A 55,466-nucleotide genomic window follows, 5' to 3' on the forward strand; every position below is an offset into this window, starting at 1 on the left:
GCGAAACATAATGGTCCAGTCACCGGTGACTTGCCCTATGCACTGGCGGAGTATGACGCAGAACACGACCTAGAACTTGGCACACATGCGAGTGCGGAAGCGCAGGTTGCGGCACTGTCCGATGATATCGCCTACAACAACCATGATCTGCATGACGGTCTCCGCGCCGGGTTGTTTGCAGAGGCTGACATTTGCGATCTGCCGATGATCGGTCCGGCCTTTGCCGAGGTGGATGTGCTGTATCCTGACCTTGACCCAATGCGGCGCAGGCACGAGGGGCTGCGCCGCGTCTTTGCTGCCATGGTCACGGATGTTGTCGAAACTTCGCGCAGTTTATTGGCCGAAAGCGGTGCCCAATCGGTCGAGGATATCCGCCATTTGGGTCGGCCCGTCATCCGGTTTTCAGATGCGCTTTGGGCCGATCTCAAACAAATCCGGTCATTCCTGTTCACCAACATGTATCGCGCCCCATCTGTGATGGTGGAGCGTGAACGCGTGACCTGCATCGTAAACGACCTGTTCCCGCTGTTCCTGTCCAAGCCTGATCTTCTGCCCGCGGAATGGCGCCGCAACGTGGATGCGCGGGACGAGGTTGCGCTGGCCCGCAGCGTGTCGGACTATATCTCCGGCATGACAGACCGATTTGCACTGCAGGAACATGCCCGGCTGATCGGGTAGTCATGCTTGACGCTTGGGGTGCGCGTGATACACCCCGCGCATCTAATGAATAGGCCCCCCATGAACCTCTTTGCCGATATCCGCGCCCTTGTGCTGACCAACCTTGCTGCCATGGCCGAGGCGGGCGAACTGCCTGCCGATTTGGCGACAAACAATGTTGCGGTCGAACCACCACGCGATGCCGCGCATGGTGACATGGCCACCAATGCCGCGATGGTTCTGGCCAAGCCCGCGAAGATGAAGCCGCGCGACATTGCTGAAGCGCTGGCAAAGCGTCTGGCAGAAGATGATCGCATCACCAGCGCAGAAGTGGCTGGGCCGGGGTTTCTGAACCTGCGGCTTGCACCGTCGGTCTGGCAGAGGGTCGTTGCCGCTGTATTGCGAGCTGGCACGGACTATGGCCGGTCTGATTTGGGAGCGGGGCAAAAGGTCAATGTCGAATACGTGTCCGCCAACCCGACAGGGCCGCTGCATGTGGGTCACACGCGGGGGGCTGTGTTTGGGGACGCGCTGGCCTCGCTGCTGGACTTCGCAGGCCACGATGTCACGCGCGAATACTACATCAATGATGGCGGCGCGCAGGTCGATGTGCTCGCCCGGTCTGTCTACCTCCGCTATCTCGAAGCGCACGGGCAAGAGGTTGCGTTCGAGGATGGCACATATCCCGGCGACTACCTGATCGGGGTTGGTGAAGCGCTCAAGGAGAAGGTCGGCGATGCCTTTGTCGGCAAGGGCGAACAGTTCTGGCTGGCTGAGGTGCGGGAGTTCGCGACCGAGGCCATGATGGACCTGATCCGTGACGATCTGACCGCACTTGGCGTGGAAATGGATGTCTTTTATTCCGAAAAGTCGCTCTACGGCACAGGCCGGATCGAGGCGGCGTTGGATGATCTGCGGGGCAAAGGACTGATCTACGAAGGCGTCCTTGAACCGCCCAAAGGCAAAAAGCCCGAAGATTGGGAGCCACGCGAGCAAACCCTGTTCAAGTCCACAGATCATGGCGATGACGTGGATCGTCCCGTGATGAAGTCCGACGGGTCCTGGACCTATTTTGCGCCAGACATCGCTTATCATTATGATAAGGTACAGCGTGGCTTTGACGCGCTGATCGACGTCTTTGGTGCGGATCACGGCGGCTACGTCAAGCGGATGAAAGCGGCGGTCAGCGCGCTGTCGGATGGCAAGGTGCCGCTCGACATCAAGCTGACGCAGCTGGTGAAGTTGTTCAAGAACGGGCAGGAATTCAAGATGTCCAAGCGGGCAGGGACCTTTGTGACCCTGCGCGACGTGGTGGACGAGGTTGGCCCCGACGTGACCCGCTTCATGATGCTGACGCGCAAGAACGATGCGATGTTCGACTTCGATCTGGATGCGGCGCTTGAGCAGTCCAAGGAAAACCCGGTGTTTTATGTGCAGTACGCACATGCGCGGGTGAAGTCAGTTCTGCGCAAGGCGACCGAGGCCGGTATCGTGGTGGATGATGCAACACTTGCAGCGTCTGACCTGTCCAAGCTGGATCACGAGGCGGAACTGGCCCTTGCGGCCAAGTTGGCGGAATGGCCACGGCTTGTTGAAACCGCTGCACGGACGAATGAGCCGCACCGGATTGCCTTCTACCTCTATGACCTTGCGGGTGTGTTCCACGGGCTGTGGAACCGGGGGAATGACCTGCCCGAATTGCGCTTTCTGCAGGATGATCCCGCAACCTCCCAGTCAAAAATCGCGCTCGCGCGCGCCTCCGCCGTTGTAATTGCAGCGGGCCTTGGTATTCTTGGGGTGAAACCAGCCGAAGAGCTGCGTTAACGTCCCGCCGATAGGGGCAAACAGGCACATATCCCAAGGCGCGCCACCGGGCGGGCACAACCAACAAGATGACTTGCGCGGGCATGTATCCGTGCGGGCAACGAGGCTACAGATGGCAGATATGCACTATTCCCACGACATGGGTCACGGGGGCTATGACACGCACCAGGATGCGTCAATGCCGCCTTCAAACATGTTGAAAAACCTCACGAATTTCGCAGGCGCTGCTGTTTCTCTGGCGCTGATCGCGGGTGTGTCGGTCTGGGGCTACAAGCTGGTGATGCGGGATGTGTCGGGCATTCCGGTTGTTCGTGCAGCCGAAGGTGAGATGCGTGTGCGTCCCGAGAACCCGGGTGGCCAACTGGCTCGGAACACGGGCCTTGCCGTGAACGAAGTGGCCGCTGCAGGCGAAGCGTCTGGTCCAGTGGATCAGGTCACATTGGCGCCGCGTCCTGTCGACCTGACTGAAGAAGATCAGCCGATCCCCGCTCAAACGGTGGCGCCTGTGCAACAGCCCGAACCGTTGAACGTGGCAGCCAGCCTCGAGGCCGCTCCGGTCGATGTGGCGACCGCGCTGGACGGGGGCGATATTGACGATTTGGTCAGACAACTCACGACCGGCGCCGAAACCATTGAGGCAGACGCAGCCGAAGTGGAGCCGGTGCTGGCCAGTGTAACAACCGCTGATCTGCCGGAGACCCCAACGCCAGTCCCCGCCGTTGTGAAGGGGCCTGGGCCGAAGGAATCCAAGCGGCCCCAATTGCGCCCAGCCTCGGCGCCGCGCACCGTAGTGGCTGCGACCGCACCACGTACAGAGCCGCAGACCAGCGACCTTGATCCCACCGCGGTCCCCGCCGGCACCCGGTTGGTGCAGCTTGGTGCGTACGACAGCCCAGAGGTGGCGCGCTCGGAGTGGGACAAGATGCAGGGGCGCTTTGGTGATCTCTTGCGGGGCAAGGACAGGATTGTGCAACAGGCGCAATCGGGCGGTCGCACGTTCTACCGTCTGCGTGCTCACGGCTTTGCTGACCTGAGCGATGCCCGTCGCTTCTGTTCGGCCCTCGTCGCCGAAGGCGCGGACTGCATTCCGGTGGTCACACGATGAGCAATTTTGGCGCAACCATCCTCGATGCGGATGGGTTGCGTCTGACCAAGGATGAAAAGGCATTCTTTCGCGATGCCGACCCGTTCGGATTCATCCTCTTTGCCCGGAATATCGACACACCCGATCAGGTCTATGGCCTGTGCTCCGAGTTCCGCGATGCGGTTGGGCGCGAAGCAATTATCACCATTGATCAAGAGGGCGGGCGCGTTCAGCGCATGCGCGGCCCAACTTGGACCGAATGGTCGCCGCCACTGGATTTTGTGCAAGCTGCTGGTGATGATGCTGAGCGCGCTATGTATCTGCGTTACAGGCACATAGCGCATGAACTTAAAGAGCTGACAATCGACAGCAATTGCGCCCCAATGGTTGATCTTGTGGTCAAGGAAACCCACGATTTCCTGCGCAATCGCTGCTACGGAACTTCTCCGGGCGACATTGCTGCCTTGGGCCGCGCTGCAGCGCAGGGCCACTTGGACGGCGGAGTTCTTCCTGTGGTGAAGCACATGCCCGGGCATGGTCGCACCGATCTCGACAGCCACTATGATCTGCCGCGCGTGGACGTGAGCCTCGACGCCCTGCGCGAGACGGATTTCGCTCCGTTCCGGGCGCTCAATGACCTGCCCATGGGGATGACGGCGCATGTTGTCTACGAGGCCGTGGACGACACAGCTGCAACGCTTTCGGCCGATACGATGGCCCTGATCCGCAATGATATTGGCTTTGACGGGCTGATCATGACGGATGACATCGGGATGAAGGCGCTGAACGGCACGCCCGATCAGAGTGCGCGTTGTGCGTTGGATGCGGGCTGCGATGTGGTTTTGCACTGCAATGCGCCCCTGGCCGACCGTATAGCTTCCGCCAATGCAGCCGGTCACATGACGGACGCTGCCCAAACACGGGCCGACGCTGCCCTGGCAGCGCGTCAAACCCCCGCCGACATTGACATTGCCGAGCTCAACGCCGAACTTGAGGCGCTTTTGAGCGGGGCAGGTTAAAGCGTGGGGCATGGCTGAAGATACATTCGAGGAAGACCGCATTTCGGTCGCCGACCGCCTCGCGGCGGAGGCGCTGATTGTCGATGTCGACGGCTTTGAAGGGCCGCTTGACCTGCTTCTGACGCTCAGCCGTACCCAGAAGGTTGATCTGCGCAAAATCTCTGTGCTTCAGCTCGCGCGCCAGTATCTTGCCTTTGTCGAGAAGGCAAAGCAGCTGCGGCTGGAACTGGCCGCAGATTACCTGGTGATGGCCGCTTGGCTTGCGTTCCTGAAGTCTCGTCTGCTCTTGCCGCCTGATCCGACGGAAGAGGGGCCATCGGGCGAGGAACTGGCCGCTCATCTGGCCTTCCAGCTTGAACGCCTGCAGGCCATGCGCGACTCTGCCGCCCGACTGATGGCGCGCGATCAGTTGGGGCGCGATTTCTTTGCCCGGGGTCAGTCCGAAATGGTGACACGGGTGCGCAAGGTAACGTACACCGCCACGTTGCTGGACTTGATGCAGGGCTATGCCCGTATCCGCACGCGCGACGAATTCCGGCCATTTGTCATGGACCGCGACGCCGTATTCACCATGGAACAGGCGCTGGACCGGATGCGCGGCCTTATCGGCTTTGCCGGTGATTGGACCGACATCCTGTCCTATCTGCCCGAGGGCTGGGAAATGGATCCGGCCAAACGCCGATCCGCGACCGCCGCCACCTTTGCCGCCAGCCTTGAGCTGGTGAAGGAAGGGCACCTGGAAATCCGCCAGTCCGAGACATTCGCGCCGATTCAGCTGCGCAAGAGAGATGAGCAACGTGACAGAAGCAACTGAAGAACAAGAAGAAAGCCTGTTCGAAGCACCCCCCATGGCTGAACAGGAACGGATGGTCGAAGCAATCCTCTTTGCGACAGCTGAGCCCATCAGCACACGCGAATTGGAAGCGCGTATGCCGCACGGGTGTGACGCTGCCGAAGCACTGGTGTATTTGCGCAAGCGCTACGAGGGGCGTGGTGTGCAGGTGATGAAGGTTGGAGATGCCTGGGCCATCCGAACGGCGGCAGACCTTGGTTTCTTGATGCAGAAGGAAACGGTCGAGACGCGCAAACTGTCGCGCGCGGCTATCGAAACGCTGGCTATCATCGCCTACCACCAGCCCGTGACAAGGGCCGAGATCGAAGAAATTCGCGGCGTCAGTGTGAGCCGAGGCACGGTTGACCAGTTGCTGGAACTGGAATGGATCCGCTTCGGGCGCCGCAAGATGACACCTGGGCGACCGGTGACATTTGTGGTCACGCAATCCTTCCTTGATCATTTTGGATTGGAAAACGCCCGCGATCTGCCGGGGCTCAAGGAACTGCGTGCTGCAGGGTTGCTGGAAAACCGGCCTCCACCCGGCACGCTTCCGGGGCCGGAAACCGACCCGGAGGATGAAAGCGAAGAGGGTCAGTCAGAGCTGTTTGAAGACTGAGCAAGAATTGGTCTGAAATTCGGCGTATTTGTCGCTATATTTGACCAGAGTGAACAGGGCGGAGCAGTCCCATGAATGCAAATCAGATCATCAACATGATCATGCGCATCATCATGCGCAAAGCGATCAACAAGGGGATCGATGCGGGTATCAACCGCGCGACGCGTGGCCGACAGCAGCCTCCTCCTCCCCCTCAGCAGCCGCAACTTGAGGATCATGATGGGCCGACGCAGGCTCAAATTCGGGAACAACGCCGGGCAAGGCGTGCAGCCCGTCAAGCACGGCAAGCGGCTAAAGCTGATCGAAAATAGCCTGACAGCGGTCTCAAAACGCATGAAAGGTGGGGAAAACCACCGTTGATTGCATGAATTCGGTGCCGTAGCGTAACCTTCATTGTTCTGGGGGGAACGTATTATGGCACATAGTAAGCCCAGTCTTTTTGTATCTTCTGTTTCATTGGGCGTCACAGTCATCGGGCTGTACGTGATATTCGTTCTGTTCGTCACGATTGGCTTTGGCAGCTACATCTATCGCACCGCCTGGCAGGCGGAGCCGGTCACACAAGTTGCGACGCAGGAAAGCCGGGCGTTGGTCTCGGATATCGACAATCTGCTGTTCATCATCAAACGCGAGCAGGATTTGGAACGCGCAAAGACGAGTGTGACGCAGAATATTCAAATCCACGCGGCCAAGATGTCCGATATAGAAGCGCGACACAGCAGATCATTTGGAGCGATCGCGGTTGCCAAATCCGCCTTGCGGGCCGAGGTGGACGCAACGCTTGGCAAGCTGTCCGAGTATCAATTTGTATTGGCTGGGCCACAGCGGCTTGTCTACGACGCGACCCTAGAAACCTTGCACATGACTGTTTCCACGGCGCAGCCAACCCTGCGGGCCAAGACGGCGGAATTGCAATTGCGGGCCTTGATGCGAACACTGGGTGATGGGCTTGAGAAAAGCGATGTCGATCTGGATACGACGGACAGATACACAATCCTTCATGATGAGACCTTTGTAACGCTGGATCTTTTGTCTGACGCGGTTGAAACGGCAAACAGCGCATCCCTTGTTATCAAAGCCGAGAAGGAGGCGATGCAGGCCCAGATCGACGAATTGCGAGCGCGTTGGACCGGCCACAACAATCAAATCCTCGCATTGCAGGAAACGCTAGGGCCGGGGGATCCTGCACGGGCACGTCTGTCGGCGTTGTCCCTGAATTTCCCGATCTTTCCCGATATCCTGATGCGCTTTGTCAGCTTTCCAACCATCTTCCTGACGCTGATCGTAACCATCGCATCGGGGGGCTTGGGCACGGTCGTGGCCTTTTCCCGCCGCTACTATTCGTCAAAACATGCCGACACGCTGACCTTGTCGCGGCTGTTTGTGAACGTGGGCGAGGGGATTGCCGCAGCCATTGCCATCTTCCTCTTTTCCGGCGCTGGTATGTTGGCGTTGACGCAGGGCAGTGGGCCGGCAAACGATGTCGAACTCACCCCTTACACGGTGGCCTTCATCGCATTTCTGTCGGGTTTCATGGCAGAAGATGCCTTTGCTTCAATCCAATCGGCGGGCAAACGTATCTTCAAACCGGACCCACCCGCATCGCAGAACAGTGAAGGCGCCACGCCGGCTGCGGAAGGCGGCTAACCGTTTGGCGCTGCAAAGTGCTTGGACAGTTTCAGTCCCTGACCCTGGTAGTTCGATGCAATGCCCGCGCCATAAAGCTGCGTGGGCTGCGCTGCCATCCGTTCGTAAATCAGGCGACCGACAATCTGGCCATGCTCAAGTACAAATGGGGCCTCGTGACAGCGCACTTCCAGTACGCCCCGTGATCCGGTGCCACCTGCTGCATCGTGCCCGAATCCGGGATCGAAGAAACCAGCATAGTGCACGCGGAACTCGCCAACCATGGCCAGGTAAGGGGCCATCTCAGCTGCGTAGTCAGGTGGGATATGAACAGCCTCACGACTGACAAGGATATAGAACGCTCCGGGATCAAGGATGATATGCCCATCGCGCGCGTGCACTTCTTCCCAGAACTCGGCCGGATCGTAGTGGCCGATATTGTCCAGATCGATGACGCCTGTATGAGGTTTGGCCCGGTATCCGACAAGCGTCGTCTCTGGCAGGCGCAGATCAACCGAAAAGCCCAGACCTTCGTCGACAACGGCGGTGCCGTTCACCAGGGGTGTGTCACTGTGCAGTTTGGTGAGTTCGTTGTCGCTCAGCACCGCTTGTCCCACGCGAAAACGGATCTGGTTCAAGCGCATGCCAGGGCGGACAAGAACGGAAAATGAGCGGGGACAAATCTCGGCGTATAGCGGGCCAGAGTACCCTGTCGGAATGCGGTCAAATTCCGTGCCGCCATCCGTAATCGTGCGGGTCAACAAATCCAGCCGCCCGGTTGAGCTTTTTGCATTTGCCACCGCCTGCACACCGTCTGGCAGGTCCAGTGCTTCCATCAAAGGCACGACATAGACGCACCCTTTTTCCAGCACGGCGCCGCCGGATAGATCAACTTCGTGCATCTGGAATTCGGCCAAGCGATCGCTGACGCGCGCACCGTGACCCGCAAGGAACGATGCACGCACACGGTAAGCGACCGTGCCCAAACGCAAGTCAAGACTTGCAGGTTGGACCTGTTCCGGGATCACGGCTGGACTTGCGGCAATCTCACCGCGGTCCATCATCGCTTTCAGTTCTGTATCAGGAAGTACGCCGATCATGTTGCCCCCTCGTCTCGTGTTGTGGGGCCTGCGGCCAGTGCCCCTGTAGCGCCAGGGCGGTGTGTATTGGTCGGGCTAGCAGGACTCGAACCTGCGACCTTCCGTCCCCCAGACGGACGCGCTACCAGGCTGCGCCATAGCCCGACGTGAGGGGTGTCATACCCGATTTCTGGCCGGGGGCAAGAGGGGATTTGCACTGGGATCGCGTTCTTCTCAGTGCGGCTCGCGCCGGTTGCTCGCCATCTGGTCGCGCAACGCGGTCAGCTGCGACAGTAACGGCCGGATCATGTTGCGCTGCGCGTCATTCAAATGCGTCAAACGTTCTGCCTTTGTCAGCGCGGAGGGCGCAACTGGAATGGTGTCTGGATCGGGATCGTCAGGCACATTGACAATGCTTGGTTTCGGTGCCGCCACAGCAGGCTCTGTTTGCTCTGCTACAGCAGTAACCGGTTCGTTGCTGTCAGTGTCGGGCTCTGCATAGTCCGACAGGAATGACGGCAGTGTTGCAGCAGGCTCCGCCGCGGGTTCTTCAGGTGTCTCTTCAGCCTCTTGTGTTTCCAGGGCTTCCGGTTTCAGTTCCTCAGCCTCAGCCTCAGCCTCAGCCTCAGCCTCAGCCTCAGCCTCAGCCTCAGCCTCAGCCTCAGCCTCAGCCTCAGCCTCAGCCTCAGCCTCAGCCTCAGCCTCAGCCTCAGCCTTCGGTTCGGCTGGCGCAGGGGACAAATCCTGCTGCTCGAGCGTTGCCTCTACGATGTCGTCAGTCAGAGCAGGGGCGTCTGCATCTGCTTGCTCGGTATCTTGCGCAGGCGCGTCTTCGACAAGCGGCGGGTAGGGAAGTCCAGGTCGGTCTTCGCTCTCGGAAGCCTCTGCGGCGGGTGCAGGAGTGAGAAGGAAAGAAGGCAAGGGGGCGTCGGCGGGCGCCCTTTCCGGCTCTTCGGTATCGGTCTCATCGTCTGTGACGTCTGGCGCTGCCACGTCTTCAGATTCTTGGCCGGCATCGAAAGCTACGACCTCCGCCTCGACATGTGATGGCGCAACATCTTCGTCGATACTTGCAGCCAAATCTGCATCCAGCTGTGCATCCGTTTCCGCATCAAGAGGAGGGGACAGGTCGGCGACATGCGCCATGCCTTCTTCGCGCAGAATCTTCTGGACACCCTTGATGGTCAGGCCGTCATCATGCAGCAATTTTCGGATGCCACCCAGCAGCAACATATCGCTGGGACGATAGTACCGCCGACCGCCAGCCCGTTTGACTGGTTTGACTTGGGTGAACTTGCTTTCCCAAAAGCGCAGCACATGGGTCTGAACGCCCAACCACTCGGCAACTTCCGAAATCGTGCGAAAGGCGTCCGCGGACTTGGCCATCTGTTCAGGACTTGTTGCCTACGGCCACGCGATCTTTCATCAGATGCGAGGGGCGGAAGGTCAGAACGCGGCGCGGATTGATGGGGACTTCTTCGCCTGTCTTGGGGTTGCGACCGACACGTGCAGACTTGTCGCGAACAGAGAAAGTGCCGAAAGACGAAATCTTGACCTGCTCTCCACGCACAAGCGCATCTGACATGTGGTCCAGTACACTTTCCACCAGTTGTGCACTTTCATTTCGCGACAGTCCCACTTCGCGGAACACAGCTTCACTCAAATCCATGCGTGTCAAAGTCTTATCAGTCATAAGTTCTCCCCTTTGGCAAAGCATAGGGCGCAGAGAAATTCCGAGTCAATATCAAGACCTTGGCCATGACACCGGATGTACGTTTTCTGGCCGGTCAGGCGGGCTTTTTCTGCCATTGCCGAGGCAGCACAACCCTGACCTCACCAAACGAGACCGTATTTGGGGCATCGGCGGAAATCCGCAGAAAACATGCAGCAACTGACAAGGGTCATCAAATCGCCAAGGACTGGATACACAATTTGATGTAGATTCAACCTGTGATTACATGCCGGGAGGAGAAACCGTGCCGCATCATGCTGCCGTACTCAACGATGTTCCGACCAACCTCACCATCCCTCGCGCCGCTGATCCCTGCAACAAAGGTTCGGACGGCAAGCGAATTGACCGCTCAACGCACGCACTGAGTGAAAAGTCGTATGACCTGATCGTCGCGTGGATGCGCGCTCGCATCGGCGAACGCATCACCGAAGATATGTTGCACGCGCTGAACCCGATGGGCCATCACGCGTTCCGTCGTGCGTTCGAAGCACGCGCTGGTATGCCGCCCATGCACTATCTCACATGGATGCGTGTGGACCTTGCCGTGCGTTTGCTGATTGATACGCGGTTTAACCTGAACGAAATCGCATTTGTCACCGGTCTGGAGAACAAGCAAACATTGGCAGACACATTTCGAGGAACGCTTGGCATTGGCCCGCAAGCGTTGCGGATTTCATCGCTGTGACGCAGGTACGTCCAAAGCTCTCGACCAAGTACAAGGCGTTTTTTGTTGGGGACACAGGCGTCTCAAGCCGATTTCACCACCGCAGCACCACCGCACCCCAAGCCAGCCCACCGCCGATCGCTTCGGTCACGATCAGGTCGCCATCCTTGATCTGGCCGCTTGCACGGCCCACGGACAAGGCGAGCGGAATGGATGCCGCGGACGTGTTGCCGTGGTCCTGAACGGTCACAACGACGCGGTCCATAGCGATCCCCATCTTCTTGGCCGTGCCCTGAATGATGCGGATATTGGCCTGATGCGGTACGATCCAGTCGACATCATCCGCCGTTACACCTGCACGTTCCATCGCTGTTTCCGCCGTTGCTGCCAGCTTTTCAACAGCATGACGGAACACCTGGTTTCCCTGCATTCGCAGATAGCCGCTTGTGCCGGTGCTCACACCGCCATCGACATAAAGCAGGTCACGATGTCGACCGTCCGAGTTCAGATCGGTTGCCAGAATGCCGCGATCCGCCGCGGTTCCGTCGCCTTCTCTGGCTTCAAGAACCAAAGCGCCAGCACCATCACCAAAAAGCACGCAGGTGCTGCGATCGGTCCAGTCCATAATCTTCGAAAACGTTTCCGCACCGATGACCATGACTCGTTTGGCCTGGCCCGAAACGATCAGCGCATTCGCATTCGACAGGGCATAGACAAAGCCGGCGCACACAGCCTGAACGTCGAAGGCAAAGCCACCCGTCATCCCAAGCTTGTCTTGAACCATTGTTGCGGCGGACGGAAAGGTCAGGTCGGCCGTTGAGGTGGCTAAGACAATGGCGTCAATGTCATCCGGTTGCAGGCCCGCATCCGCCAGTGCCGCTTGCGCCGCTACTGTCGCCATGGAGGATGTCGTGTCATCCTCGGTTGCAAAGTGCCGCCGCTCGATCCCTGAACGGGACCGAATCCATTCGTCGGATGTATCGAGCGTTGCCTCGAATTCGGCATTCTCGACCACGCGTGCGGGCAGGTGGTGCCCCACGCCACGGACCACCGCACGAAGCGTCATCTGTTGCTCTCCTCTGCCCGCTGTGTGGCCCGGGCAACCCGGGCGGCGAGCTTGTCGTTAAAGCCTTGTTCGGACAATTGGGCCGCCAGTTTGATAGCAGCCGACACACCCGTAGCATCTGCTCCGCCATGCGATTTGACAACCGTTCCGTTCAAACCAAGGAAAACACCGCCATTCACGCGGCGCGGATCGATGCGTTTGCGCAAGCGGCGCATCGATGTAAAGGCGAGTAGATATGCGAGGCGTGAAAGGGGGGTGAACTTGAAGGCTTCACGCAGTAGATCACCGATCAGACTGGCAGTTCCTTCGCCTGTTTTGATGGCTACGTTGCCGGTGAAACCGTCCGTGACGATCACATCCGCCACCTCGCCCTGAATGTCGCCGCCTTCGACGAAACCAACGAAATCGAACTCGGCAGCGTCGGCCTGTGCACCAATCAGCTCATAAGCTTCTTTCAGCTCCGAGCGGCCCTTATGTTCTTCGGTGCCCACGTTCAGAAGGCCGATTCGAGGGCGGGGCAGGTCCATGCCATTCCGGGCATAGGATGCGCCCATCAGAGCATAGCGCAGCAAATCATCTGCGTCCGCGCGTACGTCCGCACCCACATCCAGCATCACGTTGAAGCCCTGTGGATTGCGACTAGGCCACAGGACGGCAATTGCTGGACGGTTCACACCAGGCAGCTTGCGCAGACGGATCATCGACAATGCCATCAACGCCCCGGTGTTTCCGCAACTCACAGCCACGTCCGCCTCGCCCGCGCGCACGGATTCGATGGCGGACCACATCGAGGTGCCCTTGCCATTACGCACCACATGGCTGGGTTTGTCGTCCATCGTAACGACGCCCGCGGCGTCACGGATCACGCATCTGCCCACAAGATTCTTGCGGCGGCCAATAAGCGTCTCAAGCTCATCCCGCGGACCATGCAGGATAAAGCCCAACTTTGGATTCTTCTTCGCAGATGTCGAACAGCCAGACACGACTGCGGCGGGGCCCATGTCCCCGCCCATCGTGTCGACAGAAAGAATTATGGGAAAGGCAAGCTTTGCTGCCGCATCGGCCGGGTCTGTGGAAGGGGCCGTCATTGCGCGCTGTCTTGCCTTGTCGCCTGTGACGCCACTCAGGCCGCGTCGTCTTCCAGATCAACCTCTTCGGTCATGGCGACGATCTCGTTGTCGTCGTAGTGACCGCATGCCGCGCAAACGTGGTGCGGGCGCTTCAGCTCACCGCAATTGGGGCATTCATTGGGGTTGGCGGGGGTCAAGCTGTCGTGGGCGCGGCGGTTGTTGCGGCGCGATTTCGACACTTTATTCTGTTGTACAGCCATTGAAGTGGGCCTTTGGTTCGGGCAGCGCCGCGGATCGTGCGCGGATGCGATGTGTTTCGTGGTCCCGGATCGGGTGTTTCGGTCATCCAAGTACGGGTTGAGCAGCGTTTAGGCAAAGCGCCACGCCATGTCCAACCCAAAATCTCGTGAGGGCGGCAAAATACGCATCCTTCGCAGGGACGCAAGGGCAAATCAGTCGTCTTTTTTTTCAGTCAACTGCGATTTGAGATCGGCGAGGCCAGCAAATGGTCTGGCAGCTTCGTCTGTCAGGGGGGCTACACCCGGTTCGGTCAGTACCATCTCGCCCAATTCGGCCCCTTCGGCCCTCGGGAAATCCGGGATCGCAAGGCTCAGGGATTCGATCATGACGGACTCAGGGTCGATCCACGCACCAAGGCGCTCAACTTCGTCATCTTCAGGCATTTCCGTTTCGGGCACGTCGATCTCTTCATAGTCACGCGCATAAAGGCGTCGAACAGGTACATCGATGCGGGTGGTTACGGGCACCAGCGTCACGGCACAGGGCTGTGTGACCGTTGCACCCAGAGTGCCAGTAAGTAACCAGTCTGCAGTACCATAGGCAGTGATTTGCCCTTCAAACCGCATTTTGCGCAGGCCGCTCAGCTCTAATGTGTCTGCCAAGGCCTTCATCGCTTTGGCGTCCGGTAAAACCTCGAACGGGGTTGCATCGTTTTGCGCCAAACCACTGACGCGCAGTGCAGTGGTGGAAGGGGGCGTCTGTGACATGGATTGCTTTCGTTTCTTGAACCAAGGCCAAAGCTTGAGTAAGTCGAGATAAAAGCACCTCGCGCCCTGAGCAAGGGGTGGCGTATGACAAGGGGGGTCAGATGGCGACCTTTACACCACTTTCTGCTGCAGGGCTTGCCCTGATCGTCTCGCTTGGCGTCGCTGGATGCTCACCGACATTCCGCAATCACGGATATGTTCCACCCGAGGAAGACTTGGCGGAACTCGTCGTCGGTATCGACACACGCGCGTCGGTCGAGGATCTTGTGGGTCCTCCAACGGCGGGTGGTGTGCTGGAGGGTGGTGACTATTTCTATATCCGCAGCAAAGTCCGCACATTCGGGCCGCGCCGCCCGCAAGTGGTAGAGCGCCAGGTGTTGGCAATTACCTTCGACGCTGATGGCGTATTGCAGAATATTGAGCGTTTCGGCCTTCAAGACGGGCGCGTGGTTGCGCTGTCTCGCCGTGTAACCGAAAGCGGTGTCACTGACACCAGCTTCCTACGTCAGCTGCTCGGCAATATTGGGCGCATTGGACCGCAGGGTATACTCTGATCGTTTGGCTTCATCCGCACGTCATATGCCCCATGTTATCGGGGCCACATGTGGCTTGGGCAGGAGGCTGAACGATGATCGGATTGAAGAAGGGACGCTATGCGGCTCGACAGGCTGAAAGGCCTGCTGACATCGAAGCCGCACAGGCGTTGCGTGCGCGCTGTTTCGGACTTGCGTCTGACACAGATGCCTTTGATGATCGCTGTACACATATCCTGATCCACCGAGTCGCGGACGATGCTCTTGTTTGCTGTTTCCGAATGTTGCCTCTGACCGGGACCACGATCTTTAACAGCTATTCGGCCCAGTATTACGAACTCAGCGCGCTCGAAACCTTTGATGGTAAGATGGTCGAGATGGGCCGCTTCTGTGTAGATCCTACTGCGGCGGACCCTGATATACTGCGCGTCGCTTGGGGTGCGATGACCGCATATGTAGATGATGAAGAGGTCGAACTGCTGTTTGGCTGTTCTTCGTTCGCTGGCACCGAAACGGCAGACTATCTGGATGCTTTCGCGATGCTCAAGGCGCGTCATCTGGCTCCCAAACGCTGGTTGCCACAGGTCAAGGCGCCCAAGGTCTTCAAATACGCCGCACGGCTGCGTCGCAAGCCGGATGCAAGAAAGGCCATGCTGCGTATGCCGCCGCTGCTGCGCACGTATCTGATGATGGGCGGTTGGGTCAGTGACCACGCTGTTGTCGATGACAAAATGAACACACTGCATGTCTTCACAGGGGTCGAGATCGGGGCGATTCCGCCTGCGCGGAAAAAACTTCTGCGCGCTGTTGTATGCTAGGCTCAAGGCGCGTTTTCTCTGACGAAAAGCTCTTCTTTATCTTCCGTGACGCTGGTTTTTGACGAAGACTGCTTCGGTACAGCAGTCTGTCGTCATTACAGTCCTTGCGACGGGTTTTCCGGCGTTCATCCGGGGGCGGGTTTTCACCGACACATTGCACTCAAGCCATGCACAACGCCATGATATCCATGGTCCTGCCTACACACGTCCCACGAGCACTTTGCCGAGTGGACGGAACACTTAGGTTACCGCTTGGATTTTGCGCAGTGATTCATTTATCGCGACCCAGCTGAGCCGATCTATGCGTCGGGACTTGCTCTAACCATTTGATTTAGCTGCAAGGTTAGGCAGAAAATTACTCTTGTTGGATTCAACTATGTCGGGTATCTTGTATCTATAGACATTGGTTTTTAGAAAATTCATTCAGGAAAACCGGTCGTGACTGACTGTCATCGACGAAGCTCAACTTCCAAAGTACCAACACTTCAACATAAGGAACGCACTATGTCCGCACTTTTGCACCGGATTCAAAATGACAACGACTTTGCGCATGGCCTTCAGGCAAAAGCCCTGGATGTGTACGGTCAAGGTATCGCTGAAGCTCAATGCGGAACAAAACCGCAAGCCCTGTCACCGGCTCAACTTGAAACACTGGCTGTAAGCCAAAACGACATCAATGCGAACGCAGATACAACTGCGTTCGACACGACTGCATTTGACACAACCGCGTTTGATACAACGGCGTTCGACACTACCGCCTTTGATACGACGGCGTTCGATACAACTGCATTTGCAGGCGCTGCGGTCGCCTAGTTTGCTTACTCTCCAGAGGCCCGATCAGTTTCCGCAGCTCCGCAAAAGTTTCGAAACTGATTGGGCCCTTCTTATTTCTAGCTTGTCGCTCGACGTGAATGGGCGTTGGGCATCAAGGCCTGCACAATACCCTATCCCCGCACAGGGGTGGAAATTTCATATATCAACTATTCCGTCGCGTGCCGAGAATACCCTCAAAGCTGCTTTGGAGGTTTTGGATGAATGCGCCGCTGCATTTAAAGTGTATGCGAGTTTGTCGCAGTATATGTCCGACTCCTATGCGTTACGAGGCAGCTATTCCCAAAAGGGCAAGTTCATTACGGTCTATCCCAAAGATTACCGCATGTTTCTGACCCTTGTTACGCGGCTTGGACTGAAGCTGGAAGGCGCGCCGCACTACAAGGTGCCATTTGAAAGGCAAATTCCGGGAACACCTATTTTCTACAGATATGGCGCGATGTCTTCGCAAACTCGAACCATCTTGGCCCCGGATGGTACGGAACGTCCCGATAATCGTCAGAAATACCGCCCAGATTTTATTGTGGACCCCTTGGAACCCTATTTGGAGGAAGATCTTGATGCGAACGATGTTTTGCAGCAGCCGTCTTTCTTTAACCACTATTTGGTAGAGGATGTACTGAGCCAAAGAGGGCGTGGCGGAAATTATCTTGCCAAGTCACTAAACGATGACCGCAGTGTTTTCGTAAAGGAAGGCCGCAAATTTGGAGAGCATGACTTTTTTGGCCGCAGCGGACTGTCGAGAGTGGAGAATGAGTGGACCTTCCTCAGCTGTTTGAATGCGCATGGGGTGCCCACACCAGAACCGATTGAGTTCATCAAAAGCAACAATCACTGCTACTTGGTGACTGAGTTGATTAATATCAGGCGTGATGTGAACTACTCGGAAAGTGAACGAGAGCATATCGCAAACAAAATCGCGACCATTGTGAAAAAATGTCACGCAACAGGTATCATATTGGGTGACGTGAAGCTTGAAAATTTTCTGATTGCCGAAGATGACGTTTTTATTTGTGATCTGGAAACGGCCTCACATGTCACCTGGGATGTATTGCCCTCTGGAGGTACCGAATCCCACCTGCCCAAAAAGAAACGGCTTCATGGCATTTCAAGGGACAACTATGCCTTGGCGGTTCTCTTGTGTTTCTTTTTTTCCGACCGGTCAACGTCTCATCGCTTCCGTGCGGGCGTCAACATTGCCAAAATGGCAAGACAAATACCCGGAGAACTCGGTATCGAGGCGCGCAGGTGGCTTAGGGCCTGAAGGCGACCAGCCGTTCGGCACAGGAGTGCCGTTGGTTTTGGGTTGATGGCGCGCCAGAAGTGTCGCCTCGTATAAAGACGCATGGGGGTACAGAAACAGCGCTTGGGATGACACCCAGGTTGACGCCCACGGATTGACCCACTAGCTGCCCGACCATGGCTCGTGTTCCCTTACTGCAACTTTCCGACATTTCCCTCACCTTTGGCGGTGATCCCGTCTTTGATCAGTTGTCTCTTGTTGTGCAGCCAGGCGACCGTGTCGCACTCGTGGGCCGCAACGGGTCGGGCAAATCGACCCTAATGAAGGTGATGGGAGGCCTCGTAGATGTGGACCGGGGTGAGGTTGTTCCGGGGCCCGGTGTGAATGTCGGGTACATGGAGCAAGACCCTGACATGACAGGGTTTGCGACGCTTGGTGATTTTGCCATTCACGGGCTCGAACCCTCAGATCTCTACAAGGTCGAGCGTGCCGGTGAAGGGCTAAAATTCGATCCGGCACGCCCCGTGGAAACCGCATCCGGCGGGGAGCGTCGCCGCGCAGCACTGGCGCGTTTGATGGCGGAAGCGCCTGATCTCATGTTGCTGGATGAACCCACGAACCACCTCGACATCGAAGCCATTGCCTGGCTCGAGGCCGAGCTGAAATCCACTCGCGCTGGGTTCGTCCTCATCTCTCACGACCGGGCATTCTTGCGTGCACTTACCCGCGCAACCCTTTGGATTGACAGAGGAATGGTCCGTCGCCAGGAGAAGGGGTTTGACGCATTCGAGGCGTGGCGAGACACCGTTTGGGAGGAAGAAGACACCGCCCGTCACAAGCTGAACCGCAAGATCAAGGCCGAGGCACGTTGGGCCGTCGAAGGCATCAGTGCGCGACGCAAGCGCAACATGGGACGGGTGCGCGCACTACAGGATCTGCGTGCCGAACGGGCCTCTCAAATCAAGCGGCAAGGGGCGGCCGCTATGGCCTTGGACGCTGGACCGAAATCAGGCCGTAAGGTTCTTGAGGCACAAGGTATTTCAAAGACTTACGATGATAAGGTGATCGTCGAGCCGTTCTCACTCAAGGTCCAGCGCGGTGATCGCATTGCTTTTGTTGGCCCGAATGGAGTTGGTAAAACCACCTTGCTCAAGATGCTGATCGGAGAAGTGACGCCCGATACCGGCAGCGTCGCGATGGGCACCAATCTGGAACTTGCGATCTTCGATCAGGCCCGCTCGAAACTCGACCCGGATGCCAGCCTTTGGGATAGCCTGACAAGCGATCCCGACATGCGGGTCAGTGGTAAGGCCGATCAGGTCATGGTGCGGGGCAATCCGAAGCATGTCGTTGGTTACCTGAAGGAATTCCTGTTTGATGAAGCGCAGGCGAGGGCGCCCGTAAGATCGCTTTCCGGGGGCGAGAAAGCACGTCTGCTGTTGGCAAGTATCATGGCGCGTCAATCCAACGTGTTGGTGCTGGATGAACCCACCAATGATCTGGATGTTGAAACGCTGGACCTGCTGCAAGATTTGCTGGACCAATATGACGGAACTGTCCTGTTGGTCAGTCACGACCGCGATTTCCTGGATCGTGTGGCGGTCACCACCATTGCCATGGAGGGGGATGGGAAGGCCACTGTGTATGCCGGTGGGTGGAGTGACTACCAGTCTCAACGTGGCCCCAAAGATGTTGCGCAACCTGTTGAAACAGCGAAGAAACCAGACACTAACGCATCCAAACCCAAGCAGACGCTCAAGGTTGGTCTGTCCTTCACGGAAAAGCACCGGCTTGAAGCGCTGCCGGCCGAGATTGAACGTCTGGAAGCCGAAATGGCCAAGCTGCAAGAGTTGCTGTCTGACCCCGATCTCTACACACGCGAGCCAGTCAAATTCCGCAAGGCAACAGAGGCACTTGCTGAACGTCAGGCCAAACTGGACGCTGCTGAAGAAGAGTGGCTGACGCTCGAGGAAAAAGCCGAAGCCTAGGTGGGACGGGCAGGGACGCCCACGACCGTATCGCCCTCGGCAATATCCTTCGTCACGACGGCGCCGGCGCCTACGATGGCTCGATCCTTGATCGTGGTGCCGGGCATGATGATGGCACCAGCCCCGATCCACACGTCTGCACCAATGGTCACAGGCAATGCCCGTTCGATACCTGCGCGCCGTTTGACCGGATCACGATGGTGATCTGCACACAGAATCTGAACTCCTGGGCCAATCATTGTGCCGTCTTCGATCCATACGGGGGCGCTGTCGAGGATCACGCAGCCGCTATTGATGAACACTTCGGTCCCAAGGTGGATGTTCCGACCATAGGAACAATGAAAGGGGGATTCGATCAGACAATTTGCACCGGCTTCGGCAAAAAGCGCGCGCAATGGCGCACTGAGTGTGCGCCGCTCTGACGGGGGCAGATGATTGTGCGCGTGCACCGCATTCAATGCCACCATACGCAGGTCTTCGAGCGCATCATCAAGGCAGGAATACCAATCACCGGCCTCCATTTTTTCCCGCTCGGTCCGCATCATCGCATCCGCAGCGCGCCGTCCAAACGGATGACCTCGCCGTTCAAGTACCCCATCTCAACAATGAATGCCGCAAGGCGGGCATACTCGTTCGGATCACCCAAACGCGGCGGGTTCGGCACATCGGCTGCCAGGGCCGCTTGCACATCCTCTGGCAACCCAGCCAGCATCGGGGTTTTGAAGATGCCCGGCGCAATCGTCATGACTCGCACGCCGGACGATGCGAGATCGCGTGCCATCGGCAGCGTCATGCCTACAACACCGCCCTTGGACGCGGCATAGGCGGCTTGTCCCTTCTGCCCGTCAAATGCGGCAATCGAGGCGGTGTTGATGATCACACCTCGCGCACCATCGGATTCGGGTTCGTTGTCGGCCATCGCCGCTGCTGCCAGACGCGCGACGTTGAAACTGCCTACCAGATTGATATCGATCGTTTTCTGAAAGGCGGGAAGGGGGTGCGGCCCATCACGTCCGACGGTTTTGATACCAACGGCAATTCCGGCGCAATTCACTGCGGCGTTTAGCCCGCCCATCCTGCTGCGGGCCAGATCAATGGCTGCCGCGACCGATGCTTCATCCGTCACGTCCGTTTCGGCAAAATGTCCGCCGATCTCGCTTGCAACGTCCGTTCCGCGGTCCGCATCGCGATCCAAAAGCGTGACCTTGGCACCCTGTGCAGCAAAGTGGCGTGCAGTTGCTTCGCCAAGCCCGGACGCGCCGCCCGTTACGACCGCCATGGTTGTGTCGAGTTTCATGCGAGACACTCCCTGAAAAATATGAACGTGCGTTCAGTTAACCGGAAGCAGCATCGTCTGACAAGGCGAAGGAGTTACCCTTTGTGGATCCACCCACCACCATAGATACGGCTGCTGTCCCGGTCGTAGAAAACGCAGGCTTGCCCGGGGGACACTCCCGCCTCGGCGGCCGCCAGTTCAACGGTGGCCTCTGTTGCGCTGATAGGTCGGATGATGGCGTCAGTCGGAGGGCGGGTCGATCGCACTTTAACGGCCACATGCCATTCGTTCTTGCTATCGAATCGGGCGTCGCCCAGCCAGTTCACTTCGCGCACCGGAATCGTACGGGTGGCCAGCATTTCCTTGGGCCCGACGACAACCTGCCGATTTTCTGCATCCAGCTTCACCACGTAAAGCGGATCAGCCAAACCGCCGATTCCCAAGCCTCGCCGTTGTCCAATCGTGTAGTTGATCACCCCGTCATGGCTGCCCAACACCCGACCGGTGTGATCGACAATGTCACCTGGTGCCGCGGCCTCGGGGCGCAGTTTGCGGATGACGGAGGCGTAATCGCCGTTCGGGACAAAGCAGATATCCTGGCTGTCGGGCTTGTCTGCCACGCCCAGCCCGTATTTCGCTGCCAGCGCACGCGTGTCGTCCTTGGAGGGCAGGTGGCCTAATGGAAAACGCAGGTAGTCCAATTGCTCAGGCGTGGTGGAAAACAGGAAATAGCTTTGATCGCGACCGGCATCGGCTGCGGCATGCAACTCTGCGCCATGCGTGCCCATTTTGCGTTGGATATAGTGACCGGTCGCCATGCAATCAGCTTCAAGATCCTTAGCCGTTTCAAGGAGATCCTTGAATTTCACCCGCTCATTGCAGCGGATACAAGGCACCGGCGTTGCGCCGCCCAGATAGCTGTCAGCAAACTCATCAATCACCGCGTCGCGGAACACGTTTTCATAGTCGAGAACGTAGTGCGGAAAGCCCATTTCCTCGGCCACGCGGCGTGCATCGTGAATGTCGCGCCCGGCACAACACGCGCCTTTTTTGGCAAGTGCTGCGCCATGATCATAGAGTTGAAGGGTTACACCCACAACATCGTAGCCCTGACTCTTCAGCTCAGCCGCCACAACGGAACTGTCCACGCCGCCGGACATGGCGACGACGACACGTGTGTCAGCCGGGGCTTTGGCAAAGCCCAACGAATTGAGCGGACCGTTGTGGTCAAGCATGGCAGGTCTCCGAGGGGATTGAGCGCATATATATGAAAATCCGAAATAGTCTCAAGGCCCGGTTTAACGGCGCATTAAACGCATTCACCCAAGCTCTGTTCAAAGATGAATAATGAGCGGTGTGTGATGTATTTGAAGAAAGTGGATGGCCCACGGGCCGTAACCTTGCCCGACGGTTCCGTGTTGACGCAGGCGGACTTGCCTCCGGCGACGACGCGGCGCTGGGTTGCGTCACGCAAGGCGGCCGTGGTGCGTGGAGTGTTGTACGGTCTTCTCACGCAAGACGCAGCGCTTGAGCGATATGGTCTAAGCGAAGAAGAATTTCATGAGTGGGTTCGTGCGGTTTCGACGCACGGAGAGGAGGCTTTGAAGGCAACAGCGCTACAAAAATATAGACAACTTTAGGTTGTTAAGATACGACTTCATCAAGGGTAACGTGTGATTAACCTTTTCGGTTCACGTTTGTTTCAACACCTGAACGCCCCTTGTGTGGAGATCCGAAGAATGCGCGTATTGCTTGTAGAAGACGACCCAACCACCTCGAAAAGCATCGAACTGATGCTGACCCATGCGAACCTGAACGTCTATGCGACGGATTTGGGTGAGGAGGGGATCGATCTGGCCAAGCTCTATGACTATGACCTGATCCTTCTTGACCTGGACCTCCCCGATATGAACGGGCACGAGGTGCTGCGCCAACTGCGCCTGGCTCGGGTCGAAACGCCGATCCTGATCCTGTCTGGTGCGGATGACACAGAAAACAAGATTAAGGGCTTCGGTTTTGGTGCCGACGATTACCTGACAAAACCGTTCCACCGCGAAGAGTTGGTGGCACGTATCCACGCCATCATTCGCCGGTCGAAAGGTCATTCTCAGTCCGTCATCAATACCGGTGACATTTCAGTCAATCTGGATGCTAAGACAGTGAGCGTCGACAACAAGACTGTGCACCTGACTGGCAAAGAATACCAGATGCTTGAGCTTCTGAGCCTGCGCAAGGGCACGACACTGACAAAAGAGATGTTCCTGAACCACCTTTATGGCGGCATGGACGAACCCGAGCTGAAAATTATCGACGTCTTTATCTGCAAGCTGCGTAAAAAGCTCAGCAATGCCACGGGCGGTCAGAACTATATCGAAACCGTTTGGGGCCGTGGATATGTGCTGCGCGATCCTGAGCCGGCAGAGATGACAGAAGATACACCGATGGCCGTAGGCGCCTAGAGGCAGCTACATCCCTCCGAAAAAGGGTCGCCGCACGGATATGTGTGGTGGCCCTTTTTTTGTTTCACGGGTGCAATACCCATCAATGACTGGACCACCTGCGTTTCGGCTTTTATCTCTTGGCGCGACAAGCGCAGGGGATGATTTGTGACCGACACCATCAAGATCGACGCGATGACTCGGGATCAGGCCGTGGCAGAGCTTGCGCGCCTGGCCGACATTCTGGCGCGCGCCAATGTTGCCTATCACACCGACGATGCCCCCGACATCAGCGATGCGGAATATGACCAACTCAAGCGTCGAAATGCAGAGATTGAGGCGCAGTTTCCCGATCTGAAAAGGGATGACAGTCCGAGCGAACAGGTGGGCGCACCGGTGGCCGACGGGTTCTCCAAGGTCACCCATGCTGTTGCGATGCTGTCGCTCTCAAATGCATTTGACGATGCGGATGTATCCGAATTTGACACCCGCATTCGAAAGTACCTTGGCCTTGGGGCAGATACGGCACTGTCCTATACGGCGGAACCGAAGATTGATGGCCTGTCCTTGTCTTTGCGTTACGAAGACGGCGTTCTCACGCAGGCTGCCACACGCGGCGATGGGGCCGTGGGCGAAAACGTGACAGCCAACGCGCGCACAATCGACGACATTCCTGCAACGCTTGAAAGGGCACCGGCGATTCTGGAGGTGCGTGGCGAAGTCTACATGTCGCACCCAGATTTCGAAGCGCTCAATGACCGGCAGGCAGCCGCAGGACAAAAAACATTTGCGAACCCGCGCAATGCCGCAGCCGGGTCGTTGCGCCAACTGGATGCCAACATCACACGCGCCCGACCGCTTCGGTTCTTTGCTTATGCGTGGGGTGCGTTGTCTGATCCGCTTGCGGACAGCCAAATGGGGGCAATCGAGCGGCTGTGCGCACTTGGTTTTCAGACCAATCCGCTCACCCGTCTGTGCGATGGGCCGGAGGAGATGATCGCGCATTACAAATTGATCGAACAAGAGCGCGCGACACTCGGCTATGACATCGATGGCGTTGTCTACAAGGTCAATGAGCTCGGGTTGCAGTCCCGTTTGGGCTTCCGATCCACAACGCCGCGATGGGCTGTGGCGCACAAATTCCCGGCCGAGCTGGCCTGGACCCGACTTGATGCCATCGACATTCAGGTGGGTCGCACGGGCGCACTCAGCCCGGTCGCACGCCTCACACCTGTCACTGTCGGTGGAGTCGTCGTGTCAAACGCCACGCTGCATAACGAAGACTACATCGCGGGGCGTGACAACAAGGGAGAACAGATTCGCGATGGTAAGGACATCCGTGTTGGCGACTGGGTGCAAGTCTACCGGGCCGGTGATGTGATTCCCAAGGTCGCAGATGTGGACCTTTCCAAGCGCCTCAAGGATGCACAGCCCTATATCATGCCGGACCGGTGCCCCGAGTGTAACAGCGAGGCTGTGCGCGAACCCGGTGATGCCGTGCGACGCTGTACCGGCGGGCTGATTTGCCCGGCGCAGGCGGTGGAAAAGCTCAAGCATTTTGTCAGCCGTGCCGCCTTTGACATCGACGGTCTGGGTGCGAAGCAGGTGGAACAGTTCCACAGCGACAAATGGATCGCGGAACCGGCTGACATTTTCACCCTACGCGACCGCTATGACACCGGCTTGCAGCAACTCAAAAACAGGGAAGGCTGGGGTGAGAAATCGGCGGCCAATCTGTTTGATGCGATAGATGATAGGCGCAACATTGGCCTTGGACGCATGATCTTCGCGCTCGGCATCCGTCATGTTGGCGAGGCCGCGGCGAACCTGCTGGCCACGCACTACGGAACGTGGGACGCATTCAGCACAGCGATGCGGACGGCCGAAGAAGGCAACGACGCGTGGGACGATCTGCTCAGCATTGATGGTGTCGGTGCGGTCATGGCCGGATCGCTCGCGACAACCTTCAATCAAGAAGCCGAGATCGCCAGCATCGACCGTCTTGTGGCACATCTGAACATTGAAGAGGCGGTGCGACCGGATACGTCAGGCAGCCCAGTTGCAGGAAAAACCGTCGTCTTCACCGGCACTTTGGAAAAAATGACGCGGGCCGAAGCCAAGGCGCGGGCCGAAGCATTGGGGGCCAAGGTCTCCGGCTCTGTCAGTGCCAAGACGGACTTGTTGGTGGCCGGGCCCGGTGCAGGATCGAAGGCGAAAAAGGCGGCTGATTTGGGCATTGAAACCATCGATGAGGATGGCTGGCTGGATCTGATCGGCGCGCTATGAGCCGCCCGGAAGTCCTGTTCCCGCTCTTTGCGGAGCTTGAAACGCTCGACGGCGTTGGGCCCAAAACGGCGCAGAATCTGGGTCACATGGGTATCGCTGCACCGCGTGATCTTTTGTTTACCTTGCCGCATACAGGCGTTGATCGCGCCTTGCGGGAAACCGTTGAAGGGGCCGCACTGCCAACAACTCTGACCGTTAAGGTTACGGTCGGTGCCCATCATCCCGCCCGTAATCGGGGCGGTGCATACCGTATTCATGTTGAGGATGCGCAGACCAGTTTCCAACTCGTCTTTTTCCACGGGCGCAGCGATTATCTGAACAAGGTGCTGCCCACCGGCAGCACCCGCGTTGTGTCTGGCAAGGTCGAATTGTTTGACGGCATCGCGAACATGGTGCATCCGGACCATATTCTGCCCGTGGAAGAGGCCGGTGATATCCCGCCGTTTGAACCGGTCTACCCTCTGACGGCAGGGGTCACACAAAAGACCATGTTCAAGGCCACCCGTTCTGCCTTAGCCCGTGCGCGGGAATTCGCAGAATGGATTGATCCGGGGCAATTGGCACATCAAAAATGGCCCGATTTCGCCGCTGCACTGAGGACGGTGCATATGCCTGAGGGACAGGGTGACCTGTCTCCAGAGTCTGTCGCGCGTACGCGGCTGGCATATGACGAGTTGATGGCGCATCAGCTGACGCTCGCCCTGGCCCGTGCCTCTGAACGTCAGGCGGTCGGGATTGAAACTCGCGGCACCGAACGGTTGCAAGCCCGTGTGCGCGCTGCACTGCCTTATGCACCGACCGGTGCTCAGGAACGCGCCATTGCCGAGATAGCCGGGAACATGGCGGCACCCACGCGCATGAACCGCCTTTTGCAGGGCGATGTCGGGGCGGGCAAAACGCTCGTCGCTTTCATGGCCCTGCTGATTGCGGTCGAAGCAGGCGGGCAGGGGGTGATGATGGCGCCCACAGAAATCCTGGCGCGTCAGCATCTGGAAGGCTTGCAACCCCTGGCCGAAGATGCCGGAGTTGTTCTGGAGCTGCTGACGGGGCGGGACAAAGGGGCGGAACGTCGCGCGAAACTGTCAGCGCTGGCCCGCGGTGACATTCAGATTCTCGTGGGCACACATGCTGCGTTTCAGGACGATGTTGTGTTCTCTGATCTGCGATTGGCGATTGTGGATGAACAGCACCGCTTTGGCGTGCGGCAACGGCTGGCCCTTGGCAAAAAGGGGGGCGCGGCGGATGTGCTGGTGATGACCGCCACACCGATCCCGCGCTCGCTGGCCTTGGCGCAATATGGTGACATGGATGTATCGGTGTTGGACGAAAAGCCGCCAGGTCGCAAACCGATCAAGACGGCGATGGTCAGCACCGGTCGCATGGACGAGGTGGTTGCGCGTTTGCAGGCGGCGATGGACGAGGGGCGGCAATGCTACTGGGTCTGCCCGCTGGTCGAAGAAAGCGAGGCGGTTGATCTCACGGCCGCCGAGGAGCGGTTCAAACGTCTGCGCGCGGTGCTGGGGGAAGGCCGCGTTGGCTTAGTCCACGGCCAGATGCCACCTGCCGAGAAAGACGCTGCCATGGCTCGGTTCCAGGCGGGCGAGACCGGTGTGTTGGTCGCGACAACTGTGATTGAGGTTGGCGTAAACGTTCCCAACGCCACCATCATGGTGATCGAGCGGGCAGAAACCTTTGGACTTGCGCAGCTGCACCAGTTGCGTGGACGTGTGGGGCGGGGGGATGCCGCCTCAACCTGCCTGCTTCTGTACCAAGCGCCGTTGTCTGATGCCGGGCAAAAGCGGCTGGAAGTGCTGCGCGAGACCGAAGATGGGTTTCGTATTGCTGAGACGGATTTACAAATGCGGGGCTATGGCGACCTGATCGGCACAGTGCAATCCGGTGTGCCGCGATTCCAGGTGGCGGACCTTGAGCGGCAGGCTGGCTTGATGGCGGTTGCACAATCGGATGCCCGCAAATTGCTGACCGAAGACCCCGAGCTTTTGTCCCCGCGGGGACAGGCGGCGCGCGTTCTCTTGTGGCTAATGCGGCAGGACGAAGCGATCCGTTTGATTTCAGTGGGTTAGGCGATTTGTTCTAAAAAGTTCGCAAATGTTCTTAAAAAGTTCTTTACGCATCGTTAAGAATGTGAGAACAAAGAGGCAACTCGAAGATGGAGATGCCGACATGACCACGTTGCGCCAAATCAAGGATATCGCCTCCCGCGCCGAAGCCACGTTGCTTCAGGATGCTGCGGGCGCTGCGGCCCTGACGGTGATGCTGGTTGTTGCGCTGCACCTGCCGTCTTTGGTCTGAGTTTCTGCCTGCGATCTTGCTTGATCCCATACCGCGCCCGTCCCAGGTGCTGTCCCGCGTTTCACCGGCTCTGCCTGCCGTCTGAACGCACCCGTTTGCCACGGGGCTTGGATCTGTCCCACGCAAGAGACGCTTTCCCTGCGCCGCCATCCGCCCGGATGTGCGGCGCTTTTTTTTATCTGGATTGTAGTCTTGCAGTGTGTCGGAGGCCGACTGGTCAATGATTGCTCAGGCGCAATCGGACTGTAAAGCTTGTTCCATCGCTTCCGCCGTCGCTTCGATACTCAGCAGTATTGATGCATGTCGGTTCTTGTAGTCTCGGGCGGGTTCCAGAACTTCGAACCCATCAAAGGGGGCGTCCGGAACAGGACCGCCAGATTTCAGCATAGCGCGCAGCGCGTCGCGCGCCGTTTGAACTTCGTCGAGCGTGCGTCCAATGACGGCACCACCGGTAACAGCTGCCGCAGCCTGACCAAGCGCGCAGGCTTTCACATCTTGGCCAAAGCCGCTGATGCGTCCGTCTTCCACCTGGACATCAATTGTGACCGTCGACCCGCAAAGGGGCGAGCGTTTTTTGACCGTGGCGTGAGGGTCAGCCAGCCGGGCATGATGCGGAATATCAGCGGCGAGGCCCAGGATGCGGCTGGAATAAAGCTTGATCAGGTCGGTATCGGCGGGCATGGCCCCTCCGCTCTGGTGTCGTGTGGCGTTTCCACCTACATAGTCGGCTCGGACGCAGATGCAAAAGGTTTTGCCATGCCGGATTTCGATCCCAACAGCCTGAAATTCAACGACCAGGGCTTGATCCCGGCCATTGCGCAGGACGCGGACAGTCATGAGGTGTTGATGATGGCCTGGATGAATGCTGAGGCGGTTTCCCGTACCTTGGAGACCGGGCGTGTCACATATTGGTCCCGTTCGCGGCAAGCGTTCTGGATCAAGGGGGAAACCTCAGGCAATGTTCAGGAGCTTGTATCGCTGCGCGTGGATTGCGACCGCGATTGCCTGATCGCGCTTGTGAAGCAAACAGGACCGGCTTGCCACACCGGGCGGCGGACCTGTTTCTACACAGATATGACGGACGGTTCCGAGGTCGAACTGATGGCCCCGATGGAGTAGCCCCGACCTACGGGGCGGGCGGCAGGCCGACCATCCGCCTGATGTCGTCTGGGGTGGCGCCCTCAGCCCTGTACTTAGAGATCGCGCGTGCATCGTCACGCTTGGCCAGACGTTTGCCGGAATCATCCCGGATCAGGCGGTGATGGTGATAGATCGGGGTGGGCAGATCCAGCAAGTGTTGCAGGACGATATGAATGCCAGTTGCCTCCGCCAGATCCGCGCCGCGTAACACATGAGTCACCCCTTGCGCTGCGTCATCGACAACAACGGACAGATGATATGACGTGCCGATATCCCGGCGTGCCAAAACGATATCACCAATGGTCTGCGTTGGATTCTTGATCTCAATCTGCCCAGCGTGCTCACCGGTTTCAGAAAAAACGAGTTCGGCATCGATTTGAGCAATGGCCGCCACTAGATCAAGCCGCAGGGCCACGGTTTGGGGGCGCGAGCCCGTACGCGAATGCATGTGACGGCAGGTGCCAGGGTAGATTAACCCATCGGGACCGTGGGTGGGCACGCCTTCTTGCGGCGCCTGCGCGGCGTCAAGAATATCCCGTCGGTTACAATCGCATTGATACAGCAAACCCTGACGCCACAGGGTATCCAAAGCATTTGCGTAAGTATCCATGTTTTGAGATTGGCGCAGCACAGGCCTATCCCAAGCCAGACCAAGCCAACGCAAGTCGTCATAGATTTGGTCCTCCCACGTTTCCCGCGCGCGGGATTGATCGATATCTTCAATCCGCAACAGGAAAGTGCCACTCTCTGCCCGTGCCAGGTCGTGTGCCAGCATGGCGGAATAGGCGTGACCCAGATGTAGTGGACCCGTCGGTGACGGCGCAAATCGGGTAGTGAAAGTCACGCTTTTTCAAGCACGTAAACGTTGGACTTCAAGTCTATGCCGGGCAGGTGATCCCCATGCTTCTTGAACAGCAGGCGGCCAGCGCCGCAATCGGTCCACGAGGCCACACCAGCTTCGTTTGCCGGGTCTTCCAGCGCGTGGTCGTTGAAAGAGAACACCAGCTTGCCGGATTTGGGCAGCGCCCGCATCAGGGTGTGAAGCACATCAATGGGTGCCGCGCCCGCACCGATGACACCAATGGCCGCCATGGCGGAATAGCCGTCTCGGGGCAACGCGCCACCGGCCTCAATCTGATCGAGGTGCCGATACACGCCCTTGGCGCGTGCGCCTTCGAGCATCTCGGTAGATAGGTCAATACCGTCGATGGCCTCGAACCCAGCTAGCTTGAGCGCCAAACCTGACAGACCTGTCCCACAACCGAAGTCGAGGATTGGGGTCGATAGATCAGTCACATACTTCTGCAATGCCTCGGCACACCGGCCCGGGGTGGCATATCCGTTTTCGGCCACTTCCGCTTCGTAGCTGGCGGCCCAATCATCATAAAGCGCGCGGGTCGAAGCCGCGTCACGTGCCTGATAGGCCTTGTCCAAAAATCCAGTCATGCCAACAAAGTAACGGTCGGATGTGGTATCCGTCCAGTCTCTAGGCCGCGGCAGCCTGCGGGGCCAGCCAGGCCTGCCAATCTGCCTTGGCCCGATCAGTGTAGGCCTTGTAGCGGTCTTTGCGCCCACGCCGACCGCCGCGCAGCCCTTCGACGGGCGGGAACAGGCCGAAGTTTACGTTCATTGGCTGAAAGGTCTTGGCCTCGGCCCCACCGGTGATGTGGGTGATCAGGGCACCCATCGCTGTCGTGGCAGGGGGCATGTCCAATGAACCGCCAAGGATCTCCGTGGCGGCGGCGCGACCGGCCAGTAGGCCCATCGCTGCGGACTCCACGTATCCTTCGACCCCAGTGATTTGCCCGGCAAAGCGAACGTTGGGCCGTGACTTCAGACGCATGTCAGCGGTCAACAATGTGGGTGAGTTCAGGAACGTGTTGCGGTGAATGCCGCCCAGGCGTGCAAAACGCGCATTCTCGAGGCCCGGAATACGTTTGAAAACATCAGCCTGCGCGCCATACTTCATCTTGGTCTGGAAGCCGACAATATTGTAGAGCGTGCCCAGTTTGTTGTCGCGCCGCAGCTGTACCACGGCGTGCGCCTTGACGTCAGGATGGTGCGGGTTCGTGAGCCCCACGGGCTTCATCGGCCCATGGCGCAGCGTTTCGCGACCGCGTTCCGCCATCACTTCGATGGGCAGGCAGCCATCGAAGTAACCGGCTGTCTCGCCCTCGTGGAACTCCGTTTTGTCGGCGGCCAGCAGTGCGTCGATGAAGTCTTCGTACTGCTGCTTTGTCATGGGGCAATTGAGGTATGCGGTGCGCTCTTCCTCGGTCTCGCCCTTGTCATAGCGTGATTGCATCCACGCTTGGTCCATGTCGATCGAGTCGAAATAGACAATCGGTGCAATTGCGTCGAAAAACGCGAGTGCTTCGGCGCCGGTTTCCTTCGAAATCGCCTGACCCAGTGCCGTCGATGTCAAGGGACCTGTGGCGATGATCCAGTGACCATCATCTGGCAGGGCCGTGATCTCCCCATATTCGACCGAGATGTTGGGGTGCGCCCTGAGCGCGTCGGTCACCGATTGCGCAAAGGGATCACGGTCAACAGCCAGTGCGCCACCCGCGGGCAGGCGGTGCTTGTCAGCGGTTTGCATGATCAGCCCGTTTGCGGCCCGCATTTCCCAGTGCAGCAATCCAACGGCATTCTGCTCGCTATCGTCCGAGCGGAACGAGTTAGAGCAGACCATTTCGCCCAATAGGCCGGTTTGATGCGCGAACGTACCGACTTTGGGGCGCATTTCGTGGATCACGACCTGAACGCCCATGTTCGCCCCCTGCCAAGCGGCTTCGGACCCGGCCATGCCACCGCCCACGATATGAAGGATTTTTGTCATGGGCGGGATGTAGGGCATGCGCGTCGGTGGCGCAATCCATGCCCAGTCTGCTTCGGCAATTGATAAGGATCAATGTGGTCTTGCTAGGCGACCTCTATGCAAGGAGCACAATTGTACAGGACAAGACTATGACACTACTCAGACTCGCTTTCGTGGTTTCAGCACTCTTCGCCTTGCAGGCGTGCGAGGAACCGGACCGTTACCCAATCAGCGGAGAACCATGCGGCCCCGAGGATCCGGTAATTGTTGCGCCTCCTGGTGATTGCGGACCGGCCGTATAACACAATGCACCTGTCGGCGGGTCCGGAAGCTTTTCTATTGTAGGGAGGTCTTTTGGGGTCGCCGCTGCGGGGATGGTCGGTCAGAGAGAGGCTGACCTGGAGGGACCTTCCGCACTCGGCGACCCAAAAATGTCATCGGTTTGTTAACCGTGTCCAATTTGTGCCTCATTTGTGCCCAAATTGCTAGCCGTATCTTGGAAATAGTCGGTCCACGATTTGGAAACAACCAAAAGTCGTGCGGGATTTTATCTTCATTTTTGAAGCTATTGAGACCAGTTCGGCGGGCGCTTCTCAATAAACGCGTCAATGCCCTCGACGGTGTCCGGATTCATCATGTTCGTAACCATGACCTCACCGGTGTAGGTGTAGGCTTGAGCAATGGGCATCTGAAGCTGTTCGTAGAATGCTTGCTTGCCGATCTTGACTGCGCTGCCCAATTTGTCAGCGATCCGGTTGGCAAGATCCCGGGCGGTCATATCCAGCTCCTCCATCGGTACAGCGTGGTTAACAAGGCCCAGCTCAACCGCGCGCGCCGCCTCGATGAACTCGCCAGTGGTCAGCATTTCAAAGGCTTGTTTGCGTGGGATATTGCGGCTTAGCGCCACCATCGGTGTCGAACAGAACAGGCCGATATTCACACCGTTGACCCCAAACCGTGTCCCATGGGCCGCGACTGCAAGGTCGCAGGTTGCCACCAGCTGGCATCCCGCCGCGGTCGCAATGCCGTGCACCTGCGCAATGACGGGTTGGGGCAGGGACTGGATGCGCGCCATCATTGCGGCGCATCGGTCGAACAAATCTTTGAAATACGCTGTGCCACCATCTGCCGCTTGCCGCCCCGCCGTCATCTGCTTTAGATCGTGGCCCGCGCAAAACGCCTTGCCCGCACCTGACAGCACCACGGCACGCACAGAACTGTCATTCGCGACATCATCTAATGCGCCATGCAGTTCGGCAATCATTTCATCAGAGAGCGCATTCAGGCGATCAGGCGCGTTCATGCGCAGATGGGCGACGGCCCCTGTGACCTCACGTTCCAGAATTGTCATCTTGCCCTCCAACATGTTTGCGGCTCACCCTAGGGCAGGGACAAGGGAAGGAAAAGCATGGCTGTTGTAATGACTGCGCCCGAGATGAATGCGTTTCTACAAAAGGTGTTTCTGGAAGTTGCGGGTGAATTCCATGTCGAAGAGGTGACAGAAGACGGGGTTGTGCTGCGTTTGCTCGTGCAGGACCGGCATTTGCGGCCGGGCGGTACAGTTTCGGGGCCTGCTATGTTCGGATTGGCGGATGTAACCGCCTACATGGTGACTTTGGCCCATATTGGGCCGCGTGCCCTCGCCGTGACGACCAACTGTTCCATAGACTTCATGCGAAAACCGAAGGCCGGGGTTGATTTGATTGCACATGGCCGCTTGTTGAAACTGGGCAAGCAATTGTCTGTGACGGACGCCTTGTTGTTTTCGGAGGGGGACGACAAACCTGTGGCACGCGCCAGTCTCACTTATGCCATTCCGCCTCAAGGCGTTGATCTACAATAATAAAAAACGGCCGGGTCAAGCCCGGCCGTAAGGAAGAGGTCTGGCAGGTGCCACGGGGATGTCACGCCCGCCAGAACACGCGCCAAGACTCGTAATCAGCCTCGGCGGGTGTCAGTCCCACGTCGCGCAGCAGGTGCGGATCCAGCTGGCGCAAAGCCAGGCGGCTGCGACGACGTTCGGCCCATTTCGACAACACCACTGCAATGCGCAGCGCGACAACCGAGGTTGCCGGAATGCGATTCTGCGCAGTCAGGTAAGCCAGGTGCGAGGCGGGCGTTTGCATGTGATGTGCCATGGGAAACTCCTAAAATTGTATTGACACAATGTGGCGATATTGCCATGATTGTGTGATACAATATGAAATCGTGTAACGCTACGGAAACATTGTAATGGGTACAATTTGGTCGCCGGATCTGCTGGATGGGCAAGCTCCGAAATACAAGGCGGTGATGCAGGTCATCCGCCAACGCATTACGGACCATGATCTGACCCCGGGGGATAAGCTGCCCCCAGTGCGAGATCTGGCGTGGAGCCTTGGTATTACACCGGGCACCGTGGCGCGTGCTTATACGCTTTTGACGGATGATGGGACGCTGAAGGCAGAAGTGGGGCGTGGCACTTTTGTCGCGCAACCTGATGAAAAGGGACCGCTTTATTCTGATGTGCCCATTGAGGTCGACAGCGTCACGCACAATTCCGGGGCGCAGACCTGGAACGTCAATCTGTTTTCACCGCACTTGCCGAGCGTTGGGCAAGCGACATTGATCCGCAAGCTGCTGGCCAAGGTTGCGCAGGACCCACCCTCGGGGGTGATGCATTACCCAACACGAGCGGGGAGTGCGCAAGCGCGCACGGCATCGGCGGCGTGGTTGGCTGGGGCGCCGATCGGATCATTTGGGCCGGATGATATTGTCCTTGCGAATGGCGGGCAGAATGCGATTCTGTTGGTACTTCAGGCGCTTCTTCGCGGGCGACGCCCTGCCATTTTGGTTGAGGACCTTGCTTACCCGGGCTTTCGACGGGCGGCGGAGTTGTTGCGCGCAGACACAATCCCGGTCGAAATGGATGCGCATGGAGTCATCCCGGAATCATTGGATGCGGCGGCCAAGGCGCATGACGCACAGGTTTTTTGTACATCCCCCGAAGTACACAATCCTACATGCGGTTTCACACCTTCCGCCCGGCGCGAGGAACTAGCCGAAGTTGCCCGCAAGCACGATCTGCACATCCTTGAGGACGATTGTTACAGGTTGGGGCTGGCACAGGCGCCCAGCTACCGCATGATTGTACCAGAGCGAACTTGGTACATTTCATCGATCTCGAAGTCCATCACGCCAGCCTTGCGACTTGGTATTGCTGTTGCACCGAAAGGGCGGGCCAATGTCCTGCGGCGGACAGCGGAATACTCGTTCTTTGGCCTGCCGACACCGATGACGGACTTGTTTGCATCCTTGTTGGTTCACCCCGACCTACCTGATCTCATGGCAAATGCGCGCAAGGGCATTGGCACTTATGTGCAACGGGCGGTGAATGTCTTGGGGGGATATGACATCGTTTGGCGTAAGGACGTGCCATTCCTGTGGCTGCGCTTGCCCGAAGGGTGGCGTGCGGGGGCCTTTGTTCAGGCGGCGTCACAACAGGGCGTCGGTATCCGTGCTGCCGAAGACTATGCTTGCCGGGATGCGCGTACGCCGCATGCTGTGCGCATTGCCATCAATGCAGGTGTCAGCCTGCAGTCTTTCGAAGCGGCTATCGAACGATTGCGTGATCTGCTCGACAACCCACCCGATCAGATCGGGGTCTAAAGCGGACCGCCAGCGCCCCAAGTGAGGCCAAAGGCAATTGTCAGAGCGGACAATGCTGCGGCGTATCCCGTAAGCTTCGCCCATGAAAACGGACGCTCGCCATAGGTACGTCCTTGCATACCGCACACAACAACCTTCATCGCGTCGCCATTGTACTGATAGTGCAGGATCCAGACGGGCAGCAGAATGCGCCTGTATCGAACACCGCTCGTGTCAGTGATATAGCGCACGTCATGCACACCTGACTTGCCGACGTGTCCCTTGATCCGGTTGCGGATCAAAAGGTCCTTGTCCTCTGCATTTGCGGTCAGCCCTTCGGTGACAGATTGGTGGTGTCGCTCGGCGCCAAACCCGGCCAGATAACCGGGGCGGTAGGGGCGCAGTCGGCGCGGTTCAAAGTCATGCAGGATGCCGTCCCGGATCAAGGGGGTGATGTGAGGCGACGCGGGGACCAGCAGATCGTCAAAGGTGATGCGCAGCGCGCCCGAGGTCTTTCGCACAACTGTTCGCTTGTTCCTGCGTATTTTGTGCTTGGCCCAATAGTTCACGGCCTCTTCGCTATCGAAGGTCCAGAACGGGACATAAAGACCAGCCACACGGGCCTTGGAAACAATGGCTCTCAGATGAGACGGCGCGGCCCAACGCTTGGCAACCCAATCCAGGGCCGCCACCTGGGCATCGCGTTCGGGCACGCGAAACGGGATCAGCGCTTTGGTTTGAAAGCCTGTGTCGCTGGTCGCCAGCACCACCGGCCCGTCACAATAGGCGCAGCGCTCGGATAGGGTTTGGCCAACAAACACCACGTCCCCGCCGCAGGTTTCGCAATGGTGAACGCGGGTTTCGGCCAATACGGGCGGGTCATCCTCTGGCGCATCCGGATCAAAATCGAACTCTTGTGCTGCGCGGTCATCGTGTTCGGATTCCAAGCCGTGGCGTGTGGCGCAACTTGTGCAAACCAGCGCCTGTTGCGCCGGGTCATAGGCGCATTGCCCGGCGCAATTGCTGCATTGCAGTTCGGACTGTGCGGCGCCGATGTCATCCATCAGTCGGACTCCATGATGGCCATGGCGATCTCAAGCAGGATACGCAGGCGCAGCCAGCCGCGATCAATTGCAGCTCCAAGATCTCCGTTCACAGCCCAGTCGCCAATGATTGTCGCAATGAACCATGTGGTCATTGCCCAGAATGCAACCATTGACCATCCTCGGATCGATCGCAGCCAGCCGGCAGACCCGTGCTTTAACTCATGCTTGGCTTCGTAAACGGTAATCAGCTTGCGCATGGCTGGCGCACCGACAGCAGTCGCACAGGCCAATAAAGCCAATGCCGCAAGGGCAGGGGCGGCCAATTCTATCAGCATGGGGCAGGGTATCCGGGTGATTGTGTGGGGTAAAATAATACCTTATTTGCAAGCTTATGATTTTGCACGATTAAAACTGCCTTCATGCCGTTGACGCAGGTTTGCCCTGCTGTATAACCACGCAATCTGAAATTCCACCCCTCAAGGGATTCACTCATATGAAAACCTATACCGCAACACCTGCGGACATCGACAAGAAATGGATCCTGATCGACGCCGAGGGCGTTGTTCTGGGCCGTCTTGCCTCGATCGTCGCCATGCGTCTGCGTGGCAAGCACAAGCCGTCGTTCACACCCCACATGGACTGTGGCGACAACGTGATCATCATCAACGCGGACAAGATCCAGTTGACCGGCAACAAGCGCCAGGAGCATCACTACTGGCACACCGGCCATCCGGGCGGGATCAAGTCGCGCACCAAGGAGCAGATCCTTGAAGGCGCACATCCCGAGCGCGTTGTGACCCTGGCCGTCAAGAGGATGCTGCCCGGCAACCGTCTGAGCCGCCAGATCATGACCAACCTGCGTGTTTATGCCGGGGCAGAGCACCCGCATGAAGCACAAAGCCCCGAAGTTCTGGATGTGAAGTCCATGAACAAGAAAAACACCCGGAGCGCATAAGCATGGCTGACGAAATCAACACACTCGAAGACCTGCAAGCCGTCGCTGGCGACGCTGCCCCGGTCGAAGTCGAAATGACCCCGCGCGAGCCCGTCCGTGACGAGTTCGGTCGTTCCTATGCTACCGGCAAACGGAAGGACGCGGTTGCCCGTGTCTGGATCAAGCCGGGTTCTGGTAAGGTCACAGTGAACGGCAAAGAGCTGAACACCTATTTTGCGCGCCCAGTGCTGCAAATGATCCTGCGTCAACCTTTCCAGGTTGCAGGCGTTGAGGATCAGTTCGACGTCACAGCCACCGTCAAGGGCGGGGGCCTGTCCGGTCAAGCGGGCGCGGTCAAGCACGGCATCTCGAAAGCCCTGCAGCTGTACGATCCCAGCCTGCGTGGCGCTTTGAAAGCCGCAGGCTTCCTGACCCGCGACAGCCGTGTGGTTGAGCGTAAGAAATACGGTAAGGCCAAAGCGCGTAAGAGCTTCCAGTTCTCCAAGCGTTAAGCGCCGTATCATATCATCGAAAAAGCCGCCCTTCCGTGGGGCGGCTTTTTTTGTTTTCCAATACGAGGCTTCCGCCTTGCGCGTGGCGACCAAGTCGACCACCAGTGCGCAGTTTTCCAAGGTGACGAGGGTCTGCCGCACATCCAAGCTGGCGGTTTCGAGCTAGCAAATCATGGCACACATTCCGGCAGCGGCGTAGCTAGGCTCTGATTTGTCGCCACTGGCATAGGGTGATCCCTTGCCCGTGACACAGCGCGCCCCGCTTGCGGAGTTCGGCCTACAACTCAGAATTGGTTTTGTGATCACGGTACCCTGCCGTACGCTGCCCTTACGTCACCTAAAAATATCTGGGAGGAAACACCATGGACAGGATGCGCTTTGGCATCTTTCTCGCCCCGTTTCACAAGCCGGGGATCAATCCGACTCTTGCGCTGGAACAGGACCTTGAACTCGTTCAATGGCTCGACCGATGTGACTACGACGAAGTCTGGTTCGGTGAACACCACTCTGCCGGGTCCGAGATTTCAGCCAGCCCTGAGATCATGATTGCGACAGCCGCGCCACGCACGCGGCGGATCAAGCTGGGCACGGGTGTTGTTTCCGTCAGCTATCACAATCCGCTTTGGGTGGCCGAAAAGATCGTGCAACTCGACCATCTGACGCGAGGCAGGGCGATGTTAGGTCTTGGGCCCGGATCACTGCCCACTGATGCCGCGATGATCGGGTTGAGCCAAAAAGACACGCGCGGCCTGCTTGCCGATGGTCTGGACGTGATCACGCGACTGCTGCGCTCGGACGAGCCTGTCAATTTCGAGAATGATCGGTGGTTGCTCAAGGATGCACGGTTGCATCTGCGACCCTATTCCAATTTTGACCTTGCGACGGCCGCGGTAGCCTCACCAACAGGGCCCAAACTGGCTGGTAAATACGGCACCGGATTGATCTCGATTGGGGCGACAACGGCCGCCGGGTTTGATGCGCTGGCGCTGCATTGGGACGTGATTGAGGAAGAGGCCAAGCACTACGGTCACACGCCTGACCGTTCGAAATGGCGTCTTGTCGGGCTCTGCCACATTGCCGAAACTGCGGAACAGGCACGACGCGACGTGGAATATGGGATTGAACACTGGTTCAACTATTTCCAAGAAATTGCGGCATTCCCGCAGATGTCGATGCCCGGACAGAATGCCAAAGAGATGATCGACTTCATCAATGATAGCGGCTTTGGTGCGATCGGAACGCCAGAAATGTGCAAGGCGCAGATTGACCGGCTGTGGAAGCAGTCGAATGGTGGCTTTGGCGCATATCTGATGCTTGCGCACAACTGGGCGAATTTCGAAGCGACCAAGAAATCCTATGAACTGATTGCCCGTGAGGTGTTCCCACATTTCCAAGGTCAGCACCTGTCGACAATGAATGCGGCCATGCGCGCGCAAAAACTGCGCCCCGAACTGGCAGACATTCACATGAAGGCGGTGGAGACGGCTCAAGCCAAATACGCGGAAGAGAAAGACGCGCGACACACAAGCGAGCCTGCTGAATAGTCCCGAGAGAATTTGTTGCTTGCACAAATGTGCAGGCGACATTCTAGGTGTCGGGTCGGATCAATCCAAGCCCACGCAGGTAAATCCCGATCCCGGTCTCAAGTAAATCCTCGGGCGGGAAGGGCGATGTTCGGCCTGGTGAGTTGCGCGCAAACAGTTCGACAACGCCGTGGCTCAGTGCCCAGATATGTGCCGAGAACATTGAAGCGGGCGGGCGCTTGTCCTCGGGGATATGTTGGGACAGGTCGCCTGCTGCTTTCTCCAGCACGGCGTTCGCACGCGCCACAACGTCGGCGAGTTCAGGCGTTCGGTTGGTTGAAATGCCGCTTTCGAACATTGCGATATAGTGGCCGGGAAACCGGCGGGCAAAGGCAAGATAGGCACGTCCAGTGGCCTCAAAGGCCGCGAGCGCAGACGGTTGCCCGGATTGGTAAGCATGCTCCATCAGGTCGGCAAAGATGCCATAGCCCTGGCGCGCGCACTCGGCGATCAGGTCCTCACGTCCTTCATAGTGACGGTAGACTGCCGCCGGGGTGACACCCGCCTGTTTTGCTGCCTCGGACAGTGTGAACCCGGTGGGGCCCTTGTTTTCGATCAACTGCAGGGCAGCTTCGATCAGGGCCTGACGCAGGTTGCCGTGGTGGTACCCGCGTTTAGGCATCCCAGATATCCGGTCCGCCGCAAATCTCTTTTTCTATCTTTCCAATGGCTTGCGGATCTTTATTCGTGTAGTCAAGCCCATGTAGAACCGTGCGGATCGCATTCAGGCGCGCGCGTTTCTTGTCATCGGATCGTACGATCGTCCATGGTGCGTGGCTGGTATGAGAACGGTCTAGGGTTTCACGGATTGCATCTGTGTAAACGTCCCATTTCTTCAGCCCCTCAACATCAATCCAGCTCAGCTTCCATTGCTTCAGTGGATCCCGCTCTCTCGCGAGAATACGGCGCAACTGTTCGGCGCGGCAGACGTTCAGCCAGAATTTGAAGACGTGAATGCCTTCATCGACCAACATCTCTTCAAACGGATTGACCTGAACAAAGAAATGCTGGCGCTGCTTGGTGGTGCAAAAGTCAAAAACCTTTTCGACCACGGCACGGTTGTACCAGCTGCGGTCAAAGAACGCGATTTCACCACCCGCTGGCAACCGCCTGATATAACGTTGAAAATACCATTCAGAGGCTTCGGTTTCGGTGGGCTTGGACAGTGCAACAACATGGGCGCCACGCGGGTTCAGATTCTCACGGAACCGCTTGATCGTGCCGCCTTTACCGGCAGCGTCCCGACCCTCAAAGACGCAAGTAACGCGCGCGCCTGTGTCCGACACCCAGCTCTGCATTTTGACCAGTTCGATCTGCAAGGCTTCCATCTCGCGCTCGTAGGCCTTTTTCCCCATCCTTTCGTCATGTGGATAGGTCGGGGTCAGGATGTCATCCTTGTCCGCTGTGCGGATCTTGTCCCGAATATCATCAGGCGCACCGGTCTCGAAAAATTCACTGATCGCGCCATCGAATGGAAGGCTCATGGTTCGAGACCTCAAGTTACTGCTCTTAACATGCAATATGGGTGAGAGAGACGTCTAACGCAAACCCGCACGGTCGGCCACGCGGTCAATTGCGGAAATTACGTCGCTGGCATGTGTGTGGTGCGGCATATGTCCCACACCCGGCAGAACTGTCAGATTGGCCCCGTCAATCTGCTCGGGCAGTTTGATCGAGTGCACGTCCAGCGGCACAATGGTATCGGCATCGCCATGCACGATTTCAACAGGTTCGGTGATCTCGCCATAGCGCTTGGACAGGTCCACGACATGCGGGCGCAGCCAGTTCACCTGGCGCGTATTGGCCCGCATGGTGTTGCGGCGCAAGGTCATTGCCGATCCAACGTGGTCCAGATACCCCTCCGGCGCTTTCTGAGGCTTGAAGATGCCAGCAACGATCATGTCAACGTAGGTTTGCGGTACAAAGGCTGACAGCAATGGGATCACCAAGGCGCCGCCCCAGGCCGTGCCCCCAACGGTGTAGGTCCAGTCGAGCGTACCCGGCCAGGGATTGGCCACACCAGCGACGGACACTATGCCAGTCAGATCATCGAACTCGACGGCCCACGCAAGGGCAACGATGCCACCAAAGGAATGGCCCAGAACAATCGGGTTCTCGACACCCAGCTTCTGTGTTGCCGCACGCAGCAGGCGCGCCTGCGTGATCGGGTCTTCATGCGCGTTGGTCCATATCCGTTCATATTCAGGTCCTGCGCGGTCGCTCCAGCCCAGCCCTGGACGATCAAGGATGGTGATCCGGTACCGGTCCTTGATCAAGTCGGCAAAGGCAAAGGTGAAATCCCGCGTGTTCCCCGATGCACCGTGGATCAGCACAAGGTCAGGGCCTTGGCCCATTTGTTCCGCGTGCACGGTGACACCATCCACGTCGAGCAATATGCCTTGCGGCGGATAATGCTCCATTGCACTGCGTTCGCGCTTTTTGGCAAGGACTTGAACCGTTCCAATGCCAACGACAGCCAGCACGGCCAACACAACCAACACTGCTTTCATATTCTCACCCCCGCAGATCGGTGCGGTCCCGGCCGATCCGGTTCATGTCATACGGAGTGGTGAGATAAATCTCGGACAACCAATTGCCATACAGAAGGTGCGCATGACTGCGCCAGCGATTGGTGGGCTTCTGTGATGGATCATCGTTCGGAAAATAATCAACGGGCAGGGCAATCTCGGCGCCTTCGACCTGCACATTTTCCAAATCGCGGTCATATTCCTGTTTCAGCGTGTCGCTGTCGTACTCCAGGTGGTTCATGATGTAGATCGCGCGATGACCCGGGTCCTCGATCAGGCATGGTCCGGTGACATCAGAGCCCAGTAGGATAGGCAAACCGGCCGCCTCAACTTCCGGTGAACGCACCTCTGTCCAGCGCGACACTGGCACAATGCAATCATCGGAGAAGCCGCGCAGATACGGAGACGCGGGCGCGAGATTGGTGTGCCGGTAGGCACCAAACAGTTTCGACCCCAGCAGGTGTTTGGGCACCTTGTGGAAGTGGTGCAGCATTGCCATGCCGCCCCAACACACACCGAATGTGGAATGGACATTGGTTTGGGTCCAATCCATGACCTCTTCCAATTCCTGCCAATAATCCACGTCTTCGTATTCCAGATGTTCGATGGGCGCGCCGGTGATGATCAACCCGTCGAATTTCTGATCCTTCACCTCCTGGAATGGCCGATAAAAGCTTTCCATGTGCTCGGCACTTGCGTTCTTGCTCTTGTGTTCGGACATGCGGATCAGGCTCAGCTCGATCTGCAAAGGCGTGGCCCCGATCAGGCGCGCAAACTGCGTTTCTGTCTGAATTTTCTTGGGCATCAGGTTCAACAGCCCGATCTTGAGTGGGCGAATATCCTGATGGCTTGCCAACTCTTCGTCCATCACCATCACGCCCTCGTTCGTCAGAACGTCATAGGCGGGCAGGGAGGAAGGAATTTTGATTGGCATTTTCTCTGTCTTTCACATTTGTCGCGCTCAAATAACGATTGCTGGCCCGGGTTTCCAGACGTGTAGGCATTGGTAAACAAACGTTGACAGCGGCGTGACGGGCAAAAGTGCGCCGGTGCGTGTTTTGGGGGCGGCTTTAGGGGAAGCAACACCAAGTTTTCTGCATGAGCGAATTGCAGCTGGTTGTTTGTGCATGCCTTGATATGACCCATCAAATCGGGGCTGTTGCCAAGGCAATTGTCTGGTGTCGCGCTCGATCACGCCCACCCATGGCTCCTTAAGAAGCTCGAAGCGCTTGCCTCCAAAGCGATGTGCATCACAAAGGACACTTGTCTGCCACCAACGCTCTCTCATGCCGCCAAAGCCGTCAGAGATCACTGGTTTTGCTGAGAAAGCTTTTGGGCAATGAGGTTCACGAAAGCGTCTTCTGACATCAACGCCGCAACTTCGTCGGCGGTGACAGTCACACCCCAACGTGCCATTGCTTCGTATCGGGGCTGCCTGTGGGCGAGAGCCTTGGCATAGGTCCAGCGCACAAACACGTCAGGATCGACCTTGCCTTCCGCTACACCGGTTTCTGACAAGTAAGTTTCCCAGCACTGCAGCAGGAATTCCGGCTGATAGGCCATCGGCTTCGGTGCCCTGTCAAACCGCGCTATCAGCGCCGCCGTGTGCGCCTCGTCCCCTTTGATCCAGATCGGCAAGGCCACTGCGCTGAGTGCGGTCATCAACGGATCATGGTCATCCGATGGGTCAACCCATTCACAAATGGATCCACCCGTGTCACAGATGAAGTTGGGATAGCCATACAATTGCTGTGCCCGTTCAGCGAAATAGCCGGTGTCGTTGAGTGCGGCAATTTCCGACTGGCGGAACTGCTCTTGTCGCCGGCGGTATTCGGCGATCGGCAAGCCGCCTTTGGACGGGTCGCCCGGTTTGCCCAAATACGTCGATACGGGGCTCAGGTTATGGAACGTGATATTCGAGCCGATATAGATGCTGTCAGACATCAGAAGGTCCCGTAAAAATGGAACCTTCATGGCTTCGGCCTTGGCGTTGTCGGCGATGCGTTCACCCATGTAGCGAGTGCCGATGCGGTAATCGATCGAATAGTGGAACCAGTTTCTGCTGTCGCGCAATGTCGTAGACATATGTGTCTTGCCCAAGCCGGACATTCCAAACACAAGCACACGTTTTGACGGAGCGGCCCGCCAGCTGTCCGCATCGCGATAGAGCATTTTCGTCAAAGTCCCCCCGTGCCGTTTTCCGGTTTGGGCTGTCCTAGCTGCGGGGGCTGGGCCGGTCAACGCTCCCGCGTCGCAGAACGGTGAGGATGCGACCATCTATGATGGTCAGGCCAAGCGCCAAAAGGGCGAAGCCGACAAAAGCGTTTGGGTTGAGTGTCTCATCCCGCACTATGGAGCCTAAGACGATTGCAACCGGCGGGATAACGAGCGTGACCAGCATCAGGTTGCCTGACCCCGCCATGGCCAGAACGCGGTAGTAAAGAAGGTAGGCGCCCGCCGTCGCTAGGATCGAATAGTAGGCAATGGACAGCACTGTGTCCGTTTGCAGGTTCAGGCTGATCGGCCCATCGACCATCCATGCCAACGGAACGGTAACAACGCTTGATCCTGTCAACATACCAGCGGCCGCAACCTGTGGACGCAGGCCGCCAAGGAAATGACGCCCCCAAACACTGGCCAAAGCATAGCTGACGGTGCCCGCAACAATGGCCACTTGGGCGAGGCTGCGCAGATCAAAGGATTTGAAATTCTCCAGCCCAATGGCCGTTGCCACACCAAAAAAACCAAGAGCAACCCCAATTCCCTTGCGCGCTGTGATCCGTTCGTCCGCAAAGAAAAGCGCAGCAGCCATGACTCCGAAAATAGCGGTGGCCGCGTTCAGGATCGATGTAAGCCCGGTTTCGATGTGCAACTGCCCCCATGCCATGAGGCCGAAAGGGATGACGTTGTTCAGAATCCCCATGCCCAGAAATGCACCCCAAACACGCGGATCGCGTGGCACAGGCAGGCGCATTGCCCAAACCACGAGCCACAGGGCCCACATGGCCCAGAATGTGCGATGTGCGATGCTGGTGAGGGGGGCGATTTCGTCCAGAGCGATGCGGATGGACAGAAAGGATGCGCCCCAGATCAGGCCAAGAAGGATAAGTTCGGACCAGGCGCGTCCTGAGAGTGTTTTTTGTGAGGTCATAGGCGCACCTTTTCAGCCCAGCCCCATTTTCGCCACCCGGAACCTGCGCAAAGAAAAACCCCGCCCAGATGGGCGGGGTGTCTGCAGTGTCCCTATGGGGACAGGATCAGAACTTATAGGCGAACTTGATACCAAAAGAAACGGCGTTGTTACCGTCGAAATCTGCAACCGGATTGCCGCCTGGGGACGAAACAGCATCACCCAAAATCGTGTAGCGCACACCGCCAGAAATCGCGAATTGGTCGTTTACATCGTACTTCGCGCCGACGGCGACGTGGCGCGAACCGTTGTTTGGTCCGAGCGGTGACACCAAGTTGTCGTCACCCACTGTGGAGAAACCGGCGGCAATGGATGCAGACCACTTTTCATTGAAACGTCGGCCAACTCCAATCTCGAAATCATATCCATCCTCGAGGTCGGTCAAAGGACCACCTGAAGGATTGACCGAAACGAATCCCGTTGGCGCAACCACTGTATCGCTGTAGCGGGCGTAACGAAGACTACCGAACAGCAAAGTATCTTGCGCAATACCGGTTTGAAAATCCAAATTTATGGACTCCGGTGTGTCTACGTCAGTCGTCGCACCAGGTGCTGAAATCTGGGCTGCGCCGACAAATTCCGTGGTCGGCAAATTGTGTGTCGTGGATGAGTTGTAAGTCAGCGCAACACGCAATGCGATTGCAGGGATTTCATACGCTGCACCAACCACATATCCAACATCACCGTCGGACGCGAAGTTGCCAGAGTACCCATTGAGGCCTCTGAATGCCACGCCACCGAGCGTCACCCCAGCAGAAACCTCTTGATAGCGCAAGCCACCATGAACCGACCAATTGTCATTGAACTTGTACCGCGCCAGTGCAGTCACTGCATTGCTGTCTACGGTTGCTCCTGTGCCGCCGAGAACGCTGGCAGCTGGGTTCCCAGGGTAAAAAACATCCGAACCATATGGTTCGTCGGAGATGATGGCAAATGACAGCTTGTCATTGAAGTCATACTTCAAGCCCAAGTTCCAAATAAGGAAGTTGTCGCCAACATTGTCGATAGGCTGATTTGCAAGTGGTCCGAAGAGCGGGTTGTTTTGCGACCTGCCCTCAACGCTCGGGTTTGTATACCCAAAGCTCAGCTCAACGCGGTTGCCTTCCTCGAACAGGATACCAATGCGCTGGCCTGAGCGGTCAAGGCCGACGGCGTGTGCGGATGCGGTGGACGCCAGAAGCGCCGCGACCGTCAAAAGACGGGTTTTCATGTTATTTCCTCCCAAATGGCGCACAGAGTGGATGTCGAGTGGGTGCGCTTTGGTAAACAATAAGCCGTTTTCAAGGGGCATGCGTCAATATTGACGCTAGGGCAGATCGGCTCTCGTGACGGAGCGTCATAAGTTTGTGACTTTCGGGTCACATCGCCTTCGTTTGACGCGATTCCACCAAAATGTTCACGTAGTTTCCCGCAAAAATGATTGCGGCACCGACAAATACCCAAACATCAATGACTTCGCCATATGCGAGCATTCCAATGATGGCAATGGTTGGCAAGCGGACAAAGTCAATTGGGACCACCACCGTGGCTGGCGCAATAGAGAGTGCATTCGTCAGGCAATAATGCGCCAACAACCCGGCGCATCCGATCAGGAACACCCAAGGTCCGCTTTGCAGATCGGGCAGGGCAGTGTCCCCATCGTAGCCCGCCATGGCGATTCCCATCACAAGCTGCATGGTCGTTAGCCAGAACAGGATCGAGGTGATGCCTTCGTGCCGGGTCAGCCGTTTGGTCAGCATGATCGTGAGCGCAAAGAAGATGGCCGATGACGCCGCTGTGATCACGCCAGCATTGATCCCTGCCATGTCAGGCCGCGCGACAATAAGAATGCCGATAAAGCCCATGATGGCTGCCAATGCCCGCACCCGTGTCAGCCGCTCGCCCAAGATCAGCGGGCTCAGCACGATCACCCAAATGGGCGAGGTGAACTCAAGCGCAAAGACCTGAGCGAGAGGGATGACCGTTACGGCATAAAACCAAAGGTTCTGGCCGGTGAAATGCGCCACGTTACGAAACAGATGGGTGCCTAGGCGGTCCGTCTTGATGCTGCGCCACGCGCCTGTGGCAAAGGCAACCGCGCAGACGACAAAAAAACCTACAACACTGCGATACATCATGATCTCGAACGTATCGAGGCTTTCTGACACCTCACGTCCGGCGACGGCCATCGTCGAAAAGGACGCGATCGACCCTGTCATCCACAGCGCCGCCTTTAACACGGGACTCATGGCATGCCTTTGATTGTGTATTCGCGGGCAATGCCTGCAGTTTTTTTTGCCCAGACCGAATTTGCCGTACGCATCTGATGCGCTTCAAAGGCTGCAGGATCGGTGAATTCCTCGGAAACGGTCCAAATCATCGGATCGTCCGTGGACAATACATCAAATCGAATGCAGCCAGGTTCGGCCCGGGTCAGCCGCACGTGCTCAGGCAATGCTGCGCGTACACGCTCTGCCTCTGCCTCCGTCGCGCAGCGCAGAACCCCGTCCAGTGTCACTCCCATTCAATGGTGCCTGGAGGTTTGGAGGTAATGTCGTAGGTGACGCGGTTGATGCCTGGTACTTCGTTGATGATCCGGGTGGCCGTCTCTCCAAGAAAGTCGTGGCTGAACGGGTAGTAGTCGGCGGTCATTCCGTCGACAGAGGTGACCGCGCGCAGCGCGCAGGCATAGTCATAGGTGCGTCCGTCGCCCATCACGCCAACCGTGCGGACTGGCAGAATGGCGCAGAACGCCTGCCAGATCTCGTCATACAGCCCGTGTTTGCGAATCTGGTCGATATAGACGGCATCCGCTTCACGCAGGATATCCAGCTTGGCGCGCGTGATCTCTCCGGGGCAGCGGATGGCAAGGCCGGGGCCGGGGAAAGGATGGCGCCCGATGAAGTGGTCGGGCAGACCCAGTTCGCGGCCCAGGGCGCGCACTTCGTCCTTGAACAGTTCACGCAGCGGTTCGACCAGTTTCAGCCCCATCTTTTCCGGCAGACCACCCACATTGTGATGCGACTTGATCGTGACGGACGGACCGCCCGAGAAGCTGACACTTTCGATGACGTCCGGGTAAAGCGTGCCTTGGGCCAGGAACTCGGCCCCCTCGATCTGGTCCGCGTATTTCTGGAACACGTCGATGAACAGACGGCCAATGATCTTACGTTTGGTTTCTGGGTCGGACTGTCCTTCAAGTTCCCCCAGAAACAGCTCTGTTTCGTCTGCATGGATGACCTGGAGGTTCATGTGATCGCGGAACATGCCGACAACTTCTTCGGCTTCGTTCTTGCGCAGCAGGCCGTGGTCCACAAACACACAAGTGAGCTGATCGCCCACAGCCTCATGGATCAACGCCGCAGCGACAGAACTGTCGACACCACCGGACAGGGCGCAGATCACTTTCTTGTCGCCAACTTGCTCGCGAATACGCTGCACTGCTTCTTCGCGGTAGGCACCCATCGTCCAATCGCCGGTGAAGCCCGCAAGCCGCACGAAGTTTTCGTAAAGCTTCGCACCCTTGGGGGTGTGGTGCACCTCGGGGTGGAACTGCACGGCGTAGAAATTGCGAGACGTGTCCGCGGTAATCGCATAGGGCGCGTTGGGTGACGTTCCATAGACTTCGAACCCGGGGGCAAGCTTGGACACATGGTCGCCATGGCTCATCCACACCTGTTCCTTGCCATCGCCGAACCAGCCGTCCAGCAGGTTGAGCTGCCCTTCGGGCGTGACAAATGCGCGGCCAAATTCTGCAGTGCCGCCGCCGCCAGAGATTTTGCCGCCTTCAACCAGACCACCCAGCTGCTGCATCATCACCTGCTGGCCGTAGCAGATGCCCAGAACCGGAATGCCCATGTCGAACAAGGCATCGGGCGCCCGCGGCGAGCCCTCACGCGTGACACTGTCTGGACCGCCAGACAAGATTACCGCCTTAGGCGCCATGTCCTGAATGAGACTAGCGTCAACATTCTGGTAGGGATGAATTTCGCAATAGACATCAAGCTCGCGCAAACGCCGTGCGATGAGTTGTGTCACCTGGCTGCCGAAGTCGATGATGAGGAGGCGGTCGTGGATCTGGTCGGTCATGTGCGTGCAATAGGCCTGTGCGCGCGGGGTGGCAAGCGCGGGACTGGGGCTCGGCCCCAGACCCCGAGGTATTTTTCGTCAGAAGAAGGGGGGATGTCGCTTTTTTCCCTTGATGGACGCTAACCGCGCGCCGTTGAGGGGCGGATAGGGTAATCACCGGTGCATCAATTCATCTGACAAGGGGATGCGGCATGGAACAGGCACCGACACGCAGACGGGGACGCGGCGGCGGCGGGGCTGCACGGCGTGCGGAGCGCAGTGCCGTTTCTTTCGAGACGGCGAAGTTCATCGAACGCAATATCCCGAATTTCGAGGTATTGACCGAGGAAGCTCTCGAAATCATCGAAAACAACGCGGAGAAAGTGCTGGAAGAGATCGGTGTGAATTTTCCGGACAATCCAGCCGCGTTGCAGCGTTGGCGCGATGCGGGTGCAGATGTCGACGGTGAACGGGTGCGCATCCCTTGCGGACTTGCACGCAAGCTATGCGAAACGGCACCGCCATCCTACACCCAGCACGCTCGCAACCCGGCCCGCACAGTCGAGGTGGGGGGAAAGAACCTTGTTCTTGCGCCGGTTTATGGCCCACCGTTTGTGCGGGACGCCAGCGGCGGTCGGCGCTATGCGACGATGGAGGATTTCCGCAATTTCGTGAAGCTGGGCTACATGTCGAAATGGCTGCACCATTCGGGCGGCACCGTTTGTGAACCCACGGACGTGGCGGTGAACAAGCGGCACCTTGATATGTTGCACGCTCACATGACGCTATCGGACAAGCCTTATATGGGATCGGTTACTGAACCCAGCCGAGCCCGCGACTCGGTCGAGATGTCGGAGATTCTGTTCGGCAAGGATTTCGTAGCCGAGAACACGGTGATGACATCGCTTATCAACATCAACTCGCCCATGACGTTTGATGACGTGATGATGGGGGCGCTTGAGGTCTATGCGCAGGCAAATCAGGCCTGCATTATCTCGCCCTTCATCGTGGGTGGGGCTATGGCACCGGTGTCGGTGGCGGGGACGCTCACACAAGTGCTGGCCGAGGTGCTGGCTGGCATCGCATATTCCCAGCTGTGCAGGGCAGGGGCGCCCGTCATCATGGGGGCGTTTGTCACCTCGATCGACATGAATTCAGGTGCACCCACCTTTGGCACGCCCGAGGCATCGCACATCACATATGGCGCTGGGCAATTGGCGCGGCGCCTTGGGCTTCCCTTCCGGTCGGCCGGTTCTTTCTGCGGCTCGAAACTGCCCGACGCGCAGGCCGCGTATGAAACTGCCAATTCACTCAATATGGGTCTTCTGTCGGGCGTGAACTTCATGCTGCACTCATGTGGTTGGCTTGAGGGCGGGCTGGTCAGCTCTTACGAGAAATTCGTCATGGATGCGGACCAGCTTGGAACGCTGCACCATCTGGCTGCCGGCGTGCAGGTGGACGAGAACGCGCAGGCGATGGACGCCATTCGAGAAGTGGGGCCGGGCGGGCACTACCTTGGATGCGCCCATACGCAAGCGAACTTCAAGTCAGCGTTCTGGAAGTCAGACCTTCTGGATTACAAGCCGTTTGAGACCTGGGAAGACGAGGGCGCGCGGGATACGGCCGCGCTGGCCACGCTTCGGGTGCAAAAGCTTCTGTCGGACTACCAGCAACCCGCCATGGACCCTGCCACGCGCGAGGCGCTGGATGCCTACGTGGCCGAAAAGAAAGCGGCAGAGCCTGACAGTTTCATGTGATCAGATTGCGGGGTCGCTTTGTGCTGCCCGCAGCGTACGCGCCTCGCCTACAATCGCGATCAGGATGTCGATGTGGCGCAGCAGGCTGTAGGACGAATCGTCATTGACGCGCTGGGCATTCAGGTCGCCTTCGATTTCCATCAGGCGCATAAGTGCGGCACCGTGGCGGGGCAACTGTCCGTAGCCCAGAAGACGCGGCAGATGAGCGTTTCGGCGATAGTCTTCCGCTCCGATTCGCGCGGCGCGCATCAGCAGGCGTGGACGACGAAGTGCGCTTAGCATTGTCAGAATATCTTGCATTTCCGGTCTCCTAAACTTGATGTCGACCCGATCCCCATCGGGTGAGAGTAGGGCAACCATTGCACAACCTGGGCGGGTGTTGCGTGCGTCAAGCGGACCGCGCACGTTGGTTTAGCAACTGTTTATCTTTTAGAAACAATGCTGCTGATATCGACGAATATTAACGATCCAGTAATCAATGCAGCTCTAGGTTGTGTGGATATTTTTGTGGATAACCCGATGCAAACAAAGACATTCGGGGCCCAAAAAGGGAAGAAGGACGGAAAACAGCTATGCGCCACAGCGATGTACTCTGCTCGACGGGCCTGAACCTGCCTGCCTGGGTTCCAGACGGGGCCGTACACTACCTTGCACACACCGAAGCCGGTTTGCCCATCAGGGAACTGGCACGCAAATCGGGATGCCATGCCTCTACCGTATTGCGTCAGATACGACGGTTTGAAACCCGCCGTGACGATCCGCTTGTTGATGCGGTGCTGCGGAAATTGGGGAATTCCCTGGGTCGGAAACGTTCGTCGGCTGCACCTCAGCCCATGAAGGATGATCCGGAAATGCAAAACACTCTTGCTCGGGACCTTGGTCCAGACACCAACATGATGACCCAGGACTCGGTCCGTATTCTGCGGCGCCTCTGTGAAACGGGGGCGGTTCTGGCGGTTGCTGTAGATATGGAAAAAGCCGTTGTCGTCCGTGATGGGGTGACGGGCAGCAGTACGCGCACAGCCGTTGTGGATCGCAAGATCGCGGAGGCAATGGCGCTTCAGGATTGGATCAGCGCGGAAAGCACGGGTCGCATCACGCGGTACCGCATTACTCCGGCAGGCCGGTCGGCCCTGTCCGAGATGATGGGAGAGGTGGAGGACGCCCAGCCCGGTTTTGCCGAGGCGGCCACGCCATTTGCGGATCAGCATCGTCAATGGGGTGAACGCACGGTGCGGGACACGGATACTGGCCAGCCACGCAAGGTGCGCTACAACCTTGCGGAATCGCCGCTCACGGCTCTTGCGCGCCGTCGTGACAAGACGGGGCAGCCGTTTCTTACGGATGATCTTGTCACGGCGGGCGAACGTTTGCGCGAGGATTTTGAACTAGCCCAGATGGGGCCCAGGGTGGCCCAGAACTGGGACCGCTTTTTAACGGGTGGTGGTCGTGGTGGGTTCGCCATGGACAGCGGTGTCGGCAATGGACCGGAAGGCGCGCGCAGCCGCGTGGCAGCGGCCCTCCGGGATCTTGGCCCGGGCCTGTCGGATGTTGTTTTGCGCTGCTGCTGCCACCTCGAGGGTCTCGAAAGCGCCGAGAAACAACTGGGCTGGTCCGCGCGATCCGGCAAGATCGTGCTGCGCATCGCCCTGATGCGTTTGAAACAACACTATGATGAAACGATGGGACCAGGTGGCGGCCTGATCGGCTGATCAATCACGCCTGTTCCAATGAAATGGCGCCGCGCTCCTCCCCGCGGTGCCATTTTTTTGTGGTGACATGTGCACCACTCTTCAACACGGGGCGTCCGTTTCTTAAATCGAGACAACACGCACAACCGAGGGTTCCGCGTGTTTGCAGCGGAGGGTGTTGATGCGATTGTCTCCGGGAAGAGTGTTTGCGCACGTTCGCACCGGGTTGGCGGTCGCGCTCATTGCCATTTTCGGATCATCTGCTGCCCGTGCAGAATGGCAACGCTACGCGTCTGGCGTCGTCGGCACACTCACCGAAGGCAGCTGGCACGAGGCCGTGCGTCCGCCCGAGGTGCAGTTCGCCGACTCGCATCTGATTGGGGGCGCAATTGGATGGGATCGGCCCATTGGTGCCAGTCGCTTTCGCTATGGCGCTGAGGCGCAGCTGGTGCGCCACTTCGGTCGCCCAAGCCATTTCGAAGTAAGCGTGCCTGTTGTTCTACGCTATATGTCGGACGCATCGTCGCCCGTGACATCCTTCGCAGCGGGCTTGGGCCTATCCTATACCACGCGGGTTCCGCAGGTAGAGATTGACCGCAATGGGAACTCGCAGCGTCTGTTCGTGCACTGGATGGCCGAGATCGAGTTTGCATTGCAGGATACAAAACAAACGGCGTTTGTGCGTTTGCATCACCGGTCTGATGGATACGGCCTCTTTGAAGTAGACGCCGGCTCGACGGGTTTTGTGTTTGGACTGCGTCACCGTTTCTGAGGCTCGGGCACGGCGTGCTACCCTTGGTCCACGCGCGTCAGGTTTCGCATAGCGGCCATGCGCCATGTGGTATTCTTTTGCGGATTGTCTATGTTAGAACAAGTTTAACGCTGAACCATTTGGCAGAGATCCATGCGCGACCTGAAAATCCCCGAACAGCGGCACCCGGAAAAGGCGCGGCGGCCTGATAATCCGCAGCCCAAGAAACCGGATTGGATCCGGGTCAAGGCGCCGGTCAGCCAGGGATATAAGGACACGCACAAGATCATGCGCGACAATGGCCTTGTGACGGTCTGCGAGGAAGCAGGCTGTCCAAACGTCGGCGAATGCTGGAGCCAGGGCCACGCGACCATGATGATCATGGGCGAGGTCTGTACCCGCGCCTGCACCTTCTGCAACATCGCGACAGGCAAGCCGCCCGAAGCGTTGGATGCGTTCGAACCCGGTCGCGTGGCACATGCGGTTGAAAAACTGGGTCTGAACCACGTGGTCATCACCTCCGTCGACCGCGATGATATCGAAGACGGTGGAGCAGATCATTTTGCCCAGACGATCCGCGCCATCCGTCACCGCAGCCCGGACACGACCATCGAGATTCTGACGCCGGATTTCATCCGCTGCGATCCGTCGGTGCTTGAAGTGGTGGTCGAGGCACGGCCTGACGTCTTCAACCACAATCTGGAAACGGTGCCGGGCCTGTACCCGGAGGTGCGCCCGGGTGCGCGCTATTTCCACAGTCTGCGCCTGCTGCAACGTGTCAAGGAACTGGACCCATCCATGTTCACCAAGTCGGGGATCATGGTGGGGCTGGGTGAAGACCGACAATCGGTCATCCAGGTAATGGAAGACATGCGCGCCGCCGATATCGACTTCCTGACCATCGGCCAGTACCTACAGCCGACACCAAAGCACCACCGGGTTGATCGCTTTGTTCATCCGGACGAATTTGCGTCCTATGAAAAAGCGGCCTACGGCAAGGGCTTCCTGATGGTGTCGGCAACGCCGCTCACACGATCATCTTACCATGCCGGTGATGACTTTGCGCGTTTGCGTGCGGCCCGTCAGACGAAACTCGCCTGACGTTTCATGCAATTGGCTAGGTGAACCGCACCTTCCCGATATAGGGCAGGTTACGGTTGCGTTGCGCGTAGTCGATCCCGTACCCCACGACAAATTCATCTGGAATTTCGAAACCGGTCCAGTCGGCCTTTACCTCAACCTCGCGTTTGCTCGGCTTGTCGAGCAGGGCAATGGTGCGCAGCTTTGACGGGTTGCGTCCCTTCAGCAGGCGGATCACGTGCTGCATGGTATACCCGGTGTCGACAATATCTTCGACGACCAGCACATCACGCCCTTCAATTGCGCCGCGTAAATCCTTGAGAATGCGCACTTCTCGGCTGCTTTCCATCCCATCTCCATAGGAGGACGCTTCCAGGAAATCGACCTCGATGGGTAGGTCCAGTTCGCGCACCAGATCAGCAATGAATACAAAAGAACCGCGCAAGAGCCCAACGACCACCAGCTTGTCGGTGCCCGCAAACTCGGCCTGTATCTCCCCACAGAGCGACTCAATCCGTGCGGCAATCGCCTTGGCCGAGATCATTCTGTCTATGACATATGGCCGCTCTGACATGCGCTTCCCCTTGATTTTGCATGACAACCGCGACACATCCCTGCGCAACGCTCGTCCAAGGTCACCTTTACCGCAATGCCCACCCATTCCGAAACCCGCTTCCTGCCTTACACCGCACAACAGATGTACGATCTCGTGGCAGATGTGGGCGAATATCCTCAGTTTCTGCCGTGGTGCGCCGCA

At 58.0% G+C, this 55,466-nt stretch carries 61 protein-coding genes and 1 tRNA gene (2 of these 62 only partly in view); 30 read left to right on the forward strand and 32 right to left on the reverse strand.

Annotated features, from left to right (window positions below; genetic code table 11):
* The 8 genes from IE087_RS16670 to IE087_RS16705 all read left to right on the forward strand — a co-directional run.
* Nucleotides 1-678, forward strand: partial view of a deoxyguanosinetriphosphate triphosphohydrolase gene (locus IE087_RS16670; RefSeq protein WP_189370510.1) — the 3' portion only. It extends 456 nt beyond the left edge of the window; the window shows 678 of its 1,134 coding nt (coding positions 457-1,134); its start codon lies off the left edge, out of view; its stop codon occupies nt 676-678.
* 60 nt (nt 679-738) lie between these two features.
* A complete protein-coding gene (gene argS / locus IE087_RS16675) occupies nt 739-2,481 on the forward strand; it encodes an arginine--tRNA ligase (RefSeq protein ID WP_189370511.1) in 1,743 nt (580 codons plus the stop codon).
* Nucleotides 2,482-2,593: 112 nt separating this feature from the next.
* A complete protein-coding gene (locus IE087_RS16680) occupies nt 2,594-3,586 on the forward strand; it encodes an SPOR domain-containing protein (RefSeq protein ID WP_229801431.1) in 993 nt (330 codons plus the stop codon).
* Nucleotides 3,583-4,584, forward strand: coding sequence for a beta-N-acetylhexosaminidase (nagZ, locus tag IE087_RS16685; RefSeq protein ID WP_189370512.1), 1,002 nt, complete (start codon nt 3,583-3,585; stop codon nt 4,582-4,584). The genes IE087_RS16680 and nagZ overlap by 4 nt, the downstream gene beginning before the upstream one ends.
* Before the next feature lie 10 nt (nt 4,585-4,594).
* The gene (locus IE087_RS16690; protein WP_189370513.1) at nt 4,595-5,398 is read left to right on the forward strand and encodes a segregation and condensation protein A; all 804 of its coding nucleotides are present in this window, start codon (nt 4,595-4,597) and stop codon (nt 5,396-5,398) included.
* Nucleotides 5,373-6,035 (forward strand): SMC-Scp complex subunit ScpB, encoded by a 663-nt coding sequence (gene scpB / locus IE087_RS16695; protein ID WP_189370514.1) that lies wholly within the window; start codon nt 5,373-5,375, stop codon nt 6,033-6,035. Before IE087_RS16690 ends, scpB begins: the two co-directional genes overlap by 26 nt.
* A gap of 71 nt (nt 6,036-6,106) precedes the next feature.
* Nucleotides 6,107-6,346, forward strand: a complete 240-nt coding sequence (locus IE087_RS16700) for a hypothetical protein (protein ID WP_189370515.1) — start codon at nt 6,107-6,109, stop codon at nt 6,344-6,346.
* Between the two features lie 103 nt (nt 6,347-6,449).
* A complete protein-coding gene (locus IE087_RS16705) occupies nt 6,450-7,682 on the forward strand; it encodes a hypothetical protein (protein WP_189370516.1) in 1,233 nt (410 codons plus the stop codon).
* Here the strand turns inward: IE087_RS16705 and IE087_RS16710 are convergent.
* The 4 genes from IE087_RS16710 to ihfA all read right to left on the reverse strand — a co-directional run bounded on the left by IE087_RS16710 (nt 7,679) and on the right by ihfA (nt 10,433).
* Complete coding sequence (locus IE087_RS16710) at nt 7,679-8,761, reverse strand: 2'-deoxycytidine 5'-triphosphate deaminase (protein ID WP_189370517.1); 1,083 nt, start codon at nt 8,759-8,761, stop codon at nt 7,679-7,681. The genes IE087_RS16705 and IE087_RS16710 overlap by 4 nt on opposite strands.
* 67 nt (nt 8,762-8,828) lie before the next feature.
* Nucleotides 8,829-8,905 (reverse strand) — tRNA-Pro (locus tag IE087_RS16715).
* A 69-nt stretch (nt 8,906-8,974) separates the two neighbouring features.
* Nucleotides 8,975-10,126, reverse strand: coding sequence for a MerR family transcriptional regulator (locus tag IE087_RS23585; RefSeq protein ID WP_229801432.1), 1,152 nt, complete (start codon nt 10,124-10,126; stop codon nt 8,975-8,977).
* Nucleotides 10,127-10,130: 4 nt separating this feature from the next.
* A complete protein-coding gene (gene ihfA, locus IE087_RS16725; RefSeq protein WP_189370518.1) occupies nt 10,131-10,433 on the reverse strand; it encodes an integration host factor subunit alpha in 303 nt (100 codons plus the stop codon).
* A 283-nt stretch (nt 10,434-10,716) separates the two neighbouring features.
* On the opposite strand from ihfA, the gene IE087_RS16730 reads away from it, so the two are divergent.
* On the forward strand, nt 10,717-11,157 hold the full coding sequence (locus IE087_RS16730) for a helix-turn-helix domain-containing protein (protein WP_189370519.1): 441 nt from the start codon (nt 10,717-10,719) through the stop codon (nt 11,155-11,157).
* Between the two features lie 73 nt (nt 11,158-11,230).
* On the opposite strand, the gene IE087_RS16735 is transcribed toward IE087_RS16730, so the two are convergent.
* From IE087_RS16735 to IE087_RS16750, 4 genes are all read right to left on the reverse strand, one after another.
* Nucleotides 11,231-12,202: a beta-ketoacyl-ACP synthase III gene (locus IE087_RS16735; protein WP_189370520.1), complete on the reverse strand. Its 972-nt coding sequence runs from the start codon at nt 12,200-12,202 to the stop codon at nt 11,231-11,233.
* Nucleotides 12,199-13,290, reverse strand: coding sequence for a phosphate acyltransferase PlsX (gene plsX, locus IE087_RS16740; RefSeq protein ID WP_189370521.1), 1,092 nt, complete (start codon nt 13,288-13,290; stop codon nt 12,199-12,201). The genes IE087_RS16735 and plsX overlap by 4 nt, the downstream gene beginning before the upstream one ends.
* A 35-nt stretch (nt 13,291-13,325) precedes the next feature.
* On the reverse strand, nt 13,326-13,532 hold the full coding sequence (gene rpmF, locus IE087_RS16745) for a 50S ribosomal protein L32 (RefSeq protein WP_189370522.1): 207 nt from the start codon (nt 13,530-13,532) through the stop codon (nt 13,326-13,328).
* Between the two features lie 192 nt (nt 13,533-13,724).
* Complete coding sequence (locus IE087_RS16750) at nt 13,725-14,279, reverse strand: YceD family protein (RefSeq protein ID WP_189370523.1); 555 nt, start codon at nt 14,277-14,279, stop codon at nt 13,725-13,727.
* A gap of 101 nt (nt 14,280-14,380) precedes the next feature.
* Here IE087_RS16750 and IE087_RS16755 point away from each other — a divergent pair, with 101 nt between their 5' ends.
* The 5 genes from IE087_RS16755 (at nt 14,381) to IE087_RS16775 (ending at nt 19,692) form a co-directional block, all read left to right on the forward strand.
* Nucleotides 14,381-14,833 (forward strand): outer membrane protein assembly factor BamE, encoded by a 453-nt coding sequence (locus IE087_RS16755; RefSeq protein WP_189370524.1) that lies wholly within the window; start codon nt 14,381-14,383, stop codon nt 14,831-14,833.
* Nucleotides 14,834-14,907: 74 nt separating this feature from the next.
* Complete coding sequence (locus IE087_RS16760) at nt 14,908-15,630, forward strand: GNAT family N-acetyltransferase (RefSeq protein ID WP_189370525.1); 723 nt, start codon at nt 14,908-14,910, stop codon at nt 15,628-15,630.
* 504 nt (nt 15,631-16,134) lie between these two features.
* Complete coding sequence (locus IE087_RS16765; protein ID WP_189370526.1) at nt 16,135-16,443, forward strand: hypothetical protein; 309 nt, start codon at nt 16,135-16,137, stop codon at nt 16,441-16,443.
* Nucleotide 16,444: 1 nt separating this feature from the next.
* The gene (locus IE087_RS16770) at nt 16,445-17,725 is read left to right on the forward strand and encodes a class III lanthionine synthetase LanKC N-terminal domain-containing protein (RefSeq protein WP_189370527.1); all 1,281 of its coding nucleotides are present in this window, start codon (nt 16,445-16,447) and stop codon (nt 17,723-17,725) included.
* A 155-nt stretch (nt 17,726-17,880) separates the two neighbouring features.
* Nucleotides 17,881-19,692 carry an ABC-F family ATP-binding cassette domain-containing protein gene (locus tag IE087_RS16775; RefSeq protein ID WP_189370528.1) on the forward strand — a complete coding sequence of 604 codons (1,812 nt, stop codon included), beginning with the start codon at nt 17,881-17,883 and terminating at the stop codon, nt 19,690-19,692.
* Here the strand turns inward: IE087_RS16775 and IE087_RS16780 are convergent.
* The 3 genes from IE087_RS16780 to mnmA all read right to left on the reverse strand — a co-directional run bounded on the left by IE087_RS16780 (nt 19,689) and on the right by mnmA (nt 22,203).
* Nucleotides 19,689-20,237, reverse strand: coding sequence for a sugar O-acetyltransferase (locus IE087_RS16780; protein WP_189370529.1), 549 nt, complete (start codon nt 20,235-20,237; stop codon nt 19,689-19,691). The two genes, IE087_RS16775 and IE087_RS16780, sit on opposite strands and share 4 nt — an antisense overlap.
* Nucleotides 20,234-20,989: an SDR family NAD(P)-dependent oxidoreductase gene (locus IE087_RS16785; RefSeq protein ID WP_189370530.1), complete on the reverse strand. Its 756-nt coding sequence runs from the start codon at nt 20,987-20,989 to the stop codon at nt 20,234-20,236. Before IE087_RS16785 ends, IE087_RS16780 begins: the two co-directional genes overlap by 4 nt.
* Before the next feature lie 74 nt (nt 20,990-21,063).
* Nucleotides 21,064-22,203: a tRNA 2-thiouridine(34) synthase MnmA gene (mnmA, locus tag IE087_RS16790; protein ID WP_189370531.1), complete on the reverse strand. Its 1,140-nt coding sequence runs from the start codon at nt 22,201-22,203 to the stop codon at nt 21,064-21,066.
* Between the two features lie 126 nt (nt 22,204-22,329).
* Here mnmA and sciP point away from each other — a divergent pair, with 126 nt between their 5' ends.
* From sciP to IE087_RS23690, 5 genes are all read left to right on the forward strand, one after another.
* Entirely contained in the window at nt 22,330-22,608 is a 279-nt protein-coding gene (sciP, locus tag IE087_RS16795; RefSeq protein WP_189370532.1) for a CtrA inhibitor SciP, read from the forward strand.
* Nucleotides 22,609-22,707: 99 nt separating this feature from the next.
* Nucleotides 22,708-23,427 carry a response regulator transcription factor CtrA gene (gene ctrA, locus IE087_RS16800; protein WP_189370533.1) on the forward strand — a complete coding sequence of 240 codons (720 nt, stop codon included), beginning with the start codon at nt 22,708-22,710 and terminating at the stop codon, nt 23,425-23,427.
* Nucleotides 23,428-23,601: 174 nt separating this feature from the next.
* On the forward strand, nt 23,602-25,692 hold the full coding sequence (gene ligA / locus IE087_RS16805) for an NAD-dependent DNA ligase LigA (protein WP_189370834.1): 2,091 nt from the start codon (nt 23,602-23,604) through the stop codon (nt 25,690-25,692).
* Nucleotides 25,689-27,776 (forward strand): ATP-dependent DNA helicase RecG, encoded by a 2,088-nt coding sequence (gene recG, locus IE087_RS16810; RefSeq protein WP_189370534.1) that lies wholly within the window; start codon nt 25,689-25,691, stop codon nt 27,774-27,776. The genes ligA and recG overlap by 4 nt, the downstream gene beginning before the upstream one ends.
* A 100-nt stretch (nt 27,777-27,876) precedes the next feature.
* Nucleotides 27,877-28,005, forward strand: a complete 129-nt coding sequence (locus tag IE087_RS23690; RefSeq protein WP_268244657.1) for a hypothetical protein — start codon at nt 27,877-27,879, stop codon at nt 28,003-28,005.
* Between the two features lie 228 nt (nt 28,006-28,233).
* On the opposite strand, the gene IE087_RS16815 is transcribed toward IE087_RS23690, so the two are convergent.
* The gene (locus tag IE087_RS16815) at nt 28,234-28,686 is read right to left on the reverse strand and encodes an iron-sulfur cluster assembly scaffold protein (RefSeq protein ID WP_189370535.1); all 453 of its coding nucleotides are present in this window, start codon (nt 28,684-28,686) and stop codon (nt 28,234-28,236) included.
* A gap of 75 nt (nt 28,687-28,761) precedes the next feature.
* On the opposite strand from IE087_RS16815, the gene hisI reads away from it, so the two are divergent.
* Complete coding sequence (hisI, locus tag IE087_RS16820; RefSeq protein WP_189370536.1) at nt 28,762-29,124, forward strand: phosphoribosyl-AMP cyclohydrolase; 363 nt, start codon at nt 28,762-28,764, stop codon at nt 29,122-29,124.
* Between the two features lie 7 nt (nt 29,125-29,131).
* On the opposite strand, the gene gluQRS is transcribed toward hisI, so the two are convergent.
* The 4 genes from gluQRS to IE087_RS16840 all read right to left on the reverse strand — a co-directional run bounded on the left by gluQRS (nt 29,132) and on the right by IE087_RS16840 (nt 33,314).
* Nucleotides 29,132-29,989, reverse strand: coding sequence for a tRNA glutamyl-Q(34) synthetase GluQRS (gene gluQRS, locus IE087_RS16825; protein ID WP_189370537.1), 858 nt, complete (start codon nt 29,987-29,989; stop codon nt 29,132-29,134).
* Nucleotides 29,986-30,591, reverse strand: coding sequence for a class I SAM-dependent DNA methyltransferase (locus tag IE087_RS16830; RefSeq protein ID WP_189370538.1), 606 nt, complete (start codon nt 30,589-30,591; stop codon nt 29,986-29,988). Before IE087_RS16830 ends, gluQRS begins: the two co-directional genes overlap by 4 nt.
* A 40-nt stretch (nt 30,592-30,631) precedes the next feature.
* Nucleotides 30,632-31,984, reverse strand: a complete 1,353-nt coding sequence (gene trmFO / locus IE087_RS16835) for a methylenetetrahydrofolate--tRNA-(uracil(54)-C(5))-methyltransferase (FADH(2)-oxidizing) TrmFO (RefSeq protein ID WP_189370539.1) — start codon at nt 31,982-31,984, stop codon at nt 30,632-30,634.
* A 544-nt stretch (nt 31,985-32,528) separates the two neighbouring features.
* The gene (locus IE087_RS16840) at nt 32,529-33,314 is read right to left on the reverse strand and encodes an enoyl-CoA hydratase (protein WP_189370540.1); all 786 of its coding nucleotides are present in this window, start codon (nt 33,312-33,314) and stop codon (nt 32,529-32,531) included.
* A gap of 57 nt (nt 33,315-33,371) precedes the next feature.
* Here IE087_RS16840 and IE087_RS16845 point away from each other — a divergent pair, with 57 nt between their 5' ends.
* Entirely contained in the window at nt 33,372-33,806 is a 435-nt protein-coding gene (locus IE087_RS16845) for a PaaI family thioesterase (protein WP_189370541.1), read from the forward strand.
* A 61-nt stretch (nt 33,807-33,867) separates the two neighbouring features.
* Here the strand turns inward: IE087_RS16845 and IE087_RS16850 are convergent, their stop codons facing one another.
* Complete coding sequence (locus IE087_RS16850) at nt 33,868-34,101, reverse strand: DUF1127 domain-containing protein (RefSeq protein WP_229801433.1); 234 nt, start codon at nt 34,099-34,101, stop codon at nt 33,868-33,870.
* Between the two features lie 94 nt (nt 34,102-34,195).
* Between IE087_RS16850 and IE087_RS16855 the strand changes: the two genes are divergently transcribed.
* Nucleotides 34,196-35,611, forward strand: a complete 1,416-nt coding sequence (locus IE087_RS16855; protein ID WP_189370542.1) for an aminotransferase-like domain-containing protein — start codon at nt 34,196-34,198, stop codon at nt 35,609-35,611.
* On the opposite strand, the gene IE087_RS16860 is transcribed toward IE087_RS16855, so the two are convergent.
* Nucleotides 35,608-36,654, reverse strand: a complete 1,047-nt coding sequence (locus IE087_RS16860; protein ID WP_189370543.1) for a hypothetical protein — start codon at nt 36,652-36,654, stop codon at nt 35,608-35,610. The genes IE087_RS16855 and IE087_RS16860 overlap by 4 nt on opposite strands.
* Complete coding sequence (locus IE087_RS16865) at nt 36,654-36,971, reverse strand: hypothetical protein (RefSeq protein ID WP_189370544.1); 318 nt, start codon at nt 36,969-36,971, stop codon at nt 36,654-36,656. Before IE087_RS16865 ends, IE087_RS16860 begins: the two co-directional genes overlap by 1 nt.
* A gap of 158 nt (nt 36,972-37,129) precedes the next feature.
* On the opposite strand from IE087_RS16865, the gene rplM reads away from it, so the two are divergent.
* The 3 genes from rplM (at nt 37,130) to IE087_RS16880 (ending at nt 39,626) form a co-directional block, all read left to right on the forward strand.
* Nucleotides 37,130-37,591, forward strand: a complete 462-nt coding sequence (rplM, locus tag IE087_RS16870; RefSeq protein ID WP_189370545.1) for a 50S ribosomal protein L13 — start codon at nt 37,130-37,132, stop codon at nt 37,589-37,591.
* Between the two features lie 2 nt (nt 37,592-37,593).
* Nucleotides 37,594-38,082 (forward strand): 30S ribosomal protein S9, encoded by a 489-nt coding sequence (gene rpsI, locus IE087_RS16875; protein WP_189370546.1) that lies wholly within the window; start codon nt 37,594-37,596, stop codon nt 38,080-38,082.
* A gap of 362 nt (nt 38,083-38,444) precedes the next feature.
* Nucleotides 38,445-39,626: an LLM class flavin-dependent oxidoreductase gene (locus IE087_RS16880; RefSeq protein WP_189370547.1), complete on the forward strand. Its 1,182-nt coding sequence runs from the start codon at nt 38,445-38,447 to the stop codon at nt 39,624-39,626.
* A 43-nt stretch (nt 39,627-39,669) separates the two neighbouring features.
* Here the strand turns inward: IE087_RS16880 and IE087_RS16885 are convergent, their stop codons facing one another.
* The 11 genes from IE087_RS16885 to guaA form a co-directional block, all read right to left on the reverse strand.
* Entirely contained in the window at nt 39,670-40,287 is a 618-nt protein-coding gene (locus IE087_RS16885; protein WP_189370548.1) for a TetR/AcrR family transcriptional regulator, read from the reverse strand.
* On the reverse strand, nt 40,280-41,149 hold the full coding sequence (gene ppk2 / locus IE087_RS16890; RefSeq protein ID WP_189370549.1) for a polyphosphate kinase 2: 870 nt from the start codon (nt 41,147-41,149) through the stop codon (nt 40,280-40,282). Before ppk2 ends, IE087_RS16885 begins: the two co-directional genes overlap by 8 nt.
* A gap of 54 nt (nt 41,150-41,203) precedes the next feature.
* Entirely contained in the window at nt 41,204-42,175 is a 972-nt protein-coding gene (locus tag IE087_RS16895) for an alpha/beta fold hydrolase (protein WP_229801434.1), read from the reverse strand.
* Between the two features lie 4 nt (nt 42,176-42,179).
* On the reverse strand, nt 42,180-43,127 hold the full coding sequence (locus IE087_RS16900) for a homoserine O-succinyltransferase (protein ID WP_189370550.1): 948 nt from the start codon (nt 43,125-43,127) through the stop codon (nt 42,180-42,182).
* Between the two features lie 27 nt (nt 43,128-43,154).
* Nucleotides 43,155-43,505, reverse strand: coding sequence for a hypothetical protein (locus IE087_RS16905; RefSeq protein WP_189370551.1), 351 nt, complete (start codon nt 43,503-43,505; stop codon nt 43,155-43,157).
* Nucleotides 43,502-44,365, reverse strand: a complete 864-nt coding sequence (locus tag IE087_RS16910; RefSeq protein ID WP_189370552.1) for an ATPase — start codon at nt 44,363-44,365, stop codon at nt 43,502-43,504. Before IE087_RS16910 ends, IE087_RS16905 begins: the two co-directional genes overlap by 4 nt.
* A gap of 43 nt (nt 44,366-44,408) precedes the next feature.
* Nucleotides 44,409-45,344: a DMT family transporter gene (locus tag IE087_RS16915; RefSeq protein ID WP_189370553.1), complete on the reverse strand. Its 936-nt coding sequence runs from the start codon at nt 45,342-45,344 to the stop codon at nt 44,409-44,411.
* A 106-nt stretch (nt 45,345-45,450) separates the two neighbouring features.
* Nucleotides 45,451-46,593 carry an OmpP1/FadL family transporter gene (locus tag IE087_RS16920; protein WP_189370554.1) on the reverse strand — a complete coding sequence of 381 codons (1,143 nt, stop codon included), beginning with the start codon at nt 46,591-46,593 and terminating at the stop codon, nt 45,451-45,453.
* Nucleotides 46,594-46,741: 148 nt separating this feature from the next.
* Entirely contained in the window at nt 46,742-47,611 is an 870-nt protein-coding gene (locus tag IE087_RS16925; protein WP_189370555.1) for a DMT family transporter, read from the reverse strand.
* A complete protein-coding gene (locus IE087_RS16930) occupies nt 47,608-47,886 on the reverse strand; it encodes a putative quinol monooxygenase (RefSeq protein ID WP_189370556.1) in 279 nt (92 codons plus the stop codon). The genes IE087_RS16925 and IE087_RS16930 overlap by 4 nt, the downstream gene beginning before the upstream one ends.
* Nucleotides 47,877-49,451: a glutamine-hydrolyzing GMP synthase gene (gene guaA / locus IE087_RS16935; protein ID WP_189370557.1), complete on the reverse strand. Its 1,575-nt coding sequence runs from the start codon at nt 49,449-49,451 to the stop codon at nt 47,877-47,879. Before guaA ends, IE087_RS16930 begins: the two co-directional genes overlap by 10 nt.
* A gap of 191 nt (nt 49,452-49,642) precedes the next feature.
* On the opposite strand from guaA, the gene IE087_RS16940 reads away from it, so the two are divergent.
* Nucleotides 49,643-51,187 (forward strand): trimethylamine methyltransferase family protein, encoded by a 1,545-nt coding sequence (locus tag IE087_RS16940; RefSeq protein ID WP_189370558.1) that lies wholly within the window; start codon nt 49,643-49,645, stop codon nt 51,185-51,187.
* Here IE087_RS16940 and IE087_RS16945 read toward each other — a convergent pair whose 3' ends face one another.
* Nucleotides 51,188-51,487: a DUF6477 family protein gene (locus IE087_RS16945; protein ID WP_189370559.1), complete on the reverse strand. Its 300-nt coding sequence runs from the start codon at nt 51,485-51,487 to the stop codon at nt 51,188-51,190. It abuts the gene before it with no gap.
* 272 nt (nt 51,488-51,759) lie between these two features.
* Between IE087_RS16945 and IE087_RS16950 the strand changes: the two genes are divergently transcribed.
* The 3 genes from IE087_RS16950 to lipA all read left to right on the forward strand — a co-directional run bounded on the left by IE087_RS16950 (nt 51,760) and on the right by lipA (nt 54,730).
* The gene (locus tag IE087_RS16950; protein WP_189370560.1) at nt 51,760-52,899 is read left to right on the forward strand and encodes a DUF6456 domain-containing protein; all 1,140 of its coding nucleotides are present in this window, start codon (nt 51,760-51,762) and stop codon (nt 52,897-52,899) included.
* 160 nt (nt 52,900-53,059) lie between these two features.
* A complete protein-coding gene (locus tag IE087_RS16955) occupies nt 53,060-53,650 on the forward strand; it encodes a hypothetical protein (RefSeq protein ID WP_189370561.1) in 591 nt (196 codons plus the stop codon).
* A gap of 132 nt (nt 53,651-53,782) precedes the next feature.
* Nucleotides 53,783-54,730 carry a lipoyl synthase gene (lipA, locus tag IE087_RS16960; protein ID WP_189370562.1) on the forward strand — a complete coding sequence of 316 codons (948 nt, stop codon included), beginning with the start codon at nt 53,783-53,785 and terminating at the stop codon, nt 54,728-54,730.
* A 16-nt stretch (nt 54,731-54,746) separates the two neighbouring features.
* Here the strand turns inward: lipA and hpt are convergent, their stop codons facing one another.
* A complete protein-coding gene (gene hpt, locus IE087_RS16965; protein WP_189370563.1) occupies nt 54,747-55,283 on the reverse strand; it encodes a hypoxanthine phosphoribosyltransferase in 537 nt (178 codons plus the stop codon).
* A gap of 75 nt (nt 55,284-55,358) precedes the next feature.
* On the opposite strand from hpt, the gene IE087_RS16970 reads away from it, so the two are divergent.
* Nucleotides 55,359-55,466 carry the 5' portion of a type II toxin-antitoxin system RatA family toxin gene (locus IE087_RS16970; protein WP_189370564.1) on the forward strand. It continues 336 nt past the right edge of the window, so only the first 108 of its 444 coding nucleotides appear in the window; the start codon lies at nt 55,359-55,361; the stop codon falls past the right edge of the window.

The sequence above is a fragment of the Tateyamaria omphalii genome (assembly GCF_014651375.1).
Classification (GTDB): Bacteria; Pseudomonadota; Alphaproteobacteria; order Rhodobacterales; family Rhodobacteraceae; genus Tateyamaria; species Tateyamaria omphalii.

Coding starts and splice junctions, on each gene's coding strand:
- IE087_RS16950 (WP_189370560.1), top strand. CDS start 51,760: ATGCGCCACAGCGATGTACTCTGCTCGACGGGCCTGAACCTGCCTGCC.
- IE087_RS16765 (WP_189370526.1), top strand. CDS start 16,135: ATGTCCGCACTTTTGCACCGGATTCAAAATGACAACGACTTTGCGCAT.
- IE087_RS16920 (WP_189370554.1), bottom strand. CDS start 46,593: ATGAAAACCCGTCTTTTGACGGTCGCGGCGCTTCTGGCGTCCACCGCA.
- IE087_RS16755 (WP_189370524.1), top strand. CDS start 14,381: ATGGCGACCTTTACACCACTTTCTGCTGCAGGGCTTGCCCTGATCGTC.
- ihfA (WP_189370518.1), bottom strand. CDS start 10,433: ATGACTGATAAGACTTTGACACGCATGGATTTGAGTGAAGCTGTGTTC.
- sciP (WP_189370532.1), top strand. CDS start 22,330: ATGTATTTGAAGAAAGTGGATGGCCCACGGGCCGTAACCTTGCCCGAC.
- IE087_RS16710 (WP_189370517.1), bottom strand. CDS start 8,761: ATGATCGGCGTACTTCCTGATACAGAACTGAAAGCGATGATGGACCGC.
- IE087_RS23585 (WP_229801432.1), bottom strand. CDS start 10,126: ATGGCCAAGTCCGCGGACGCCTTTCGCACGATTTCGGAAGTTGCCGAG.
- IE087_RS16690 (WP_189370513.1), top strand. CDS start 4,595: ATGGCTGAAGATACATTCGAGGAAGACCGCATTTCGGTCGCCGACCGC.
- ppk2 (WP_189370549.1), bottom strand. CDS start 41,149: ATGAGCCTTCCATTCGATGGCGCGATCAGTGAATTTTTCGAGACCGGT.
- IE087_RS16915 (WP_189370553.1), bottom strand. CDS start 45,344: ATGACCTCACAAAAAACACTCTCAGGACGCGCCTGGTCCGAACTTATC.
- rplM (WP_189370545.1), top strand. CDS start 37,130: ATGAAAACCTATACCGCAACACCTGCGGACATCGACAAGAAATGGATC.
- IE087_RS16815 (WP_189370535.1), bottom strand. CDS start 28,686: ATGCCCGCCGATACCGACCTGATCAAGCTTTATTCCAGCCGCATCCTG.
- IE087_RS16750 (WP_189370523.1), bottom strand. CDS start 14,279: ATGTCACAGACGCCCCCTTCCACCACTGCACTGCGCGTCAGTGGTTTG.
- IE087_RS23690 (WP_268244657.1), top strand. CDS start 27,877: ATGACCACGTTGCGCCAAATCAAGGATATCGCCTCCCGCGCCGAAGCC.
- IE087_RS16930 (WP_189370556.1), bottom strand. CDS start 47,886: ATGGGAGTGACACTGGACGGGGTTCTGCGCTGCGCGACGGAGGCAGAG.
- nagZ (WP_189370512.1), top strand. CDS start 3,583: ATGAGCAATTTTGGCGCAACCATCCTCGATGCGGATGGGTTGCGTCTG.
- IE087_RS16840 (WP_189370540.1), bottom strand. CDS start 33,314: ATGACAATTCTGGAACGTGAGGTCACAGGGGCCGTCGCCCATCTGCGC.
- IE087_RS16845 (WP_189370541.1), top strand. CDS start 33,372: ATGGCTGTTGTAATGACTGCGCCCGAGATGAATGCGTTTCTACAAAAG.
- ligA (WP_189370834.1), top strand. CDS start 23,602: ATGACTCGGGATCAGGCCGTGGCAGAGCTTGCGCGCCTGGCCGACATT.
- rpsI (WP_189370546.1), top strand. CDS start 37,594: ATGGCTGACGAAATCAACACACTCGAAGACCTGCAAGCCGTCGCTGGC.
- lipA (WP_189370562.1), top strand. CDS start 53,783: ATGCGCGACCTGAAAATCCCCGAACAGCGGCACCCGGAAAAGGCGCGG.
- rpmF (WP_189370522.1), bottom strand. CDS start 13,532: ATGGCTGTACAACAGAATAAAGTGTCGAAATCGCGCCGCAACAACCGC.
- IE087_RS16760 (WP_189370525.1), top strand. CDS start 14,908: ATGATCGGATTGAAGAAGGGACGCTATGCGGCTCGACAGGCTGAAAGG.
- IE087_RS16860 (WP_189370543.1), bottom strand. CDS start 36,654: ATGGATGACATCGGCGCCGCACAGTCCGAACTGCAATGCAGCAATTGC.
- IE087_RS16895 (WP_229801434.1), bottom strand. CDS start 42,175: ATGAAAGCAGTGTTGGTTGTGTTGGCCGTGCTGGCTGTCGTTGGCATT.
- IE087_RS16880 (WP_189370547.1), top strand. CDS start 38,445: ATGGACAGGATGCGCTTTGGCATCTTTCTCGCCCCGTTTCACAAGCCG.
- IE087_RS16900 (WP_189370550.1), bottom strand. CDS start 43,127: ATGCCAATCAAAATTCCTTCCTCCCTGCCCGCCTATGACGTTCTGACG.
- IE087_RS16925 (WP_189370555.1), bottom strand. CDS start 47,611: ATGAGTCCCGTGTTAAAGGCGGCGCTGTGGATGACAGGGTCGATCGCG.
- IE087_RS16855 (WP_189370542.1), top strand. CDS start 34,196: ATGGGTACAATTTGGTCGCCGGATCTGCTGGATGGGCAAGCTCCGAAA.
- recG (WP_189370534.1), top strand. CDS start 25,689: ATGAGCCGCCCGGAAGTCCTGTTCCCGCTCTTTGCGGAGCTTGAAACG.
- IE087_RS16830 (WP_189370538.1), bottom strand. CDS start 30,591: ATGACTGGATTTTTGGACAAGGCCTATCAGGCACGTGACGCGGCTTCG.
- IE087_RS16780 (WP_189370529.1), bottom strand. CDS start 20,237: ATGATGCGGACCGAGCGGGAAAAAATGGAGGCCGGTGATTGGTATTCC.
- hisI (WP_189370536.1), top strand. CDS start 28,762: ATGCCGGATTTCGATCCCAACAGCCTGAAATTCAACGACCAGGGCTTG.
- hpt (WP_189370563.1), bottom strand. CDS start 55,283: ATGTCAGAGCGGCCATATGTCATAGACAGAATGATCTCGGCCAAGGCG.
- argS (WP_189370511.1), top strand. CDS start 739: ATGAACCTCTTTGCCGATATCCGCGCCCTTGTGCTGACCAACCTTGCT.
- IE087_RS16910 (WP_189370552.1), bottom strand. CDS start 44,365: ATGCTCTATCGCGATGCGGACAGCTGGCGGGCCGCTCCGTCAAAACGT.
- IE087_RS16865 (WP_189370544.1), bottom strand. CDS start 36,971: ATGCTGATAGAATTGGCCGCCCCTGCCCTTGCGGCATTGGCTTTATTG.
- guaA (WP_189370557.1), bottom strand. CDS start 49,451: ATGACCGACCAGATCCACGACCGCCTCCTCATCATCGACTTCGGCAGC.
- IE087_RS16680 (WP_229801431.1), top strand. CDS start 2,594: ATGGCAGATATGCACTATTCCCACGACATGGGTCACGGGGGCTATGAC.
- scpB (WP_189370514.1), top strand. CDS start 5,373: ATGAGCAACGTGACAGAAGCAACTGAAGAACAAGAAGAAAGCCTGTTC.
- IE087_RS16885 (WP_189370548.1), bottom strand. CDS start 40,287: ATGCCTAAACGCGGGTACCACCACGGCAACCTGCGTCAGGCCCTGATC.
- IE087_RS16955 (WP_189370561.1), top strand. CDS start 53,060: ATGCGATTGTCTCCGGGAAGAGTGTTTGCGCACGTTCGCACCGGGTTG.
- IE087_RS16700 (WP_189370515.1), top strand. CDS start 6,107: ATGAATGCAAATCAGATCATCAACATGATCATGCGCATCATCATGCGC.
- mnmA (WP_189370531.1), bottom strand. CDS start 22,203: ATGCTTGACCACAACGGTCCGCTCAATTCGTTGGGCTTTGCCAAAGCC.
- IE087_RS16775 (WP_189370528.1), top strand. CDS start 17,881: ATGGCTCGTGTTCCCTTACTGCAACTTTCCGACATTTCCCTCACCTTT.
- IE087_RS16705 (WP_189370516.1), top strand. CDS start 6,450: ATGGCACATAGTAAGCCCAGTCTTTTTGTATCTTCTGTTTCATTGGGC.
- IE087_RS16850 (WP_229801433.1), bottom strand. CDS start 34,101: ATGGCACATCACATGCAAACGCCCGCCTCGCACCTGGCTTACCTGACT.
- trmFO (WP_189370539.1), bottom strand. CDS start 31,984: ATGACAAAAATCCTTCATATCGTGGGCGGTGGCATGGCCGGGTCCGAA.
- IE087_RS16940 (WP_189370558.1), top strand. CDS start 49,643: ATGGAACAGGCACCGACACGCAGACGGGGACGCGGCGGCGGCGGGGCT.
- IE087_RS16785 (WP_189370530.1), bottom strand. CDS start 20,989: ATGAAACTCGACACAACCATGGCGGTCGTAACGGGCGGCGCGTCCGGG.
- ctrA (WP_189370533.1), top strand. CDS start 22,708: ATGCGCGTATTGCTTGTAGAAGACGACCCAACCACCTCGAAAAGCATC.
- plsX (WP_189370521.1), bottom strand. CDS start 13,290: ATGACGGCCCCTTCCACAGACCCGGCCGATGCGGCAGCAAAGCTTGCC.
- IE087_RS16735 (WP_189370520.1), bottom strand. CDS start 12,202: ATGACGCTTCGTGCGGTGGTCCGTGGCGTGGGGCACCACCTGCCCGCA.
- IE087_RS16945 (WP_189370559.1), bottom strand. CDS start 51,487: ATGCAAGATATTCTGACAATGCTAAGCGCACTTCGTCGTCCACGCCTG.